The 57,671-nt window shown below is 34.4% G+C and carries 53 protein-coding genes and 1 tRNA gene (2 of these 54 running past the window's edge); 29 read left to right on the top strand and 25 right to left on the bottom strand.

The window, feature by feature from the left end:
• The 9 genes from FF52_RS13265 to FF52_RS13225 form a co-directional block, all read right to left on the bottom strand.
• Positions 1 to 1,009: the 5' portion of an NAD(P)/FAD-dependent oxidoreductase gene (locus FF52_RS13265; protein ID WP_008466193.1), read on the bottom strand. The gene continues 620 nt to the left of window position 1, outside the view; only the first 1,009 of its 1,629 coding nucleotides appear in the window; it begins with the start codon at positions 1,007 to 1,009; the stop codon falls past the left edge of the window.
• A complete protein-coding gene (locus FF52_RS13260; RefSeq protein ID WP_008466191.1) occupies positions 984 to 2,504 on the bottom strand; it encodes a polyamine aminopropyltransferase in 1,521 nt (506 codons plus the stop codon). The genes FF52_RS13265 and FF52_RS13260 overlap by 26 nt, the downstream gene beginning before the upstream one ends.
• Positions 2,497 to 2,712, bottom strand: coding sequence for a DUF350 domain-containing protein (locus FF52_RS13255; protein WP_008466189.1), 216 nt, complete (start codon positions 2,710 to 2,712; stop codon positions 2,497 to 2,499). Before FF52_RS13255 ends, FF52_RS13260 begins: the two co-directional genes overlap by 8 nt.
• A 12-nt stretch (positions 2,713 to 2,724) precedes the next feature.
• Positions 2,725 to 2,910, bottom strand: a complete 186-nt coding sequence (locus FF52_RS13250; RefSeq protein ID WP_119793609.1) for a hypothetical protein — start codon at positions 2,908 to 2,910, stop codon at positions 2,725 to 2,727.
• A 1-nt stretch (position 2,911) separates the two neighbouring features.
• Positions 2,912 to 4,141, bottom strand: a complete 1,230-nt coding sequence (locus tag FF52_RS13245; RefSeq protein ID WP_008466186.1) for a DUF4178 domain-containing protein — start codon at positions 4,139 to 4,141, stop codon at positions 2,912 to 2,914.
• Between the two features lie 3 nt (positions 4,142 to 4,144).
• The gene (locus FF52_RS13240) at positions 4,145 to 4,507 is read right to left on the bottom strand and encodes an S-adenosylmethionine decarboxylase family protein (protein ID WP_008466185.1); all 363 of its coding nucleotides are present in this window, start codon (positions 4,505 to 4,507) and stop codon (positions 4,145 to 4,147) included.
• A gap of 91 nt (positions 4,508 to 4,598) precedes the next feature.
• Positions 4,599 to 5,600 (bottom strand): virulence RhuM family protein, encoded by a 1,002-nt coding sequence (locus FF52_RS13235; RefSeq protein WP_008466184.1) that lies wholly within the window; start codon positions 5,598 to 5,600, stop codon positions 4,599 to 4,601.
• A gap of 133 nt (positions 5,601 to 5,733) precedes the next feature.
• Positions 5,734 to 5,820 (bottom strand) — tRNA-Ser (locus FF52_RS13230).
• 60 nt (positions 5,821 to 5,880) lie between these two features.
• The gene (locus tag FF52_RS13225) at positions 5,881 to 6,753 is read right to left on the bottom strand and encodes a LysR substrate-binding domain-containing protein (protein ID WP_008466183.1); all 873 of its coding nucleotides are present in this window, start codon (positions 6,751 to 6,753) and stop codon (positions 5,881 to 5,883) included.
• 91 nt (positions 6,754 to 6,844) lie between these two features.
• Here FF52_RS13225 and FF52_RS13220 point away from each other — a divergent pair, with 91 nt between their 5' ends.
• Entirely contained in the window at positions 6,845 to 8,086 is a 1,242-nt protein-coding gene (locus tag FF52_RS13220) for an MFS transporter (RefSeq protein ID WP_008466182.1), read from the top strand.
• A 134-nt stretch (positions 8,087 to 8,220) separates the two neighbouring features.
• On the opposite strand, the gene FF52_RS13215 is transcribed toward FF52_RS13220, so the two are convergent.
• The 6 genes from FF52_RS13215 to FF52_RS13190 form a co-directional block, all read right to left on the bottom strand.
• The gene (locus FF52_RS13215) at positions 8,221 to 9,249 is read right to left on the bottom strand and encodes an asparaginase (protein ID WP_008466181.1); all 1,029 of its coding nucleotides are present in this window, start codon (positions 9,247 to 9,249) and stop codon (positions 8,221 to 8,223) included.
• Positions 9,239 to 10,375, bottom strand: coding sequence for a 1-acyl-sn-glycerol-3-phosphate acyltransferase (locus FF52_RS13210; protein WP_008466179.1), 1,137 nt, complete (start codon positions 10,373 to 10,375; stop codon positions 9,239 to 9,241). The genes FF52_RS13215 and FF52_RS13210 overlap by 11 nt, the downstream gene beginning before the upstream one ends.
• Positions 10,376 to 10,439: 64 nt before the next feature.
• A complete protein-coding gene (locus tag FF52_RS13205; RefSeq protein WP_008466177.1) occupies positions 10,440 to 11,219 on the bottom strand; it encodes a TatD family hydrolase in 780 nt (259 codons plus the stop codon).
• Between the two features lie 379 nt (positions 11,220 to 11,598).
• A complete protein-coding gene (locus FF52_RS13200) occupies positions 11,599 to 13,245 on the bottom strand; it encodes a S41 family peptidase (RefSeq protein ID WP_008466175.1) in 1,647 nt (548 codons plus the stop codon).
• A 133-nt stretch (positions 13,246 to 13,378) separates the two neighbouring features.
• Positions 13,379 to 14,104, bottom strand: a complete 726-nt coding sequence (locus FF52_RS13195; protein ID WP_008466172.1) for a tetratricopeptide repeat protein — start codon at positions 14,102 to 14,104, stop codon at positions 13,379 to 13,381.
• Between the two features lie 2 nt (positions 14,105 to 14,106).
• On the bottom strand, positions 14,107 to 14,691 hold the full coding sequence (locus FF52_RS13190) for an RNA polymerase sigma factor (RefSeq protein WP_008466170.1): 585 nt from the start codon (positions 14,689 to 14,691) through the stop codon (positions 14,107 to 14,109).
• 130 nt (positions 14,692 to 14,821) lie between these two features.
• Between FF52_RS13190 and FF52_RS13185 the strand changes: the two genes are divergently transcribed.
• The 5 genes from FF52_RS13185 (at position 14,822) to FF52_RS13165 (ending at position 21,499) form a co-directional block, all read left to right on the top strand.
• Positions 14,822 to 15,121 (top strand): hypothetical protein, encoded by a 300-nt coding sequence (locus tag FF52_RS13185; protein ID WP_008466168.1) that lies wholly within the window; start codon positions 14,822 to 14,824, stop codon positions 15,119 to 15,121.
• Between the two features lie 178 nt (positions 15,122 to 15,299).
• Positions 15,300 to 16,283 carry a hypothetical protein gene (locus FF52_RS13180; protein WP_008466166.1) on the top strand — a complete coding sequence of 328 codons (984 nt, stop codon included), beginning with the start codon at positions 15,300 to 15,302 and terminating at the stop codon, positions 16,281 to 16,283.
• A 112-nt stretch (positions 16,284 to 16,395) separates the two neighbouring features.
• Positions 16,396 to 18,348, top strand: a complete 1,953-nt coding sequence (locus FF52_RS13175; protein WP_008466164.1) for a PKD domain-containing protein — start codon at positions 16,396 to 16,398, stop codon at positions 18,346 to 18,348.
• A gap of 141 nt (positions 18,349 to 18,489) precedes the next feature.
• Positions 18,490 to 21,117 carry a CHAT domain-containing protein gene (locus tag FF52_RS13170; protein WP_008466161.1) on the top strand — a complete coding sequence of 876 codons (2,628 nt, stop codon included), beginning with the start codon at positions 18,490 to 18,492 and terminating at the stop codon, positions 21,115 to 21,117.
• A complete protein-coding gene (locus FF52_RS13165; RefSeq protein WP_008466159.1) occupies positions 21,062 to 21,499 on the top strand; it encodes a retropepsin-like aspartic protease in 438 nt (145 codons plus the stop codon). The genes FF52_RS13170 and FF52_RS13165 overlap by 56 nt, the downstream gene beginning before the upstream one ends.
• 68 nt (positions 21,500 to 21,567) lie before the next feature.
• On the opposite strand, the gene FF52_RS13160 is transcribed toward FF52_RS13165, so the two are convergent.
• The 6 genes from FF52_RS13160 to FF52_RS13135 all read right to left on the bottom strand — a co-directional run bounded on the left by FF52_RS13160 (position 21,568) and on the right by FF52_RS13135 (position 30,148).
• Positions 21,568 to 22,818 (bottom strand): TCR/Tet family MFS transporter, encoded by a 1,251-nt coding sequence (locus FF52_RS13160; RefSeq protein WP_008466157.1) that lies wholly within the window; start codon positions 22,816 to 22,818, stop codon positions 21,568 to 21,570.
• A gap of 333 nt (positions 22,819 to 23,151) precedes the next feature.
• Positions 23,152 to 26,328: an efflux RND transporter permease subunit gene (locus tag FF52_RS13155; protein WP_008466156.1), complete on the bottom strand. Its 3,177-nt coding sequence runs from the start codon at positions 26,326 to 26,328 to the stop codon at positions 23,152 to 23,154.
• 91 nt (positions 26,329 to 26,419) lie between these two features.
• A complete protein-coding gene (locus FF52_RS13150; protein ID WP_008466154.1) occupies positions 26,420 to 27,487 on the bottom strand; it encodes an efflux RND transporter periplasmic adaptor subunit in 1,068 nt (355 codons plus the stop codon).
• Between the two features lie 12 nt (positions 27,488 to 27,499).
• On the bottom strand, positions 27,500 to 28,831 hold the full coding sequence (locus FF52_RS13145; protein ID WP_008466153.1) for a TolC family protein: 1,332 nt from the start codon (positions 28,829 to 28,831) through the stop codon (positions 27,500 to 27,502).
• An 88-nt stretch (positions 28,832 to 28,919) separates the two neighbouring features.
• Positions 28,920 to 29,519 carry a TetR/AcrR family transcriptional regulator gene (locus FF52_RS13140; RefSeq protein WP_008466151.1) on the bottom strand — a complete coding sequence of 200 codons (600 nt, stop codon included), beginning with the start codon at positions 29,517 to 29,519 and terminating at the stop codon, positions 28,920 to 28,922.
• 107 nt (positions 29,520 to 29,626) lie between these two features.
• Positions 29,627 to 30,148, bottom strand: a complete 522-nt coding sequence (locus FF52_RS13135) for a YceI family protein (protein WP_008466148.1) — start codon at positions 30,146 to 30,148, stop codon at positions 29,627 to 29,629.
• Positions 30,149 to 30,414: 266 nt separating this feature from the next.
• Here FF52_RS13135 and FF52_RS13130 point away from each other — a divergent pair, with 266 nt between their 5' ends.
• Together FF52_RS13130 and FF52_RS13125 are read left to right on the top strand one after the other, a co-directional pair.
• Positions 30,415 to 31,389: a polyprenyl synthetase family protein gene (locus tag FF52_RS13130; RefSeq protein WP_008466147.1), complete on the top strand. Its 975-nt coding sequence runs from the start codon at positions 30,415 to 30,417 to the stop codon at positions 31,387 to 31,389.
• A gap of 75 nt (positions 31,390 to 31,464) precedes the next feature.
• Positions 31,465 to 31,818: a hypothetical protein gene (locus tag FF52_RS13125; RefSeq protein WP_008466146.1), complete on the top strand. Its 354-nt coding sequence runs from the start codon at positions 31,465 to 31,467 to the stop codon at positions 31,816 to 31,818.
• A gap of 21 nt (positions 31,819 to 31,839) precedes the next feature.
• Here FF52_RS13125 and FF52_RS13120 read toward each other — a convergent pair whose 3' ends face one another.
• Complete coding sequence (locus FF52_RS13120) at positions 31,840 to 32,235, bottom strand: hypothetical protein (protein WP_008466145.1); 396 nt, start codon at positions 32,233 to 32,235, stop codon at positions 31,840 to 31,842.
• 74 nt (positions 32,236 to 32,309) lie between these two features.
• On the bottom strand, positions 32,310 to 32,876 hold the full coding sequence (locus tag FF52_RS13115) for a hypothetical protein (RefSeq protein ID WP_008466144.1): 567 nt from the start codon (positions 32,874 to 32,876) through the stop codon (positions 32,310 to 32,312).
• A 117-nt stretch (positions 32,877 to 32,993) separates the two neighbouring features.
• On the opposite strand from FF52_RS13115, the gene FF52_RS13110 reads away from it, so the two are divergent.
• From FF52_RS13110 to FF52_RS13080, 7 genes are all read left to right on the top strand, one after another.
• On the top strand, positions 32,994 to 35,771 hold the full coding sequence (locus tag FF52_RS13110) for a 2-oxoglutarate dehydrogenase E1 component (protein WP_008466143.1): 2,778 nt from the start codon (positions 32,994 to 32,996) through the stop codon (positions 35,769 to 35,771).
• A 97-nt stretch (positions 35,772 to 35,868) separates the two neighbouring features.
• Entirely contained in the window at positions 35,869 to 37,119 is a 1,251-nt protein-coding gene (odhB, locus tag FF52_RS13105; protein WP_008466142.1) for a 2-oxoglutarate dehydrogenase complex dihydrolipoyllysine-residue succinyltransferase, read from the top strand.
• A 219-nt stretch (positions 37,120 to 37,338) separates the two neighbouring features.
• The gene (locus tag FF52_RS13100; RefSeq protein ID WP_008466141.1) at positions 37,339 to 39,828 is read left to right on the top strand and encodes a TonB-dependent receptor; all 2,490 of its coding nucleotides are present in this window, start codon (positions 37,339 to 37,341) and stop codon (positions 39,826 to 39,828) included.
• 53 nt (positions 39,829 to 39,881) lie between these two features.
• Positions 39,882 to 40,214: a hypothetical protein gene (locus tag FF52_RS13095; protein ID WP_008466137.1), complete on the top strand. Its 333-nt coding sequence runs from the start codon at positions 39,882 to 39,884 to the stop codon at positions 40,212 to 40,214.
• A 20-nt stretch (positions 40,215 to 40,234) separates the two neighbouring features.
• Positions 40,235 to 40,534, top strand: a complete 300-nt coding sequence (locus FF52_RS13090) for a hypothetical protein (protein WP_008466135.1) — start codon at positions 40,235 to 40,237, stop codon at positions 40,532 to 40,534.
• Between the two features lie 5 nt (positions 40,535 to 40,539).
• On the top strand, positions 40,540 to 42,090 hold the full coding sequence (locus tag FF52_RS13085) for a PepSY-associated TM helix domain-containing protein (RefSeq protein ID WP_008466133.1): 1,551 nt from the start codon (positions 40,540 to 40,542) through the stop codon (positions 42,088 to 42,090).
• 284 nt (positions 42,091 to 42,374) lie between these two features.
• The gene (locus FF52_RS13080) at positions 42,375 to 43,487 is read left to right on the top strand and encodes a PepSY-associated TM helix domain-containing protein (protein WP_008466132.1); all 1,113 of its coding nucleotides are present in this window, start codon (positions 42,375 to 42,377) and stop codon (positions 43,485 to 43,487) included.
• 58 nt (positions 43,488 to 43,545) lie between these two features.
• On the opposite strand, the gene FF52_RS13075 is transcribed toward FF52_RS13080, so the two are convergent.
• Complete coding sequence (locus FF52_RS13075; RefSeq protein WP_008466129.1) at positions 43,546 to 43,893, bottom strand: toxin-antitoxin system YwqK family antitoxin; 348 nt, start codon at positions 43,891 to 43,893, stop codon at positions 43,546 to 43,548.
• 211 nt (positions 43,894 to 44,104) lie between these two features.
• On the bottom strand, positions 44,105 to 45,100 hold the full coding sequence (locus tag FF52_RS13070) for a TlpA family protein disulfide reductase (protein WP_008466128.1): 996 nt from the start codon (positions 45,098 to 45,100) through the stop codon (positions 44,105 to 44,107).
• Between the two features lie 158 nt (positions 45,101 to 45,258).
• On the opposite strand from FF52_RS13070, the gene aspS reads away from it, so the two are divergent.
• From aspS to nuoL, 14 genes are all read left to right on the top strand, one after another.
• Positions 45,259 to 47,010, top strand: coding sequence for an aspartate--tRNA ligase (gene aspS / locus FF52_RS13065; protein ID WP_008466126.1), 1,752 nt, complete (start codon positions 45,259 to 45,261; stop codon positions 47,008 to 47,010).
• Between the two features lie 308 nt (positions 47,011 to 47,318).
• Positions 47,319 to 47,513 (top strand): cold-shock protein, encoded by a 195-nt coding sequence (locus FF52_RS13060; RefSeq protein ID WP_007137066.1) that lies wholly within the window; start codon positions 47,319 to 47,321, stop codon positions 47,511 to 47,513.
• Between the two features lie 244 nt (positions 47,514 to 47,757).
• Positions 47,758 to 48,123, top strand: coding sequence for an NADH-quinone oxidoreductase subunit A (locus tag FF52_RS13055; RefSeq protein WP_008466117.1), 366 nt, complete (start codon positions 47,758 to 47,760; stop codon positions 48,121 to 48,123).
• Positions 48,124 to 48,273: 150 nt separating this feature from the next.
• Positions 48,274 to 48,822: an NADH-quinone oxidoreductase subunit B gene (locus FF52_RS13050; RefSeq protein ID WP_008466114.1), complete on the top strand. Its 549-nt coding sequence runs from the start codon at positions 48,274 to 48,276 to the stop codon at positions 48,820 to 48,822.
• A 1-nt stretch (position 48,823) separates the two neighbouring features.
• A complete protein-coding gene (locus FF52_RS13045; protein ID WP_008466113.1) occupies positions 48,824 to 49,345 on the top strand; it encodes an NADH-quinone oxidoreductase subunit C in 522 nt (173 codons plus the stop codon).
• A 21-nt stretch (positions 49,346 to 49,366) separates the two neighbouring features.
• Complete coding sequence (locus FF52_RS13040) at positions 49,367 to 50,605, top strand: NADH-quinone oxidoreductase subunit D (protein ID WP_008466112.1); 1,239 nt, start codon at positions 49,367 to 49,369, stop codon at positions 50,603 to 50,605.
• A gap of 76 nt (positions 50,606 to 50,681) precedes the next feature.
• Positions 50,682 to 51,212 (top strand): complex I 24 kDa subunit family protein, encoded by a 531-nt coding sequence (locus FF52_RS13035; RefSeq protein ID WP_008466111.1) that lies wholly within the window; start codon positions 50,682 to 50,684, stop codon positions 51,210 to 51,212.
• A 1-nt stretch (position 51,213) separates the two neighbouring features.
• Positions 51,214 to 52,581: an NADH-quinone oxidoreductase subunit NuoF gene (gene nuoF / locus FF52_RS13030; protein ID WP_008466110.1), complete on the top strand. Its 1,368-nt coding sequence runs from the start codon at positions 51,214 to 51,216 to the stop codon at positions 52,579 to 52,581.
• Between the two features lie 81 nt (positions 52,582 to 52,662).
• Complete coding sequence (locus tag FF52_RS13025) at positions 52,663 to 53,694, top strand: 2Fe-2S iron-sulfur cluster-binding protein (protein ID WP_008466109.1); 1,032 nt, start codon at positions 52,663 to 52,665, stop codon at positions 53,692 to 53,694.
• Positions 53,695 to 53,697: 3 nt separating this feature from the next.
• On the top strand, positions 53,698 to 54,750 hold the full coding sequence (gene nuoH, locus FF52_RS13020; RefSeq protein ID WP_008466108.1) for an NADH-quinone oxidoreductase subunit NuoH: 1,053 nt from the start codon (positions 53,698 to 53,700) through the stop codon (positions 54,748 to 54,750).
• Positions 54,751 to 54,837: 87 nt separating this feature from the next.
• Positions 54,838 to 55,383, top strand: coding sequence for a NuoI/complex I 23 kDa subunit family protein (locus FF52_RS13015; RefSeq protein ID WP_035691504.1), 546 nt, complete (start codon positions 54,838 to 54,840; stop codon positions 55,381 to 55,383).
• Complete coding sequence (locus FF52_RS13010; RefSeq protein WP_008466105.1) at positions 55,384 to 55,923, top strand: NADH-quinone oxidoreductase subunit J; 540 nt, start codon at positions 55,384 to 55,386, stop codon at positions 55,921 to 55,923.
• Complete coding sequence (gene nuoK / locus FF52_RS13005) at positions 55,923 to 56,243, top strand: NADH-quinone oxidoreductase subunit NuoK (protein WP_008466103.1); 321 nt, start codon at positions 55,923 to 55,925, stop codon at positions 56,241 to 56,243. The genes FF52_RS13010 and nuoK overlap by 1 nt, the downstream gene beginning before the upstream one ends.
• 6 nt (positions 56,244 to 56,249) lie before the next feature.
• Positions 56,250 to 57,671: the 5' portion of an NADH-quinone oxidoreductase subunit L gene (nuoL, locus tag FF52_RS13000; RefSeq protein ID WP_008466101.1), read on the top strand. It continues 462 nt past the right edge of the window; only the first 1,422 of its 1,884 coding nucleotides appear in the window; the start codon lies at positions 56,250 to 56,252; the stop codon falls past the right edge of the window.

Here is a 57,671-nt window from a genome sequence, read left to right as displayed (position 1 = left end):
CATCATCAAAAGCTTTTGCAATCACTTTATTGTTCTCTACTTTGACTTCATAAACCAAATGATTTTTGAGCGTTTTGTCTTTCGTATATTTTTTCAAATGATTGGCTAAACGCGAATTTCCTTCTGACCACGTTAAAACGCTGTCGTGTTTTTCGGGTGTCGAATCTTGTTTTCTTCCGGCAAAATAATGGATTCCCGCCCAAGCCGAAACATATTCGATTCCTAAACCAAAATCATCTTTACAGCAATAATCGATATAATTGAACAAAGGCTCAGACGTAAAATGATTGTCTTTGCACCACTGTTTCATGGTAATTTTATCCAAAGCTCTTGTTTTGATATCAGATGAAGAAAGATAAAGCGGAATATCAAATAAATATTTCTGGTCTTCTCCTTTGGCGATTCTAAACGCATCCATTTTTTTGAAGAATTTGTCAAACTCTACATCATCAGAAATCAAATTTCCTTCTTTTGGAACGACGCCTTCCTGCCAGTTATTTTTATAGAACAAACGTTCGTCTGGCGCAAAAGTCAATTGCAATTCATCAAAAATTGGAAAACCTTTTTCACTATAACCTAAAATTATTTTTTCTTCTTCTAGAAAACGAAGCAGTTCTTTATCTTGGAAATTAGGCAAAGGCAAATAATGCGCTCCCAAAGGATATTTGGAATATTTATTTTCTCCATTAGAAGAATTTCCGCCCAAATGATTTTCTAATTCTACTATCAAAAAATCTGAAATTCCTTTTTTATGAAATTGGCGCGCTGCACTTAAACCCGAAATTCCTCCGCCGACAATTAGATACGGAATCTGGATTTGTTTCGTTGGTTTAGGAAAATCTTTAATCCACAAACGATGACCAAGCAAGTGTTTAGTTCCAGATAAACGAATCATCATCGCCGCAATTTTATCCGAACAAAACTGCAGAAACGGAACTGCAATTAAAGCCGCGCCAACTACTTTTATAAAGCTCCTTCTGGATTTATTGCAGTTTTCCCCACTCTTCATCAAAATAGCGTACTAAAATCTGGTTGTCTAAACGATTGATTTCAATTTGGTTTGAAATCATATCGTTTGTAAAATAATTGAATCGATCGAATTGATAATTGTAAAATTTCAATCCGTCTGCTTTTCGGTTTACGGTATTAAAAGTAGTTCCGAAACCGTTTATGGCAATCGTGTAACCCCATTCTCCAAACGACGGAACATAAGCGTGATAGGCATCAACTTGCGGAAAAACCTGCATGACCGTTTTATTAATACACCAAAAAGATTTTGGCGCAAAATATGGCGATGTAGTTTGTATCACAACTGTAGCATCAGGTTTTAAAATGGTATTTATGGTTTGATAAAAATTCAGCGAATACAATTTCCCCAAACTATAATTGGATGGATCTGGAAAATCGATTATCGCCACATCGTATTTTTCTTTATTGTTTTTCGCCCAAATATAAGCGTCGGTATTGATTACGGTAACTTTAGGATTATTCAACGAATTCTGATTGAAATTCGTCAATACCGAATTGGTTTTGAACAGTTTTGTCATTCCTTCGTCCAAATCTACCAAAGTCACTTTTTGAACGTCTTTGTATCTCAGAATTTCACGAACCGCGAGACCATCTCCACCACCCAAAACCAAAACGTTTTTGACGCTTTTAGCCATCGACATTGCGGGATGAACTAAAGCCTCGTGATAACGATATTCGTCAGCAGAACTAAATTGTAGGTTATTATTCAAATAAAGCCTGTAATCGCTCTTATTATGTGTTAAAACGATACGCTGATACGGTGTCGAATTCGTATAAATGATATTTTCTCCGTATAATTTCCCTTCTGAATACGCGAGAATATCATTGGAAAAAATAAAAACAACCAATAATAATACAAAAGATAAAACGGCTTTTGCTCTTAATAAAGAAGGTTTCTTCAATTCTCTTTTCAATAAAAAACATAAGGCAATAGCAATGCTCACATTGATCATTCCGAAGAAAAGAGAAGTTCCCATGATGCCCAATTTTGGCACCAGAACCAACGGAAATAAAATAGAAGCCAAAAGCGCTCCGATATAATCAAAAGTAAAAACATTCGAAACCAGATCTTTAAATTCGACTCTATCTTTTAAAATATTCATTAATAGTGGAATCTCCAATCCGACCAAAAATCCGGTTACGAAAACAAATAAATATAAAATGAATTGAAAAGAACCCACATTTTCAAACAGCAGAAACAAAATTACTGAGCTTAGACCACCGATAAGTCCGACCAAAATTTCGATTTCTACAAAAGTATTAAGCAGATTCTTATTGAAAAACTTTGAAAAAAAAGAGCCTATACCCATAGAAAATAGATATACGCCGATAATAAATGAAAACTGTTTTACCGAATCGCCTAATAAATAACTGGCCAAAGTTCCTGCAACCAACTCATAAATAAGTCCGCAAGTGGCAATTATAAATACGGCAAAGAGTAAAAGAAATTCAAATCTAAGAAACTTTTTACCCATGAATTGCGGCACTAATAATCATGGAAATCCCGATGATAAATGCTGCCAAAACAATGGCAACAGCAACATTATTTTTTTCTACAACTTCTTTCCAAGTATTCTCTGGAGTCAATTTTTCGATAATATAATAACCGATTAGCAAAATAACTATTCCTAAAAAAGAATAAAGAATCGAGTTTACTATTGGCTGTGCGTGAAATAATTCCATATTTGATAGTTTTTATTTGTGGTAAAAATGGTTAAAAGATGAACGGCTTCCGCTCGTTGTTGATCGGTAGCTTTCTGTAGTTTCACAATCGCAGATTCTGTTTCCTGCTAGAGCAAAATACATGTAAACCCCAAAGCAAAAGAATCCAATTGCTAATGGCGCCCAATTATTGGCAAAGAAATCTGAAATTTTTTTCATATTATTCATAAGTTGAGTAGGAACTGTCTGCCCATCTCTCTTTTTCAAATTGATTTTTAAAATATCGTATGATGAAATAAATTATAACCATACCTAGAATAACTAAACCTAAATTTCGACTTGAAGGCTGATTCCAGACCACATTAACATTCATTTCGCTATTAGAAGAATCTTCTGGGGCTTTCATTGGTGTAATCAAAAGATGATATTTTCCTCCTTTTACACCACAGATATTAAACTTTTCATACTGGCTTCCTTCTGTCCAAGATTCTCCGTCAGAGTAACCATGATAGTATTCGATGTCTTTATTAGCATAAATTTCATCGCCATTATCTTCATTAATTAAAGCGACATTTATATTGGCCCATGAATTATTAACCTCAGTCGAAACGCTAATAGTCATAGGAGCCGAAGCGCCTTTGAGCACAAAAGATGGAGTGGTAATTTCTTTATTATCAAATTCGCTGAACTTAATTTTACTATTAAAAACGTTTTGTTCAACCTGATCTTTATAAATATACCAGTTTGCAGTTATAATCAATAAAGCAAAAAGACAGAAAATAATGGCAGTATTGCGAAGGTCAAAACGAGACGGTTGAATCATGTTTACGCCAAACTGATACGGCATTGTTCTTTTCGGAAAGGCTTTCTGAATGACGCTTTTTTTCATATACTCGCCATGAAATGCTGATTGCACATTGTTCATCCTTTCTATAGAGATGATGTTTGGCGGATTTATAAATTCTGCCAAATGAATTAATTTGTTTTGAGGAAGTGCAAAATCAAAAAAACCTTGCGCGTCTATGATTTCAGCATCCGAATGTTCAAACAAATCGTAATCTATACCATCATGGTCTAAAACTGTAACTCCTCCTCTTAATTCTGCAATATTTTCCATTTCGGTAAGCATCATCCAATGCCCGTTTGAAACAGAAAGATATAGAAACTCTTTAGCTTCGTTCTGCAAAATAAATTCTGTCCAAGTATAATCAGGATGTACTTTTTTTCTTAGCAAACCTGTGACTTTGTATTCGCTACCCTTCAAAAACCCAACATCGCCAATTTCCAATGGATAATCTCTGAGTACGTTTTTATACTGAGATCTCCTTCTAAATTGCCCCTCTTTATCACGAGCATATAAACTCTGACATTTCGGACAAACAAAATTGACAACTTCAAAACCAACCTCTAACTCGGTTTCTGTATTACAATCGTAACAAGGAATCTTCATATCTTATCGGTTAATTTCAAAATCTTTAATAATTTCTGCTTCAAAATAGGCAACATAATCGGCTATAACGGCACGCACTTTATGCGAGTTATCCTGAAGATAATTGCACAAATAAACGTCCAAAGTCAACTGATTGTATTCTGGCCAAGTGTGTATACAAATATGAGATTCTTTCAGGCAGTATGAAATTGTAAAACTTTCGTTTTCGAAGTCATGCACTACAACGCCAACCTTCTCAAGTTCGTACTTTTCTAAAATGGAATCGGTAACTGCAACAAAGCCTTTGCTGTTGGTAAGCTTAGAAATTTCGTCTACATGTAGAGTAACCAGTTTATGCAATCCTGGCGAATAAGGAGGTAAATCCATTAAGTTATTTATATTACACAGGAGCCAAATATATAATATTTCTAGAATAAAAAAATGCGGGAAACCGTATTTTGAAAATAACTTTTTAGGACTATGTGTTTTGCGATTTTTTCTTTACGATTATGTTTTTATTTGTTTCTTCTATATTTTTTATAAAATGTCTTTCAGCTTCAGAAAGATCATTTTTAGTTTGCTCTTTATATTTTATATATTCATCATTTGCTTTGTCTAAAGCCTTTTGATGACTCACTGAACCATTATGCTCTAAAATCTCATTACCTGTAATTTTAATAAATTCGTCAAGCTTTTCAATCCACGTTTTCATATACATTGGCTTTCTATTTAATGCTTGTATTTCTGCCAGATCTAAATATGCTGTCACCATTCGATTCAAAACATTTAACTCATCTTCATTCAAATAATTTTTAGCTATTTCTATTTCTTGTTTCGTCGGTTTTTCACCTCTAAAATTAGTCAAACCTAAATTTGGCAACTGAGCATTTATACGCTCATAAATGACTTCGGCTGCTGTATGTCCGTGAGCCGCCCAATGCATCTTGTTTTGTATCGTTTGAAAAAATAATTTACTACTTTCTGCCCTTGGATCATAATCTACACTTGTCGCATAAATATCTAAAACCTTTCTCCAAAATACTTTTTCAGATGAACGAATATCACGAATACGTGCCAATAATTCTTCAAAATAGCTTTCGTTGTCTGTTTGTTTTAGCATTTCGTCATTCATCGTAAAGCCTTTTACGATATATTCACGAAGTCTTGCCGTCGCCCATTGACGAAATCGTGTTCCTTGAAAGCTCTTAACTCTATATCCAACCGAGATTATAACATCAAGATTATAAAACTTAACTGGTTTATCTGAATTTGCAATGTGCAAAATTTGCACATTGCTTTTTTCCTCTAATTCACCTTCTTTGAAAACATTTGCAATATGCTTGGTAATCACACTTCTATCTTTACCAAAAAGCTCTGACATTTGCGCTTGTGTAAGCCAAACAGTATCATTTTCTAATCGTGTTTGAATTTTAATCAAACCATCAGCTGTACTATATATTATGATTTCACTTTTTGTCATTTTCTTTTTCCATTTATTGAATCTTAAAATAAGATAATGAAACTGAATACAAATCTTGCATAACTGTAGAAAGTTAATAAAAAAACCTCGAAATACAGATTCCGAGGTTTGGTATTATTTTAATTAAAATTTGCAGAGAAGAAGGGATTCGAACCCTCGATACAGTTACCCATATACTAGCTTTCCAGGCTAGCTCCTTAAACCACTCGGACACCTCTCTATTTTGGTCTGCAAATAACACAAAAAAATCTGACTTTACAAAAGTAAAATCAAAGTTACTTCAGATGCTCTTTCTAAATTCTTCCATAAACAGTTTTACGGCCTTTTTCTGGTAACCTCCCATTGTTAACATATATGAATCTCTTTTGGTCGAAACTCCTGTAATTTGTATTGCTTTAAGGCTATGTTCCCAACCTTTCAAAGCTTTTTCAGCTACAATAGTTGCCCAATCGCTATTTTCTACCATTTGCAGTAAAGCATGAATCGAATTTAATTCGATCGAAATTTTTGGTTTCATGTTATGTTTTACAAACAGCAACTCTACATATTCGCGCGAATTGGAACCTTTTCCCGGAAGAATCAAAGGTACTTCAGCTATTTTTTTAAATGGTATTTTGTCTATTTCAGCCAAAGCATGATTTTTTGAAACTGCCATAACCATATTTGAAGTAAACAAAGGCACTTTTTGAATTGGAGGACCAATTTCGTGAGACGAAATTACCAAAACCAAATCCAATTCATTATTAATCAGTTTTTGCTCTAAAGCTTCTGTTGTACCATATTCTACAATTATTCTCAAATCCTGGTATCTTTTGGCAAATGCATTTACAACAGGCAGAATCAATAATCCAAAAATATAAGTTACGCCAATTCGGAGTTCTCCGCCAATCATTTCGTTTAAATCCTCAATCGCCTGTTTGCCGTTTTCTAGATTTTCGACCACTTTTTTAGCATGAATCAGAAAAACGGCTCCTGCTTCTGTCAACTGCACTTTTTTTCCGATTCGTTTAAACAATGGCATTCCGAGCTCTTCTTCTAGCTTTTTAATTTGCTGCGAAAGTCCTGATTGCGTTACAAAACACAACTCTGCCGCTTTTGTAAAATGCAAAACTTCAGCGGTTTTAATAAAATACTGCAATTGATAGATTTCCATATTGATAAGTTTTACTACTTATTATAAGTAAAATTATTAATTTTTCTAATGAAATCATAATTCCGAACTTTGTAATCAAATAATAAAGATCATGTTTAAAGCCTTAAAATCTAAAAATTTCAAGTTATTCTTTTACGGACAATCTGTTTCAGTTATCGGAACCTGGATGCAGAAAACAGCCGTAAGCTGGATGGTTTATAGTATAACAGGATCGGTATTTTTATTGGGATTAGCGACTTTTTTAAGTATGATACCGTCTCTGTTTCTGGCACCTCTTGCCGGAAGTATTATTGGGCGTTATGACAGACACCGCGCTATGATGGTATTGCAGTCTTTGGCAATGCTTCAGGCAGGAACTTTGGCTCTACTTATTTATCTCAAAATTTATAATATCAATTTTATTCTGGCACTCAGCCTTGTTCAAGGAATTATCAATGCTTTTGATATGACTTGCCGCCAGACTATGATGATTGACATTGTTGACAATAAAGAAGACCTTCCAAACGCAGTTGCACTTAACTCGACTATGAACAATTTTGCCCGAATCGCGGGGCCTGCGCTTGCGGGAATTATTCTGCATCAATATGGAGAAGACATCTGTTTTATTGGAAACTTTATGAGTTATGTGCCTGTTTTAATTTCGCTAATGCTAATGAAAATTACACCGCATATTAAAGCAGAAAACAAGCTTAAAATGCTGGACGATCTTATAGAAGGGCTTGATTACGTAAAAAAAGAAAGCGAAATGGCAAGAATGCTCTTAATGCTAACTTGCAGCAGTTTGTTTGTAATTTCTTTTAATACTTTGATGCCTGTTTTTGCGAAAGACATTTTTAGCGGAAACGCCGAAACTTTCAGCTGGTTTGAAAGCGCAGCCGGAGTCGGCTCAATTTTATCTGCTATTTATCTTGCCAATTTAAAATCGGCTGAAAATATGGGAAAATTAATGATTGCCGCCAGTCTCTTACTTGGGTTTAGCATTATTATCCTAGCCGTTTCTAATAGCATTACAATTGCGCTAATCTGTATGACTCTAAGCGGAATCGGAATGATGGGACAAACTTCATCTATCAACATTTATATTCAGACACATAGTATTGTCAGTATGCGCTCTAGAAGCATCAGTTATTATATGATGGCGTATCAGGGAATGATTCCTGTGGGAAGTTTAATTATTGGTTATGTTTCGCACTCGCTTGGCGTAAGAGCCACAGTTGCTATTCAGGGAATAATCTGTATTCTTTCTGTTTTGATTTATATCTATTACAAAAAACACAAAGCCTCTGATGAATTGGAAACTTGCCCGGTAACTTATAAAAATTCCAAATTTTAAAAGGAAATCTCAAATTCCAATTTTCCACAAACTTTGGTTAAGCAAAAATTTCAATAAAAAAATCCCAAATTCCAACTTTAGATTTTGGAATTTGGGATTTGGGATTTGGGATTTTTAAAATATTGCAATTTAAACTATGATATTTCCCCGCGAAGTGCAGTTTCAAAAATATCTTTAAACTCGTTTTGCGGAATATTATGTCCAAGCAAATACATTAATTTTGTAATTGCTGCCTCGGTTGTAATGTCTTTTCCAGAAATAACTCCTAACGATTTCAAAGCTGTACTAGTTTCGTATTGTCCCATGTTTACACTTCCGCCTGAACATTGCGTTACGTTTACGATATGTATTCCAGATTTGATGGCTTTTTCGATTAAGTTTAAAAACCAATCTTCAGTTGGTGCATTTCCAGAACCGTAAGTTTCTAGAATAATTCCTCTCAACCCTTTAGTTGCAAGGATGGAAGCCAGAACAATTTCACTCATTCCTGGGAATATTTTGATGATGGCAACGTGATTGTCTAAATTCTTATGAACAATCAGTTTTGCATTTTTATTTACAGGAAGAAATAAATGTCTGTTTAATGTTAAATGAACACCAGATTCTACCAATTCAGGATAATTTGGTGCTGTAAAGGCCCTGAAATGTTCAGCATTTACTTTAGAAGTTCGGTTTCCGCGGTATAATTTGTATTCAAAATATAAGCAGACTTCTGTAATAACTGGCTTTCCATTTTCCTGAAGAGAAGCAATTTGAATTGCTGTTATCAGATTTTCTTTGGCGTCGGTGCGCAAATCCCCAATTGGCAATTGCGAACCTGTAAACACAACTGGTTTTGACAAATTCTCCAGCATAAAACTCAATGCCGAAGCCGAATACGACATGGTATCAGATCCGTGAAGGACAACAAATCCGTCGTAAGAATTATAATTTTCCTCAATGATTGTGGCGATTTTGGTCCACATTTGAGGATTCATATTTGAAGAATCTATTGGATGTTCGAAGGAAATCGACTCGATTTCGCAATCCAATTGCTTGATTTCTGGTATTTTCTGAATTAATTTACCAAAATTGAAGGCTTTCAGTGCTCCAGTTTCAAAATCTTTGCTCATACCGATGGTTCCTCCGGTATAAACCAATAATATTTTTGCTTTAGATGACATCTTGGTATTTTAATTTGTTGACAACAGGATTGGCATACATAGCTAAAAATCCTTGTCTTGTCACAGGATTATCACTTCCGATACGCATTTCTAAACGGCGCTCAAAAAGCTGTTTTTCGCTCTCTTTATATTTATGAGCAAATTTGTCTGTTTCGTTTAAAATATCGTAAGCAATAAAATTTGTTGGCCATAATTGATAATTTTTCAAGATTACATCATCAATAGTCTGCGCCAACGCTTGAACCTGTTTGTTTACATTATCATTTTCTGCCACAATGTGATCGATTTCACTATCTAAAACATCTCCGACAGAAATGTGTATTCTCTTTTTAGTTCCCATGATACCGCTAATGATATTCATGAAATCTTCGTTTTTATCTTTTACGTACACTTCGTTGTTTGCTTCTGCCATTAATTGCGGCATCTTTAAAACATCTGTCGGATCATATTCGTATGAAATAGAGACAGGAACGATTTTTAATTTCTTAAAATAATTCATCAAATCTTCTTCATCAGAAGCCATTCCAATCATTTTTAAAACTCCTGGATTGGTTTCGTCATTTCCATCTTTCGTTCTTCCTTCTCTTTGAGCAATCCAAACCGAACGGTTTTCGCGAAGCAGCAATTGTCCCATATATTCAGACAACAATTTTGAACTTTGAAGCATTTCTCTTGGAGACAAACCTCTTAGAACCAAGAAGTTTCTATTTAATTTTGCCAAAGTTGCCAAAAAAGCTTTCTTCACTAAATTGTCTCCAATTGCCGAAGCTGTCATTACTAAACCATGTTCAAACAAACAGACATTTAGCAAGGTTGTATCCAGAAGAATATCTCTGTGATTTGAGATAAATAGATAAGAAGTATTGGGTTCCAGTTTTTCAAAACCTGATGTGGTAAGACCTTCAGAGCTTTTTTCTAAAACTTTTTGGATCGTGTTATAAATAAAGTTGCATTGAAAATCTCGTATAGAATGGGTTTTCTTCAATTGTTCCTTCCAAACCTCATCTTCTACATCCGGAAAAGTAAAGTTCATCATGGTTTTCATCATAGGATGATTGACCACCGCATGAAGTGCTTCATTTATTTCGGAATCATAAAACGGTCGAATGGCATCAAATTTCTGCATTATTTATAATTGTTTAAAGTGGGCAAAAGAACAAAAAAAAATTTAAAGTTTTGTAAGGCTCAGGTTAAATCCCAAAAACGTCTTTTGAGTTTTGGGTTGTGATTGCTGCAATTTCTTCTGTAGAAACGCCATACACATCACTTAATTTAACTATAACGTTGACCAAATAACTGCTTTCATTTCTTTTTCCTCTATATGGAATGGGCGCTAAGTACGGTGAATCGGTCTCTAAAACGATATGTTTTAAATCGATTTGATTTAAAAACTGATCAATTTTCCCGTTCTTAAAAGTAACAACTCCACCAATTCCCAATTTCATATTATAAGAAATGGCGCGCTCTGCTTGTTCTAAAGTTCCGGAAAAACAATGAAAAATCCCAAACAAATCTTCAGATTTTTCTTCTTCTAATACTTCAAAAATCTCATCAAACGCTTCTCTGCAATGAATTACAATGGGTAATTTATACTGTTTTGCCAGCTGAATTTGTCTTTTAAAAGCAATTTGCTGCTCTTTTAGATGTGTTTTATCCCAATACAAATCGATTCCGATTTCGCCAACTGCGTAGAATTTTCTTTTAGACAATTCTGTTTCCACATGAGCTAATTCTTCCAAATAATTATCTTTCACGTAAGTGGGATGCAAACCCATCATTAGAAATATATTTTCAGGATAATTTTTTTCTAAATCGTACATCGATTGTGTTGCTGCAGCATCGATTGCAGGAATAAAAAAACGTGTAATTCCCGCATCAATAGCGCGCTGAATCATTTCGTCACGATCCTGATCAAATTCTTCAGAATATAAATGCGTGTGGGTATCGGTAATAATGGGTGTTGAATTCAAGGCTGTAATTTTAAAGTGCCAAAATTACGACAATATTAAAAGAATAGCAATTCTGTTGCGATTGAGGTACGCGGATGAAACGAATTCACTTTGTGAAAACACGAAATGTCACGGATTTTATTTTTGTCACGCTGAGCGGAGTCGAAGCCCTAATCGCTAATCTTTATGGATTCTCAATGCGATCCTTCGACTTCACTCAGGGTGAAAAAAAAACCTTTGTCAAAAGTTGTACACTTTGACAAAGGCCAGAACAATAACAACCTATTTTTTATCATTCTAAGGAACGAAGGACCTCACAAGAAGCTTCGAGGAGAAAACCCCCATTTTTTCTCTCGATCAGCTAGTGCGATCCCTCGTTACTCAGTACGACAAACTGGGTTTATTTTCCTGTTTCTATATATAGCAAAGCGCGTTCCAAAACTTCATCTCTGCCTTCTTTTATCCCTTTTATTGTTGGTTTTACCTCAATATCGGGTACAATTCCTACACGTTGGGTTTCTCTTCCATCGGGATAATAAACTCCAATTCCTGAAAAGCCTGTATGAAACCCGCTAAAATCAAATTCAAAAACGTTTCCGTCTGCCCCTGCGGTCTGACTTCCTATTATTGTGGTATTTCCCGCTGTTTGAAAACACATTGCCGTCCATTCTGACTGGCTTATAGAATCTTCATTAAGCAATACAATGACTTTACCTTTATAATTTTCTTTATTTTCGGTTCCACATTTTCTTCCCTCTGTCCATTCATAACGTCCAGGATAGTTTAAATAAGGCATTGTGTACTGGCAAAATTCTTTTTCCTTCGAATTCAAAAATGCAGCAATCTCTTCAAAAGTTCCGTTTGGATAATTTCTCATATCAAAAACAATTGCTTTTGTCAATTTGAGAGCATCAATCATATCAGGAACATTTTTAGGTTTAATAACGCCCATGTTTACATAACCGATATTATGATCCAAAAGTTTGAATTTATCTTTCTTTTTCTGAGCTCCTTTTTTAAATTCATTTCGGTGTGAATCATGATAATTAAACCAAGTCATTTCTTTTGTCTCGCATTTTCCATCGTTCATAAATTCTACATTTACCTTTTCAGATTCGCTTACTAAAATTGAGCGTAGAACTTTGTCCAGAAAAGCGGCTTCGTTTGAAGCAGAAATCATATCTCTTTTCTCTTCGATAATTTCTCTGATGCTCCTGTTGTTTATTTTAGTAATTACAGTTCCTATTTTGATGTTGTCAGCTTCTGCCAGACTATCTCCCAAAATCTCTGTAATTACCAATTTTTTATCTATTACTTTACCAGTCGCAGGAAAATAATAAAAGCTCTTTTTGGCTGTTGCTGAAGGATATATATGAAACTCTACATGACTGTCATCGAGTTTTGCCGCTGTTTTTCGTAATACTTTATAAAAATCTTCTGGAGTATTCGACTGAACAACAGAAGGTAAAATTTCATTTAACGTTTTATCCCATTTCTGATCCATTACATATTTATACGGGAAATAATATTCTACCACATTCCAATAAGCATAAAGCATCAAAAGCTTTGTGTTTTTATCAGTATAATCTAGATTAAAATAATTTTTTAAATTTTTAAAACAGTCAAAACTTGGCCCAAATTCCTCATTGCTTTGAAATCTATTTTCTTCAATAAATTTTAATTTTTTTGAAAGTTTTTTAGAAAACAATTTGTCATTAAACCAGCTTAAATCCAAATTTTTGTCAAAGAATTTAACATCTTTTGACAGAACAATTGGAGCTACTTCTTTTACAGTTCCCAAATCATCAATCCAATTTTCTAAAATTAAAGAAAACTCTTCTTTAGTTTGTGCTTTTTCAATTAAAGGCAATTTTTCTAAAAGCTGATTGTCCCAATTCAATTCTCCGCTGGCAATTTTTGGATGATAATATTTTAAAAATCCCCAAACTTTGCAAGTTGCAGCCAATTTTTCGGTCTGGGTAATGCTACCCAAACCAAAAATGGTCTGAGAAAAAACAAGAAGAAAAATTATTACAACTTTTTTCATTTAGCTTTTCTGGTTAACTTAAATTGTTTTTGGAACAAGTTCTTGTAAAAAGAAAATCGAATTTAGAACTAAAATTCCAAATTCGATTGAGGTTTCCCGTAAAGAGGTAAATTTTTTCTTAAATAATTAGAATTTAATCCAATTCTTCTAAAAGCTGTTCAACTTCATCATAATCTTCATAGTCTTGTGAAATTGTCTGTAAAATGGCTTTACAGTCATCATATTTTCCTTGTTTTAATTTAGATAAAGCTAGATTCCATTTTGCTTTTTCTTTATAAACAGAATTTCCGGCTTCCAATTCTTTAAATATATTTTCTGCTTTTACGTATTTGCCAACTTGCAATAATGAAACGGCGTAGAAATATTTAATCTCGTCTGAATTGTTTTCTTTTAAAATCATTTCAAAAATCGGAATCGCTGTTTCATATCTTTTTCCGTTGAAATTATTCTCTGCTTGTTTTAAAATGGCCTCAGAAACGCCTCTTTCTGTAAAATAAGCACTTTCTGGGTGATTATAATCTTCAAAATTTGGATAATGCTTATAATCAAAGAAAAACAATCCAAACATAATAATTATAGATGCCGCTGCTGCAAAATACCAGGGTTTAAGCGAAGCTACTTTATTTTCCTTTTTATTAAAATATTTATCTGAAATTCTGGTCAAGTTTCCTTTAAAGATTTCTCTTTCCTGTTCTTGTCCGAATTTATTCTCCAACTGAAAATGCATTTCTTTGAAACTTTCAAACTCCGAAGCCAATGCAGCATCCTCAGATAATTGTTTCTCAAAATTGTTTTTTTCATCAACGGTCAGTTCGCCTTGAAGATATTGATCAAATAATATATAGCGTTCTTCGTTCATGATTAATTGTTTTTTAAAGAGTTAAAATTTTTCGCTTCTTGAATCCACTGCGTCAGCTGGCCTACACACAACGATTTCTTTTTTCGGACATAACCGTAAGTCACATTGAGTTTTTGGGCTACTTCTTCCATTGATTTTAGAGAAAAACTGAGTTTCAAAACTTCTTGGCATTTCTCTCCCAATTTTTGAAACATGGTTTCGAAAAGCTTCTGTTTTTCATCAAATTCTTCTGCCTGTGCAATCAATTCGTGAGCAGATTCATTGATAGATACCACATTCTCATAAATTGTTACCCCTTTATTGGCAGAATTTTTCAATTCGTTTAGCCAACATCTTTTGCAGAGCAAGAAAAAATAGGCGTCAAACGGACAAGTGAGCTGAAGTTTCTTGGCTTTCGCCTGATTAAAAAGCAAAATCATAATTTCCTGAATCACATCCTGCGCCTGATCTTTATCTCCAGAATTATTGGTGATAAACTGAACTACTTTGGGCGCAAATTTTTTATATATCATTTCGATAACTAGTGAATCGTTTGCAGCAAGTCCGTCGATATATTTTTGATCAGGATGAATTTTATTTTGATCCATAAAAAAGCATTTTACAGCTAATTTAAAAAAAGAATCTTAAAAATTTTCAAAAATAAGAGGTAACAATATTACAATCAATTGTATATATCGAAACAAAAGTCTTTTAAAAACCTTTAAAAAATTAAAAGAAATGGAAAGTTACCAATATATCAATGAAAAAAATCTAGATCGGTTTTACGAAATAATCGCTGCTAAAACACGTAACGGTTTTGTAATTACAGAACAAAATGAAAAACTGCCTTATGTGGTTTTGTCTAAAGAAAAGAAAAACATAAATCATACTTTTCATTTGTTTCTAAGCGTATTCACTTTTGGCATCTGGCTAATTGTCTGGATTTATCTTATTCTAAAATTCTCCTGCAAAAAAGACATTTTGGTCGCTGTTGACGAAGATGGAAATCTTTTTGAAGACAAATGCATTTCTATTTAAATAAAACTGAGGTAACAAATTTTGACGTCAATTGATATAAGCACATAAAAGCCCTTTAAAATATTTTTTGAAAAGAGGGTAACAAAATCTAACCCGAGTTGATATAACATTAAAATTAATTAACCAAATCTGAAAACTACTTGAAACAATCAAGCCAGATTTATAAAAACTAGAAATTATGAAAACAAATTTTAAAAAAATCGGACTTTTAATAATAGCGATGACAACGTTCGCAAGCTGCGATAATAGCGACGGAGAAGATTTCAAAATTTCGCCTCCTACTTCTGAAGCGTTTAAAAGCATTAGCGAAAAAGGAGTAAAAAGAAACACGCAAAATTTTACTATGACCGCAGGAAACGGCGTTGTTACATTAACTTCAGCAAAGGGTGTAAAGCTTTACATTAACGGAGATTGTTTAACCAAAAACGGAAATCCTGTAACTGGGCAAGTCGATATTGAATACATCGAACTTTTTGATAAAGGAAATATGCTGGTTACCAACAAACCAACTATGGGAATTACCGCAGACGGGAAGAAAAATCTTTTAATTTCTGGAGGAGAATTCTTCATCAAAGCAACTCAGGGAGGAGTCGAATTGCAAACTTCTTGCAGTATGAATATGATCGTTCCGACTGCATTGACAAATGGTTTTGATAACCTAATGACTTTGTGGACTGGAGTTATCGAGGAAGATGGCAATTTGGCTTGGAGGGAAGCAAAAGCAAATGCTGATGGAACTGATGGAAAAGGCGGTGTACAAGGTGAATTAAACAATTATTATGTGACTTTCGGTAAATTCGGTTGGACCAACGTAGATCGTTTTTACCACGATCCAAGACCAAAAACAACTCTTTTAGTTGATGTTCCAGACGGATACAACAATACAAACAGTGCCGTTTTTCTTTCTTACGATGGAGAAGGCAAAAATGCACTTGCTCAATTGGACACTTATACAGCTGAAGGATTGTTTAGCGAACATTACGGTCAAATTCCGATTGGATTAGCTTGCCATATCATTTTTGCAACAGAAGATAACGGAAACTGGCGCTATGCGATAAAAGGCGTGACAATTTCTGCAAATGCGGTTTACGAATTTAATTTAGCCGAAACAACAGTCGGCACCGAAGCTCAACTAGTTGCTGCAATTAATGCCATACAGTAACTTCTAAATGCTTTTTTTGAGAAAAAGTGGTGATTTGCTCATCACTTTTTTTTACATTTAATCTTGTTTGAGATTTCATTCAGAAATTTTTAAACCTCAAAACTATCTAGTTATGAAACCACAACTGTCTATTTTCTTTATTCTATTTTCTATTTTTTCAATAGGACAAACCAAAGTGAAAGACACCATAACACGAAGAGCCAATATAGGTTTTATTCAAAACGGAAATCAGGTTAGTTTTAAGCCAGAAACTCCGCCTTTGATTCCGATTGCGGGTGCGCCAAAACCAAGTTATTCTTATTTATGGGAATTAGGAGACGGCCATTACAGCAAAGAAGCCGAACCTAAACATGTTTATAAAAACAAAGGAACTTACACGGCAAGACTTGCTGTAACGAATAATTATGACAACGGAAAACCTCCGGCAACTCGCCCAAAGAAAGTGGCCATAAACGATATTACAGACACCAATTATAAAGACATTGCTTCTATTGCCGATCAGAATGGTTTTGCAATTATTAAAAACTGTGATCCAATTCCAGAACAAGAAATGGTAGTTGTGGTAAGTTATCAGAATCTTGAAAATTATGTTTCTAGCGGAAAGCTTTATTTATTTTATAATGAAAAGCAATTCAAACACCATAATTTCGAATTAAGTGATTTCAGAACGTATGCGGGCGAACGTGAAGTGAAAGAAAATCTTGTTGCTTCGACTGATGATTTAAATGACTCGAATACTTTTTTGGCTTCCGCCGAAGGGACTTCCAAAATCAAAAAATATAGAAATACCACAACTGAAGAAGATTTGGAAGCTTCACTTTCAGATGCCAATAAAACCTATCACAATGTTTCTATTTTAGAATTTGATGATGCGAATCCGGGAGAAACTCGAAATGTTTTTTACACTTTCAAAACAACTCCCGAAATGATAAAAGATACCAGTGCAACAGTAACCATGCGAGGAATTTTTGTCCCGAATAGAAGTTATAAAAACCATAAAGTGAAAAATCTGGAAATGGAAATTGTAACTTCTCACGATCCAAACAAAATGGGTTCTAACGGAAGTTTCATGAATTACAGATTAGTGCGTTTCAAACGAGTAAATTTTAAAACCCGTTTTCAGAATAATGGTGAAGGTCCTGCAAGAAAGATCCGTTTGGAAACCGATGTTCCCGACATGTTTGACAAAAAAACTTTTCAGATTGAAAGCATGTATCCCGAATGTCCGATTTGTCCAAAAGGTGAAGAGCCAACCGTAAGCTGTCTCGATACGATTATCAAACAGAAACAAATCATTTTTACTTTTAAAAACATTTATCTTCCTGGAAGCGAACAGAAAAATGTACATGAAAAAGATTCTACAAAAGGTTTTGTTAAATATTCCATGAAGTTTGGTGAAGATTTTCATAAGGTAAAAACCAAAAGCCGAACCGCAATTATTTTTGATAAAAACGAACCCATAATTACCAACTATGCCACTACCAGATTCCTTCCTGGAATTTCGATTGGCGCCAAAGCAGGTTATAATTTTTATCCCGATTTAGATAAATCGACGAGCTATTTTGTGGGCGCGACGCTTTCGCCTTTTAAATCGTATCGTTTTTATTGGCAGGTAGAATGGGAAAATGCTTTAAACCAATATGACAGCAAAGTAAACGTTTCGGAAGAATTTAATACAAATGCCAACGGAACCAGACAATTGGTACGCACCACAACTGCCACTGAAAATAAAAATATCAATTGGGAAATTCCTGTTTTAATTCGATATAATATCAATAACTACATTGGAGTTGGAGCGGGAATTCAGGCGAATGTAAATGTATATTCAGAACAGAATCAAACGATCACGGTCGATACTTTTGAAGGCGATAAAGAAAACTTTTTGATCAGTTCGACAACAAGTTCTAATACGATAAAAAACAATTTCTCAGGCTTTAAAACAGGGCTTTTATTTGACTTAACAGCTGGTTTTGCTAGAATCGGACCTAGTTTGGGCGCGCGCTATGTGATTAATTTTGAACAGAATTTTAATTATTTTCAAGTGTATGGAATTTGGAAGTTTTAGAGGTTATACCGCAGAGATGCACAAAGGTTACGCAGAGATACGCAAAGAATATTTTGCCACGAATTTCACTAATTTCCACTAATTTAAGTAATACTGTTTTGAGTTTCGATTTGTTGAAATTCGTGGCAAAAACAATATAATATGAACTTACATCACTTATATGGTTTCATCTTTCTTTTCCTGTGTCTGAATGTTTTTGGGCAAAGTCAGGAGGATAAAATCTATAATGCTGTTGATAGTTTTACCGCAAATCCTTCCGCGAAAGCGTTGCAGAATTTAAAAAACATTGAAAGTGATTTCTGGAAAAGTGTCAAGATCAAAACCAAAGATGAATTGTTGGCAATTGTCATTTTAAATTGCAATAAAGCTTATTATGAAAATCAGTTTGGACAGAATTTAGATGCGGTAAAAAGCTACGAAAAAGCTTGGATGATTTATCAGAAAAACAAACTTAAAAATTATGATATAATTGAATTCTGCCTGAAACCTTTGGGCAATTTATATACCGTTTTGGGCGATTATGAAAATGCCGAAAATACGATAAAACAATATTATTTTATTGCCAGCCAGGAGAAAAACAAGAGCCAAAAAACGGCCGCCATTCTTAATCTTTCAAATGTTTATCAAAATACTGGTAACGTTTATAAAGCAATAGAATTGATTGAAAAAACAATCCAGACCGAAAAACTTTCTGCTGTTGAAAAAGGTCTATTATTGAATAATTTGGGAACAAACTATGTTTTATCTTCTAAAAAGGCTGAAGCTGAAACTTCATTTTTGAAAGCGGTTTCTCTTTTAAAAAATGACAAATCGCAAACCGAAACTTTAGCAAATGCATATCGAAATCTGGCTCAGTTAAAAGTAGATCAAAACGATTTTAAAAAAGCTTCTGAATTTTTCGAAAAGGCGAAAACTGAATTCAATAAAAATCCGAAACGGGAACCTCGAAAAATAGGGCAATTTTATTATGAAGCCGCTTTTATTTCTTTTTCTGAAGGCAATATTGTTGATGCTCAGCAAAATCTAGAAATCGTTTTTAAAACACTTCTTCCTAATTATTCGGCTTCAAAAATTAGACTTCCGAATGGGAATTCGCTTTACGCGGAAACGGTCTTATTAGATGCTTTAGATTTGCAGGCCTTAATTTATTTAGCCGAAAATCAGCCGAAAAATGCCTTGAAAAGTTATGAGCTTTCTTTTAAAATCGAAGAAATGATTCAGTCGCTTTTGGTTTATGAAAATTCTAAAATTATAACACAAGTACGAAACAGAAACAGAACAGAAAAATGCATTGAAATTTATCTTTCATTATTCGAAAGGGAACGAAAAATGAATTATATCGAAAGTGCTTTTCTATTGTCTGAACAAACAAAATCGGTTGTTTTAAAAAAGCATCTTAAAAATATTGAAACGATTTCGAGAGAAGAAAAACTGATTTTGCAACAGCTTCAAAATTGGAATACCGCCATTTTGAAAGAACAGCAAAAATTAGAAGCGGCTAATATTTCTAAAATCAATGAAGCCGTCAAAAAACAGAATGAATTGATGCTGCTTTTGAAAACAAAGCAAAACAAAACCGATCAGAAAAAGAGTGCTGAATTGGACTTGGCTAAATTATACGTCAAACTGAAAAAAGACAATGCGGTATTACTGGAATATTTTTTTGGAAGTCATTGCATCTATAATTTCATTCTCGAAAACAAAAAAATCACACTGCACAAAATTGAAACAGCTGATAAGGAATTGCTTTCATTCATTGACTTTTTTAAAGATCCATCTGCAATTGCCAACAATCCTAAAAAGTATAATGCACTTGGAAATAAAATCTATCAGAAACTTCAAATTCCAAAAGTTGAAAAACATAAAAATTTGATTCTTGTTCCAGATGGAATTCTGTCTTTTCTGCCTTTTGAAGCTTTAATAAGCGAAACCTCAAACACAACCAATTTTACAAAAATGCATTATCTGCTGGATAAGTTTGATGTTTCTTATAACAATTCTGCAGAATTATATTTGAACACAAATCCGCTTTCAAATGGCAAAAAGAATATTTTAGGTCTTTTTCCAATTTTCGAAAAAACCAATTACGAACTTCCTTTTTCGAAAAATGAATTGCAATCTATAAAACATAATTTTGACGGACAGTTTTTTGAGAATAAAAATGCTGATTTCTCAAACTTTAAAAACAGCGCAATAGGAAAATCGATTATACATCTCAGCACACATGCCTCTTCGGGCGATCTGGAAACTCCGGCAAGCATCAAATTCTACGATCAAGAAGTTTTATTTTCTGAATTGTATAATTTACAGCTCAATCCTGATTTGGTGGTTCTGAGCGCTTGTGAAACCGGAATTGGAAAACTGTATAAAGGCGAAGGTGCTCTTAGCGTAGCAAGAGGTTTTCAGTTTGCGGGAGCACAAAATCTATTATTTTCTTTGTGGAATGTAAACGATTATACAACTTCTGTTTTCATGGATTATTTTTATAAAGAGGTAAAACATAATTCGTCTTTTGCACAGGCAACGGCAAATGCAAAAAGGGAGTTTTTAAAAGATGAAAACGTTCCAAATGCAAAAAAGTCACCTTATTATTGGAGTGCTTTTGTGTATTATGGCACTCTTGAAAAGCCTGAAAAGCAACCCAATTATATGTTGTATATCATTAGTTTTTTGGCGATAATTGGCTTATTTTTGGTTTTCAATCATTACAGGAATGGAAAATCTTCACCAAATTCTCAAAATAGAGAAGTACAAAAAAATAAAGTTTAAAATCACCAAAACCCAGCATTTGCAGATAAAAGCCAAAATAAACGGCATTTCTGGAAATTTCATTTTAGACACTGGCGCATCCAATACCTGCGTAGGCTTTGAGTGTATTGAACGCTTCGAACTTTCTGCTAAGAACTCTAAAACAAAAGCTTCTGGAGCAGGCGGAACTGGAATGACAACACAGATTTCGTCTCAAAATAAATTGCAGTTAGGAAGCTGGAAAAGCAAAGATTTCAGCATCGTAATTTTTGATCTTTCGCACGTAAATGAGGCTTTAGAATCTTTTAAAGCAAAAGCTGTTCATGGCATTATTGGCGCTGACGTACTATTGGAAGGAAAAGCGATTATTGACTATTTTAATCATTATTTGTATTTGAAATAGAAATTCCAATCAAAAAAAATCCAAATTCCAAATAAAAAAGTCTTCATTAAAATGAAGACTTTTTAGCTTTATACTATTTCTTGATTATTAATTTCTATTTTCGGAACCGCATGTTTTTTCAACGAAAAATAAGCTACAACTGTACTCAACAACATTAAAACTCCTCCTAAAATAAAAGGCGCTCCAGCAAATTTAAACGGCGCATCGTCGTGCGTGAAAAAATAAAATGTATTGGCCATCATTGGCGGACCAATAATTGAAGAAGCACTCATTAAACTGGTTAAAGTTCCTTGAATTTCTCCTTGTTCGCTTGGTGCTACTTTACTTGCTACAACAGATTGCAATGCTGGACCAGCAATTCCGCCAAGGCAATACGGAATTAAAAACACAAATATCATCCAGCTTTCTGTTGCAAAAGCAAATAATAGCATTCCGATTGTATATAAAGCTAAACCAATGTAAATGCTTTTCTCATTTCCGATTTTTGGATTGATGTAACGAACCAATCCTCCTTGAACCACTCCGACTAATAAACCGATTATTCCCAATGAAATTCCGATCATTCTTTCGTCCCAATTAAATTGATAGATGGTGAAGAAACTCCAATTGCTTTGCACCGCATGAGAACCCACATATAGTAAAAAAATGGCAACAATTAATCCGATTAATGTTGGGTGTTTTCTTAATCCTAAAATAGCTCCGATTGGATTGGCACGTTTCCAATCGAATGGTCTGCGGTTTTCTTTTTTAAGTGATTCAGGTAAAATGAAAAATCCATAAAGGAAATTCAGCATACACAAAACTGCGGCTGCGTAAAAAGGAACTCTAGAGCCATATTGACCTAAAAGTCCGCCAATAACTGGTCCGATTATAAATCCTAATCCGAAAGCGGCGCCTACTAATCCGAAGTTTTTAGCTCTGTTTTCAGCCGTACTAACATCGGCAATATAAGCGGAAGCAGTTGTAATACTCGCGCCTGTTATACCCGCGATAATTCTTCCAACAAAAAGCCAGATAATAGTTGGCGAAAATGCCAATAAAAGATAGTCTAAAGAAAATCCGAAAAGGGAAATTAAGATAATTGGTCTTCTTCCAAATTTATCACTTAAATTTCCAATAACGGGAGCAAATACAAACTGTGTTATCGCATATGCGAAAGTCAACCAACCGCCAATTTTTGCAGCTTCGCTGATGTCTCCGTGAATCAATTCTTCGATTAATTTTGGTATTACAGGAATAATAATTCCCCATCCTGTAATGTCTATTAACATGGTTATAAAAATAAAACCAATTGCTGCTGACTTATCTTTTTGTAGCATAATAATTTTTGTAAGGTGATGCAAATAAACGAAAAAGCTGACATTTTTTTATATCATCTTTTTAATTCACAATGAAAAAAATCTAAAATTCCGATTTGAAGGACTTAGTATTGAATTATTAAAATTGGTACATTTTTTCACGCAGATTTAAAAAAATTTAAGCAGATACACGCTGATCTTTTCCAATTAATCTGATAAAATCTATTGAATCTGCGTGAAATATTTAAAAGAATCAATCAAAAAAATCCCAAATTCCAATTGAAGGAATCTGGGATTTTTCATTGTGAAATTCCGAATTCGGGCTCGGAATTTCACTATCAAAAATTAAAACTATTAATGAGTATGTTTAGGATTAAAACCGTCTTCGCTTAATTCAGTATGCACATAATCGGCATGCATTTCAGCTTCATAGTCGATTTTTTCTCCTTTAGAGAACTTACGAATAATTTTCTCCATAATATCATAGATAACTGGTACAACGATCAAAGTAAGGAATAATGATGAAATCAAACCTCCGATGATTACCCATGCTAATCCGTTTTTCCATTCAGCTCCTGCTCCAGATGCCAATGCAATCGGGAACATACCAAACACCATCGCAATTGTCGTCATCAAGATCGGACGTAAACGAGCGTGGTTTGCCTGAATCAAGGCATTTCTGATAGATTCTCCAGCCGCTCTACGCTGATTGGTATAATCCACAAGCATGATCGCATTCTTACACACCAGACCGATCAACATAATTACCCCCAAGATGGTAAAGATATTTAAAGTATTATTAGTTAATGCCAGTGCAAATAAAACCCCAATGAACGAAAGCGGGATAGCAAATAATACGACAAACGGGTGAACGAAACTATCATATAATCCAACCATTACAAGGTAAACCAAAATAATAGCGGCTAATAATGCGATTCCTAAAGTACCAAATCCTTCCGATTGGTTTTCTTGGTCACCACCCCAGATATAGTTAACTCCGGTTGGTTTTTGCAATTTATCTAATTTTGCCTGCCATTGCTGAACAATTGTTCCCGCTGGCACCCCAACGTTCTGACCTTGGACAGTTACAGAAGCAGTTTTATCTCTACGCTCTAATTTACTTGGTCCAGAACCTTCTGTAATTGTCGCGAATTGGTTTAATTTAATCTGCTGACCAGCATTGTTGATGAAAATCAAATTACTAACGTCTGTGATGTTTTTTCTATCAAATTCGTTGTATTTAATATTGATGTCATACTCGTATTCACCAGCTCTAAATTTACCGTCTGTGTTACCACTGTAAGCAGTCTGCATAGTTAAACCAACTGTTTGAAGTGTTAATCCTAACGCAGCCATTTTATCTCTGTCAACTTGAACGTTGATCTCAGGGTTTCCGTCCTCAACTGTTAATTTAATCTCAGTTGTTCCAGGAATTGTACGCAATTCAGCTTCGGCAAGTTTAGCAAATTTCATGGCACTTTCTACGTTTGGACCAGTTACGATCAAACCTAAAGTAGCATCTTCAGCAGTACCTAAGATACCTACAGGAACTGTTTTTACTTTTGCTCCAACTAAAACTTTTTCCAATTTACGTTTCACTTTTGCAGCGTATACGTTGGCGTCATCTGTACGATCTTTTTGATCGATCATTTTAACGTCAATCTCTGCTTTGTAAGCTGTTGCTTGAGCTGCTCCTAAACCTTCACTGGTTTGACCAACTGTTGTAATCTGGCTGAAAACATATTTCTCTCCTTTTAAGAAAGCTTCTGCTTTTTGCGTCATAAAGTTTGTCTGCTCTAATGAAGCATCTTTTGGCATCTCAATTTGAACCAAGAACTCTCCACTATCAGATGATGCAAAGAACTCTCCTCCAATGTATCCGCCTCCCATTAACCAGAAGATCGTTCCAAAGAACATTACCACAATGGCAACCATTGTTTTAATATAGTGATCTAAACACCAGTTTAATAAGTTCGATACCCAGTCAGTAAAACGAGTTAAGTAGCTTTCAAATCCAAGGATAATTCTTCCGAAAAGATTTTTACCTTCAATATGCTCCAATTTTCCGAAACGTGATGATAACCATGGAATAATTGTAAATGAAGCCAATAATGAGAACATTGTAGAAATAATTACCGTAACACAGAATTGTGTAATAATGTTTGACACTAATCCTGTACTCATTGCAATCGGTAAGAACACCACAACAATTACTAAAGTAATCGAAGTTACGGTTGCACCGATTTCGGCTGTTCCATCATAAGCGGCACGAATTCGGCTTTTACCCATCTCCATGTGTCGGTAAATGTTTTCCAATACCACAATCGCGTCATCCACAAGGATACCAACTACAAGAGATAAACCAAGTAAAGACATTAAGTTAAGCGTGTAACCTAATAAATAGATTCCGATAAATGTAGCAATCAAAGACGCTGGAATAGATACCATTACGATCAATGAGTTTCTAATACTGTGCAAGAAGAACAACATTACGAATGCTACCAGAATAACCGCAATTAACAAGTCATGTACAACAGAATCTGCAGCTTCAAGAGTAAATACAGTACTATCTTTTGCTACTTCTAATTTTAATTGAGCCGATTTATAATCATTCTCTAAAGTTTTAATTGTTTTAATCAACTGCTCACTTACCGCAACGGCATTCGCATCTGATTGTTTTACAATTTGAAGTACAATCGCGCTTCTTTGATCTACACGCGCAATTTTCTCTGCAATTTTTTGAGTATCCTGAACATCTGCAATTTCTCCTAAACGAATTTGGATTCCGTTTTGAGAAGAAACTACTAAGTTTCTCAATTCTTCAACACTTTTATATTTACCCGCTAAACGGATTAAGATTTTTTGGTTACGAGTCTGGATGTTACCTGTAGGGAAATCCAAATTTGAACTCAAAATGGTCTGCTGCACTTGCGGAACAGAAAGTCCGTAACCTTGCATTTTTACTGCGTCAAGGTTTACCTGAATCTCACGCTCTTGACCACCAATAATGTTTACCTGAGCAACCCCTTGCACACGAGATAAAACTGGAGCAATCTTTTTATCAATCAAATCGTAGAAAGCTGCTTCATCCATTTTACCATTCGCACCAAGCGTCATAATTGGTAAATCACTCAAAGAGAATTTAGTCAATGATGGTGGATCTGCATCATCTGGAAGATCACTTAAAATGGCATTAATTTTACGCTGAGCATCGTTCATCGAAATATCAACATTCGCATTTGAAGTCAATGTGATCGATACAATCGAAAGACTCTCGTAAGATTTCGAGTCAATTTTCTTGATATTTTCCAAAGACGCAATCGCATCTTCAATTTTCTTTGTTACTGTATTTTCAACCTCACTTGGAGAAGCTCCAGGATAAACAGTTGAAACCGTAATTACGTTGGTTTCGAATTTTGGGATCAGCTCGTAGCCTAATTGGCTGTAACTGAACAATCCACCTAGTGTCAGAATCGTAAACAATACAATTACTAACGACGGACGTTTTATGGATATTTCGGCTAATTTCATATATTTTTTCTTTATGCTTTAAGCTGTAGGCAGTAGGCTTTAAGCTTTTAAATTTCTTATAGCCTATCGCTTAATGCTTATAACCAAATAATTATTTAATAATTTCTACTGTATTTCCGTCTTGTAGGTTGATTTGACCTGTAACAATTACAGTTTCTCCGTCATTTAAACCGCTGATGATTTCAACTTTATCTCCTAAAATTCTTCCAGCAACTACTTTTCTTAATTTAGCAACACCGTTTTCTACAACAAAGATTTCGTTACTGCTCACACTACCAACAAATGCATTTCTAGGAACTACTTTTAAGTTTTGTTTTTGGTTTGTAGAACCGAAAGTTGCAGTTCCGTACATACCTGCTTTTAAGTCATTGCTTGCATTGTTTGTAATTTCAATTTCAACAGGGAAATTTAAAGATGCATCTGCTTTTGCAGCGATGAAAGTAATTTTTCCTGAGAAAGTTTTGTCAGGATAAACGCTAGCAGTAATATTTACTGTGCTTCCTAATTTTAAGCTTGCTACTTGAGTTTCGTTTACAGTAACATTCAATTTTAATTTAGAAACATTTACGATGTCAAATAAGGCTGTTGCTGGCATTCCAGCTAAAATAGAACCTGGTTCAATATATTTTTTGTTGATATATCCGTTAATTGGCGCTTTTACTCTTGTATCTCCAACATTGATTTTTGCTTGAGTATAATTAGATTGAGCGTTAGTCAAAGCCAATTTTGCCTGATCTAATTGCTGTTTTGTAACACCGCCAGTTTTAAAAGCGTTTTCATATCTAGCATAATCAGATTTTGCATTTTGGTAAGCTGCTTCAGCTGCCTGAGCATTTACGTTGATAACGTCTCCTCTCACTGTTAAAAGAGTTTGTCCTACTTTTACATAGTCACCTTCTTTTACTAAAACACTAATTACTTTTCCAGATTTTTCAGCAGAGAAAGTCAATTCCTGAATTGGCACAAAGTTTCCATTAGCAGTAAAAGCCAAATTAACATCTTCTGTTTTTACTGTTGCTACTTTTACAGAAACTGCTGCGTTTTTTTCTGCTACAATTGCAGTTTTCGCTTCGTTTTCTGCTTTGTTCTTATTTAAAATGTAGCTCACTCCAAAAAAAGCTACAATTATGATTACGACTGTTATAATTATTTTCTTCATTGTAATAATTTGTTATTTAGTAAGAGATTTAAGTTCGCCTTTCGATTTGATTAGAGATATTTCGGCAATTTTATAATTTAAAACCGCTCTTGTAAAGTTATTTTGAGCTTCAAGTGATGCGTTTTCTGCGTCTAGCAAATCGGTTAAAGATGCTAAACCTTGAAGGTAATTATTTTTAGTATTGCTTAGAATTTCTAACGCTAAACGCATATTCTCTCTCTGATTTTCAATTGTTACAAGATTATTATTAATCTGTGTCATTGCATTTCTATAATCTAAATCAAGAGAAAGTTTAGTGTCTTTAATATCTTCCTGAAGTTCTCTGATTTGAACATCGGCTTGTCTAACTTTTGCACGTGTTCCAAAACCTGTAAAGATTGGCACGTGTAAGTTTAAAGCAATAGCTGAGAAATCTGACCAATACACACCTTTTTCTGGTTTTGCAAACCAAGGCATTTCAGGTCCTTGTCCGATATAATTGTAACCTGCAGATAATGAAAGTGTAGGATAATAACCTGCTTCAACAGCTTTTTTATTGAATACTAAAAGTTCTTCTTGTTTTTTCAAAAGCAAATATTCTGTTCTGTTTTCAATATTTGGCTCTTGTGTTAAAGCAGCTGGCACAACTTCAAATTCTTCTTTTGGCATCACGATTTGAGTTTCTATAGGCATACCCATGTAAAACTTCAATGCATTTTCCTGTAACTCGATTTGATTTTTAACCTGCTGACGATCTGTATCAATGTTAGACAGTTTTACGATAATACGGTCTAAATCAATTTTTTTAGCCAAACCGTTATTAAACTGCCCTTGAACAATATCACGAACTTTTTGTGTATTTACATAGTTGCTATCTAAAAGGATAAGTCTTTCTCTTTGCACATAAACTGAATAATAGTTATTTGCAACTCTCTCAATAACTTGTTCTTCAGTTAACTGATCATTTATTTGGTAAAACTCACGAGTCGTTTTTGCTGCTCTTAAACCTGTAAAAACAGACTGATCAAATAATGCCTGAGTCAAAGAAATCCCTGCAGTTGATGTCCATTTTTGGCCAAATGCTGCCTGAATCGTAGTTCCTGGCGCGCCAAATGCAGCTCCATCAATAACTGTTGTCTGAATTACCGGATTATATGTTAAATTCCCGTTTGCACTAATTTGCGGTAAGGCTCTCGAACGTATTTCCTGAATCTGATACTCACTATTTTCTACCTGAAGTTTTGCTTTTTTAGCATCGGCCTTATTTTGAAGCGCATAATTGACCGCGTCTTTCAGGGTTAAAGTGGTTTGTGCGTTGACAGAGAAGCCAATGGTGCACAAAAATATAAGAAGGATTCTTTTCATAAGTAGTTAAATATTTATTTTTAAATTTTGAGATAGTATCGTCATTTTCCGTCCTCGTTCAGAATAATGACGATTGAATATATTTGGATTAATTATTTATTCTTTTTAGCTGTTTTTCTAATTCTTCGACTCCTTTTTCAGTAGCCATTGCACGAGTATGATATTCTAATGCCTCAAGCTCGATTCTTTGTGCTTCGCTTTCAGAAACCGTATTTTCGTTTATATGAAAAACTAGTGTATAGTAAAACTTAACATAAACCTCCACATTCAAATCACTTCTGTAAAGCCCTTCGCGAATTCCTTTTTCGATGTTATCTCTAAAACACTGTGTACACTGATCGATTTCAAAAGAAAGGATATTTTGGTAAATCTCAGGGTAATGTTTTTTTAACTGATAAATTGGAGACGTGTCTGTATTATTTTTAAACATGTCGCGGAACATTTCTCTGATCTCAAAATTCTCATGAATAGCATTATAATTCTTCGCTATAATGGTATCCATAATTTCGTGAACTTGTCTATGAACCATTGAGGTACTTTCTTCAATCAAAACTTCCTTATTGCAGAAATATTTGTAAATCGTTTTTTTTGAAATACACATTTCACCTGCAATATCATCCATCGTAACACTCTTAAAACCAAGCTTCAAAAATAATTCACTTGCTTTTGCTATAATCTTCTCTTTCATTTTAAATTCTCGATTGCATCACAAATATACTTTGGAAACTAAAATTAAAAAAATAGTTTCCTTATTATTTGTAATAATTTTACATCAAATTATTGATTTGGTAAGATTTATATGCTAAATTCTAAATTTGCTATAAGTTTAATATCTTTACCTAAAGCACCTCCCGAAGCATGGTTGAAAGAACTGTAATCTAAACCAAAGTCCTCACGTTTGATATTTCCTTTGATTTCAAAAGCTACTTTCTTTTCTCCATTATAAATATTTTCTCCTAGAAATTCAGCGTCTAATTCAACTACTCTAGTGATATCTTTTATAGTTAAATCTCCTTTGAAAAAATTGATGTTCTGATTTACTTTTTGAAACGATGTCGATTTGAAACTGATGATCGGATGCTCATCTTCTTCAAAAAAATCCTGAAGCTGTAAATAAGCATCTATAGATTGGAAACTTTCATTTTTGTTATTGATGTCTAATGAGAATTCGACAGAAGCATCTTCAATTTCATTATCTTCAATATTCACATACCCATCAAATTTATTTGCATCTCCTCCCAAATAAGCAGTTCTTGATCGTCTCATTTTCAATAAAACATCTGACTGGCTAGAATCTAAGGTCCATTTTGTTTTCATAAATAATTGATTTAATTGATTTTACGAATCATTAAAACTTTTCATGGAAACTTTTATAGTGTTTTCGGTTTCCATTTTATCGCTACAAATATAGACAGGAAACTTTGAATACCAAAAAAGTTTCCGAGTTTTTTGATTTTTTTTTTTAACATATTAGAAATGAGAAAGGTTAAAAGCCCTTTTTAATCATCTATACGCTTTTAACATTTCATCTCCAGAAATTAATATTTGAATTGTATCTTTGGGGCTCGAAATCAGAATTCATTATGCAGGATATAAGTCAGTACCAGGATTTTTTCATTAATTATCTACAAAGCCAAAACATACATAAAGAGCCTAAAAATCTTTACGAACCTATAGAATACATTTTAGGACTTGGCGGAAAACGTATCCGTCCAGTTTTAACATTAATGGCCGCAGAAGTTTTTGATACTGAGTACCAGACGGCACTTCCCGCAGCAATGGCAGTTGAAGTTTTTCATAACTTTTCGTTGGTTCATGATGATATTATGGATGATGCCCCTTTGAGAAGAGGGCAAATTACCGTGCACGAAAAATGGGATTTAAATACGGGAATTCTTTCTGGAGATGCCATGCTTATTTTGGCATATCAATATTTCGAACAATACGAACCAAGTGTTTTTAGAAACTTGGCCAAATTATTTAGCAAAACAGCTCTTGAAGTTTGCGAAGGACAGCAATGGGATGTAGATTTTGAAACTCGCAAAGATGTTACGATTCCTCAATACCTTAAAATGATTGAATACAAAACAGCTGTTTTGGTGGCGGCTGCCATGAAAATGGGTGCCATTGTTGCTAAAACTTCTGAAAAAGAAGCTGATTTAATTTATGATTTTGGATTAAATTTAGGTTTGGCTTTCCAACTTCAAGACGATTATCTAGATGCTTTTGGCGACCCTGAAACATTCGGAAAACAGGTTGGAGGAGATATTATAGAAAACAAAAAAACGTATTTATATCTGAAGGCTTTAGAATTCTCTTCTGATGAAAAAGCTTCTGAATTAGAAAAATTATTCACGCTTCAACTGGAAGATAATACAGAAAAAATAGCAACCGCTAAAGCCATTTTCAACGAATCCGGAGCATCAAAAGCCACTCAGGAAGCAATCGAAATGTACACTTTTAAAGCTTTTGAAACGTTAGAAAAAATGGAAATAAGCAATGAGAAGAAAAACGTTTTGAGAACTTTCGGAGAAAATTTAATGGGACGTAAAGTTTAAAAACTAGCAATTCAAAAATCAATTTCAATAACAAATTCTACAATCATAAATCAGTAATCTAAAATCTAAAATCATATGTTTGTAGCACCAACAAATACCGAATCATTATTAGCGCAGGCGCAAGCAGAGACTTTATATCTGAGTCTTATTGAACAGCTTAATAAAGATTTTAATTTAGCGAATGAAGGAATTGATTTTCCAATGAGCATTTCTCCAGATGAATTAAAAATTCAGCTTCACGAAAAAGTCTATAGAATGATTCAGTATAAATTTGCTGAATATTTAAATCTCCTTTATATCATTGACGTTCCCGAAAATGAAATCAAACAATTAGATGGTTCTGATTTAGTCATTCTTGCTGAACAAGTTGCTTTCTTAATTTTAAAAAGAGAATGGCAAAAGGTTTGGTTTCGAAATTATTATAAATAAGGTTCTAAGTTTTTTCAATACTTATATCTCATCCCATACATATAACTTTTCATCTTCTTTTACATCTATCTCATCATTTTTATCTAATGGAATATATTTACCATCTTCCAAAATAAAAACCTGTTCGTTATTTAAAATTTTATTTAGTTCTTTAGTCAATAGCTCTAGCTCTTCATTTAGGCTATTTCCTCCTGAAGCTCCAATGTGAAAATGCCAATCACATTCTTTATTATGATTTTCAAAACCAATGGTTATTTCCAAATCATAAGTCGCTACCCACAAAAATCTGTTTCCTTGGATACTTTTAATAAAACAATCAAAAGATTGATCTTTTTTAAAATCAATATTTCCTACAAAATCAGGATAATTCTCTTTTAAATATTTCAAGGTTATTTTAGAAAATAAAGCTTGGTCCACTTAAATATTTTTTTTTACAAATTGAAGACTTAGAATCTTAGCATCTCAGTCCCGATAGCAATCGGGATAGCAACTTAGAAATACACTCTCACAAAAGGCATAAATCCTGAGCCGTAAAGACTTTTATTGGGATCATACAAAACATCGTAACGCGCTCCAATAGTCACATTTCCTGTTCTATAACCTGCTCCTAGATATAGTGCAGTATTCCAATAACTATCTGAATAGGAAGGATAATAACGACCATAAATATCATATCCTGCTTCATATTGGCTATCGACTCTTACTTGCTCTAATTCAGCTGACAATTGGATTTCGGGGATTGGATTTACTAAACCTATAAGACTTCCTCCCCAAACGAAAGATTCGTAATAATTTTTTTGATATAAATAGCCAAATTGAAGACCTGCTCCAACTGCTACAATTTCGTTAACATTGTAAATGGCACTTGGCATTACCGAGATATTGGTATATCCTGAACCAAATCCAAGACCTAAACCACCTCCAAATTGAACTTTATCCCAAAAATGGTTACTATTGTCAATGACATATTTTTGTTGTGCAATACTATAACTTGAAAATAAGACAGTCAAAATCACAAAAAAATATCTGCAATCGATTGAAAATTGAATTTTATTCATAGTTAACGTTTATTTTAACAAATTTTTACGTAAAAGTACGTAAAAAAAAGATTTAAATAAATGCGATTGTTGTACTTTTGCCTTTCTATATAACAAAAAAGTATATTCACTCATATTATGGATAGGTTTTCATTTTTAAACGCAGCGCATACTGAGTTTTTTGCACAATTATACGATCAATATTTAGTTAACCCAGACAGCGTTGAGCCTAGCTGGAGAAGTTTCTTTCAAGGTTTTGACTTTGGGCAAACGACTTATAATGACGAAAATCCAGTGCAAACGATCGTTGAGTACGTGACTAGCGATAACACAGATTACAGTCAGATTTCTGAAAAACTAAAGAAAGAATTTAACGTTCTTAAATTAATTGACGGATACCGTACGCGCGGGCATTTATTCACGAAAACAAATCCTGTTCGTGATCGTAGAACTTCATCTCCAACTTTGGATATTGAAAACTTCGGATTATCTACAGCAGATCTTTCAACTGTTTTTGACGCTGCTCAAACAATCGGAATGGCGCCTTCTTCATTGCAAGATATCGTAAATCGTCTAAAAACTATTTACTGCCAGCATATCGGTATTGAGTATATGTACATTAGAAATCCTAATGTTGTAAAATGGATTCAGGACAAATTAGCTGTAAATACAAATCAGCCTAATTTCTCTACAGAGGAAAAGAAAATAATCTTAAATAAATTAAACGAAGCCGTTTCTTTTGAGAACTTCCTTCACACTAAATATGTTGGACAAAAACGTTTCTCATTAGAAGGTGGAGAATCTATCATCCCAGCTCTTGACGCTTTAATTGAGCAAGCTGCAGAAAAAGGTGTTGAACAATTCGTAATGGGAATGGCTCACCGTGGTCGTTTGAACGTTTTGGCAAATATCTTCGGAAAATCTACTCAAGATATTTTTGGTGAGTTTGATGGGAAAGACTACGATCAAGAGTATTTTGACGGTGACGTAAAATATCACTTAGGTCTTACGGCAGACAGAAAAACAAGATCTGGAAAAAGCATCAATATCAATTTAGCGCCAAACCCTTCTCACTTAGAAACTGTTGGAGCGGTAATTGAAGGTATCACAAGAGCAAAACAAGAAAGACATTTCCCAGAAAATATTTCAAAAGTATTGCCAATCGCTGTTCACGGTGATGCGGCTATCGCTGGTCAAGGTATTTTGTATGAAATCATTCAGATGTCTTTATTGGACGGATACAAAACTGGCGGAACTATTCATATCGTAATCAACAACCAAGTTGGTTTTACAACAAACTATTTAGATGCTCGTTCATCTACTTACTGTACAGACGTTGCCAAAGTAACGCTTTCTCCAGTATTACACGTAAATGCTGACGATGCAGAAGCTGTTGTTCACGCGGTATCTTTTGCATTAGATTACAGAATGCAGTTTGGACGTGACGTATTTATCGATTTATTAGGATATAGAAAATACGGACACAACGAAGGTGATGAGCCACGTTTTACTCAGCCTGTTTTATACAAAATCATTGCTAAACATAAAAATCCAAGAGACATCTACGCAGAAAAATTACTTTCTGACGGTGTAATCGATGCTTCTTATGTAAATGCTTTAGAAAAACAATACAAATCTCAATTGGAGGAGAATTTAGAAGCTTCTCGTAAAAAAGATTTGACTATCATTACTCCATTCATGAAAAATGAATGGGAAGGTTTTGTTCAGGTTACAGACACGCAAATGCTTCAAAAAGTTGATACTTCTTATCCAAAAGAAAAATTAACTCAAATTGCAAATGCACTTTCTAATTTGCCTGAAGACAAAAAATTCATCAGTAAAATTCAAAAATTAATCAACGACAGAAAAACAATGTTCTTCGAAACTAATCTTTTAGATTGGGGTATGGCTGAGCATTTAGCATACGGATCTTTATTACAAGAAGGTTTTGATGTTCGTATTTCTGGGCAAGACGTAGAAAGAGGTACTTTCTCTCACCGTCACGCTGTAGTTAAAGTTGAAGATTCTGAAGAAGAAGTAATCTTAATCAATAGCTTAGAGGACAAAAAAGGAAACTTTAATGTTTACAACTCTCACTTATCTGAGTACGGAGTTTTAGGTTTTGATTACGGATATGCATTGGCAAGTCCAAAAGCTTTGACAATCTGGGAAGCACAATTTGGAGATTTCTCTAACGGAGCTCAAATTATGATTGACCAATACATTTCTTGTGGTGAAGATAAATGGAACAACCAAAATGGTATTGTTCTTTTATTACCTCACGGATACGAAGGACAAGGTGCTGAGCACTCTTCTGCTAGAATGGAGCGTTACTTACAGCTTTGTGCAAGACATAATATGTATGTTGCAGATTGTACAACGCCTGCTAACTTCTTCCACTTATTAAGAAGACAATTGAAAACAAATTTCCGTAAACCTCTTGTAGTATTTACTCCAAAAAGTTTACTACGTGATCCAAGATGCGTATCTCCAGTAGAAGATTTAGCAAATGGAAGTTTCCAAGAAACTATTGACGATACTACAGTTAACAAAAAAGATGTTAAAACATTAGTTTTCGTTACTGGTAAGTTCTACTATGATATTACTGCAGAAAGAGAAAACAACGGAAGAAAAGACGTTGCTGTTGTTCGTATCGAGCAATTATTTCCTTTCCCTGTTGAGCAGCTCAAGGAAATCATCGCACAATATCCAAATGCAGATGACTATGTTTGGGCTCAGGAAGAACCTAAAAACATGGGAGCTTACAGCTATATGTTAATGAACTTTGATCTAGTAAAATGGAGATTGGCTTCATTAAAAGCATATTCTGCTCCAGCATCAGGAAGTTATACACGTGCTAAACGCCGTCATGCTGATGCAATTAGAATGGTATTCGATAAAAATTTATTTAGATAATTAAAAAATAATTGTTTCAAGTTTCATGTTCCAAGTTTCAAGTCTAACACCCTGAAACATGAAACATGAAACGATAAAAACCTTAAACAAAAACAAGATGATTTTAGAAATGAAAGTCCCATCACCAGGGGAATCAATAAAAGAAGTTGAAATTGCAACTTGGTTAGTAAAAGACGGAGATTATGTAGAGAAAGATCAGGCTATTGCTGAAGTTGATTCAGATAAAGCTACTCTTGAATTGCCTGCTGAAATGAGCGGTGTAATTACACTAAAAGCTGAAGAAGGTGATACAGTTGCAGTAGGTGCTGTAGTTTGTTTAATTGATACAGATGCTGCTAAACCAGCAGGAAGCGGATCTGCAGCTCCAGCAGCAGAAGCTCCAAAAGCTGAGGCTCCTAAGGCTGAAGTAAAAGCAGAAGCTCCAAAAGCTGAGCCAGTTCAAGCTCCAGCTGCTACAAGCTATGCAGCAGGAACTCCATCTCCAGCAGCAAGAAAAATATTAGACGAGAAAAATATTGCTCCAGCTTCTGTAACAGGAACTGGTAAAGGTGGCAGAATTACTAAAGACGATGCAGTAAATGCAACAGCTGTAGCTTCAATGGGAACTCCAACTGGAGGAAACCGTGGAACTGAGCGTACAAAATTATCTATGTTACGTCGTAAAGTAGCAGAAAGACTAGTTTCAGCTAAAAATGAAACAGCTATGCTTACTACTTTCAACGAAGTAAACATGACTCCAATCAACAATATTCGTAATGAATACAAAGATGCTTTCAAAGCTAAACACGGTGGTTTAGGTTTAGGTTTCATGTCATTCTTTACAAAAGCAGTTACAAGAGCACTTCAATTATATCCAGATGTAAACTCTATGATCGATGGAGATTACAAAGTAGGATACGATTTCTGTGATATCTCTATCGCTGTTTCTGGACCAAAAGGATTAATGGTTCCTGTTGTTCGTAACGCTGAGAATTTAACTTTCCGTGGAATTGAAGCTGAAATCAAAAGATTAGCTTTAAGAGCTCGTGATGGTCAAATTACAGTTGACGATATGACTGGAGGAACTTTCACAATCACTAACGGTGGTGTTTTTGGAAGTATGTTGTCTACTCCAATCATCAACCCTCCTCAATCAGGAATCTTAGGAATGCACAACATCATCGAGCGTCCGATTGCTGTAAACGGAAAAGTTGAAATTCACCCAATGATGTATGTAGCTCTTTCTTACGACCACAGAATCATCGACGGACGTGAGTCGGTTGGTTTCTTAGTGGCTGTAAAAGAAGCTTTAGAAAACCCATTAGAATTATTAATGAATGGCGACGCTAAACGTGCTTTAGAATTGTAATTTTTAAATAATTTTCGACAATACAAAAGCCTGTTCTTTCATTAGAACAGGCTTTTTTTTTGCTTAAAATTAGCTTAAGATTGGCTTAAGATGTTAATTTTTTGAATTATTGAAAATTTTATCCTTTAAAAAATATTTTATTTAGAATAAATAAAAACAACTTGTTTGATTGCTCTCCAGCAATTAAATTTGCGCTATCAAAATTAATTCTAAATAAAAATGAAATTAAAATTTACGATTTCGCTCTTAACTGTATGCTTGGCTCTACTTACAGGAACATCTGTTTTGGCACAAGAAAAAGCGACAATAAAAGGTCAGATTAGTTCGGATAGTGGAACAGCAGATAACATATCTGTTGCTTTAAAAGGAACAAAAATCGGAACAAACACAGACACCAAAGGTAACTATGAAATAAAGAACCTAAAACCTGGAACTTACATTATTAGAGTCTCAGCAGTTGGATTTACATCTAAAGAAAAAAGCATTACGCTTAATAGCGGAGACGAATTAATTGAAAATTTCAGTATTACCTCAAACTCTGAGCAGTTAAGTGAAATTGTAATTAACGGAAACGGCAGAAAAAACCCTCTTGCTCGTAAAGAAACACAGCAAGTATCAAGATTACCTCTTAAAAATCTTGAAAATCCACAAGTATATACTACGATTACAAGCGAACTTTTAAAAGAGCAAGTAGTTACAAACCTTGATGATGCTCTTAAAAATGCTCCAGGATTAAATCCGTTATGGGCTTCTACAGGTCGTGGAGGTGATGGAGCAGGATATTTCTCTTTAAGAGGATTTGCTGTACAGCCAACAATGATTAATGGATTACCAGGCTTAACAAACGGAAGTTTAGATCCTGCAAACATCGATAAAATTGAAGTAATTAAAGGACCTTCTGGAACTTTATTCGGAAGCAGCCTTATTTCTTATGGTGGCTTAATCAATATGACTACTAAAAAACCTTACGACCGTTTTGGCGGAGAAGTAACTTATACAGCTGGAAGCTACGGATTAAACCGCGTGACTGCTGATGTAAATACTCCATTAGACGAAGAACACAAAATTAACTTCCGTCTTAACACAGCTTATCACAGCGAAAACAGCTTTCAAGATGCCGGATATAGAAAATCTTTCTTCTTTGCTCCTTCATTATCTTATGAAGTAAATGACAGACTTTCATTTTTCATCAATACTGAATTCATGAAAAACGAAGCAACAAACCCAACTATGCTTTTCTTGGATAGAGGCGCTGCATTAAGAGTTCACAATATTGACGAATTGGGTTACGACAACAAACGTTCTTACACAAGTAACGAACTTGCAATTCAAACGCCATCTTACAGTCTTCAAGGACAAATGAACTATAAAATCTCTGACCAATGGACTTCTCAAACAGTAGTTTCTAGAGGTTCATCAAAATCTGAAGGATATTATACTTATTTATATGAAGGAACAAGATTTATTCCTGAAATTACTGAAGGAATTGTTTTAGGACGTTCTATGAATTACCAAAACTCTACAACTTTAACAACAGATATTCAACAGAATTTCATTGGAGATTTCAAAATTGGAAGTTTAAGAAATCGCATCGTTGCTGGTTTAGACTACTTCAATAGAGGACAAATCGATAACGGATCAGGCTATGTGGCAAACGGAAGAGTTTATATTGGAAATATGGATTTAGCAACTGTAAACCAATACGTATTCGGCATTACAGATCCAGACAAGTATATTACAACTGGTGACAATGGTAATTTGACAAAAGCTGGTTCAGATAAACTTTTAGCAGAAGCTGCAGCAAATAACAATAAAACAAAACAAGAAGTTTTTAGTGCTTATGTTTCTGATGTTATCAACATTACTCCTTCTCTTTCTGCAATGGGAAGTTTACGTGTAGACCGTTTTATGACAGCTGGAGATGTTACAACAAAAGCAGATGATTACAACCAAACTGCTTTTTCTCCAAAATTTGGTTTAGTGTACCAACCAATTATTGATAAGGTTTCGATTTTTGCAAACTATATGGACGGCTTTGCAAACTCTGCTCCAACAAGTGATATTTTACCCGACGGAAGTTCTAGCCCGAGAACTTTTAAACCAGAACACGCTAATCAATTTGAAATCGGAACAAAATTAAATGTTCTTAAAGACAAAGTATATGCAACCTTCAGCTACTATGATATTCAAGTAAAAGATCAAGTGTACACAGTATATGGAGCTAACGGTTCTATCAACACTCAAACTTCTTATCAAGACGGAGCTCAAAGAAACAAAGGTTTTGAAGCAGAAATCGTAGCAAGTCCAGTTGCTGGTTTAAACATTGTGGCAGGTTATAGCTACGTAGATGCAGTCTTAAATGCTGGAGATCCTTCTTTCGTAGGACGCAGACCAGAAAGCTCTGGACCAAGAAACTCTGCAAACTTCTGGGCAAGCTATAAATTCTTAGAAGGAGATTTACAAGGATTTGGTTTAGGTTTTGGAGGAAATTATGCTGACAAAAACTTAATAATGAACCGAAACGGCGTTGGTCAGTTTACAATACCATCTTACACTGTTTTAAATTCCTCTATTTTCTACGGAACAGAAAAATTCACATTGACTCTTAAACTAGACAACATAGCAAATGTTGATACTTATGATGGATGGTCAACTATTCATCCAAGAAACATGAGAAGTGTTGCGGCAAGTTTCGCTTATAGATTCTAATAAACAACAAAACACCTTCCTTTATCGGAAGGTGTTTTTAAATTTTAATGATTATGATTACAATTGCCAGTCTTATCGTTTTCTTAGCTTTTTACACACTGTATTATACTTCTAAAAGAGCAGTGTTGTCGTATGATTTAGGTTTTGAAAAATGGATGCAGAAAAATCCAAAGCAAACCAAAATTATTGGATTAATGCTTTTGCTTTCTGCTTATGCAATGTGGCTTTTTACACAATCATTGGGTTGTGGCACTTTGATGTTTTTTATTCAGCTGATGACTGTTGGAAGCCTAATCATTATTCTTACTCCTTTAAAAAAAATAAACAGCAAGTTACTTTTGGCCTTACTCATTTTTGTTGCTGTAACTGAACTTTATTACAACTAAAATCCACTTTAAAATATAATATGCCAGCAAATCCAAAATATCTAAATCCTTCTTTTTGGCCTCGTTTTTCCAAAATTACTGCTGCAATTTTAGGAGGATACTTTGTTTCTGTTACTTTTCATTTGGCTTTAGCGGCTTGGTTTAGCCGAAAAGATGTGTTAATCACAATGGCTTTCAGCGGTTTTATTCTTTGGGTGGCATTAATGATTATTGCTTTCTTAGCGAAAAACGGCTGGAAAATCTGGGGAGTTTACATTTTGCTATCTCTACTTTTTTGTCTTTTCATTTATCTCGGTCAAACCTATAATACGGCACAATAATATTTATGAATAACCGTCATTACAATATCTATTTTCACACGCATACTGTCAGCGGAATCGTTATCAGCGTAGTTCTTTTTGTAATTTTCTTCGCTGGATCTTTTTCTTTTTTTAGAGATGAAATCATCAATTGGGAAAGAAATGAATCTACAGCAATCACAAGAGAAATTCAATTAGATTACAATGATGCACTTCAGCATCTTGACAAAAAATATGTTTTGTACGGAAGAAATCTTACCATTTCTAAACCGTCTGTAGAAAATAGAGTTGCTGTATATATGGAAGGAACCAAAGATACCTTGGCTCCAAAAAAACAGCAAGCTGGAGAGTTTTTTTATCTAGACAATAAAAATCACAAAACCTACACTTACGAAGAGTCTTATTCATTAGGCGAACTTTTATACCGTCTTCATTTCTTGGCGCAAATTCCATATCCTGCGGGATATTATTTATCTGGATTTACCGCTTTATTTTTCCTATTCGCAATCATAACAGGAGTTTTATTGCATTGGAATAAAATTGTTTCTAACTTTTACATGTTCCGTCCGAAAGAAAAATTAAAAACGCTTTGGACAGATGCGCACACGGCTTTAGGAATGATTGGCCTGCCATTTCAATTTGTATATGCGGTTACCGGAGCATTTTTTATGATTAAACTTTTGATTGTAGCTCCAGCTGTAATGGCTCTTTACAAGGGAGATCAAGATAAATTATATAAAGAACTCGAATATACTGATCCAGATTATACCTTTGAAAATAAAAAACTGGCAAATCCATTTAATATTAATGAACTGGTTGCCAAAACTAAAAAGAACTGGGATGATTTTGAAATTACTCGTGTTTTCATCCAAAATTATGGAGATGCCAATATGCACGTTTTGGTTGAGGGCGAACTTTTAAGCCATAAAAAATTTACAGGAATTGGAAAAGTAGTATACAGAGTTTCTGACGGAAAAGAAATTGCCAAAAAAGATCCAATTGCTCATACTAGTTATTTAGATGTTGTCAAAAATGTTTTATACAGAATACATTTTGGAGATTATGGCGGATATGCTTTAAAAATCGTTAGTTTCCTCCTAGGAATTATAACTTGTTTTGTCATTATCTCTGGAGTTATGATTTGGCTTGTTGCCCGACAGAAAAACAATATGCCAGAAAAGAAAAGACGTTTCAACGCTGCTGTTGTTCGTATTTACTTGGCGATTTGTTTAAGCATGTATCCAATTACAGCTTTGGCATTTATAGGAAGCAAAATTTTCTATCCTTTAAGCCAGTCTAATTTATATGCGCTTTATTTTGGAGGTTGGCTCTTCCTGACGATCTTCTTTATCATTAAAAAGAATGACGCTTTCACCAACAAATTCTCTCTGATTTCAGGAAGTATTTTAGGATTCTTAATTCCAATTACAAATGGAATTGTTTCTGGAAATTGGTTTTGGAATTCTTTTATGGATAATAAATTTCAGATTTTCTTCATAGATGTTTTTTGGATTTTCCTTGCTGGAATTTCTTTATACACAGCGTATCATTTAAAACCTAAAAAAGCAGTTTCTTAATTTTTTGCCACTAAGACACGAAGGCGCTAAGTTTTTATTTAAAGCTACAGATTAGAAAAATGGAATGATTTTCTCTCGCAGATTTTGCAGATTAAGCAGAAAAAAATATTAAAAAAATCTGCTCAATCTGCAAAAATCTGCGGGAAACAAAATCTTTGCGACTTTGCGACTTTGCGACTTTCCGAGATTTTTCTTTGACCAACACTTACCTTTACAAACAAAATGCTTTAGAAATATTTGCCCTATATAGATTTTGAGCATACTTTTACGCTTTTAATCAAAAAATGGGATTCAAAACCAAAATACGTTTTATACATAAATGGCTCGGATTAATTTCTGGGGTTATTGTTTTTATAGTCTGTATTACAGGTTGCATTTTCTGTTTTCATGATGAAATAAAAGACATTACCAGAAAAGAATGGCGTTTGGTTGAACCTCAAAACAAACCTTTTCTATCACCATCTCAGCTGCAGGAAAAAGCAAAAGAAACCGTTCCTGAAAACAAGGCCACCATGGTCGCTTATTATGGAAAAGATAGATCGGCGATTGTTTATACTTATTCAGATGCTGGAAATCTCTACTTATATTTTAATCCGTATACCGGAAAATATTTAAAATCGGAAAATCCAGAAACCGACTTTTTCATTATTGTAGAATACATTCATCTATATCTGCTCCTTCCCGATTATATCGGAAAGCATATTATTGGCGGAGCAACCATCATTTTTATTTTATTGCTTATTTCGGGAATCATACAATGGTGGCCAAAACGAAAAAGCGATATCAAAAGAAGCTTTACCATAAAATGGTCAGCAAAATGGCGACGCGTTAATTACGACTGGCATAATACTACTGGTTTTTATATTTCTATAATAGCCTTAATTCTAGGCATAACCGGACTTACTTTTACCTACGAATGGGTTGGTGACGGAATTTATAAATCTTTAAATTTTGGCGGAGACAAAGCAGTTGAAACAAAAACACCTATAATTGATACAACCTCGTTCAAAGCAAATTCGGTTACAGCAATTGACAAAGCATTTACTCAAACTCAGAAACTGCAGCCAAAAGCAGAAATGTTTTTTATAATGATTCCGCAGAAAAAAGGCGATATTGTCAGCACAGGTGCTTATCCACATACGTTACGCTATGATCAGCAGAGTAATTATTATTTTCATCCGTCAAGCGGAAAATTAATCCAAAGCCAAACTTTTGATGAAAAAAGCCTCGGACTGCAAGTTGTCGAAATGAATTACGGAATACACACGGGACAAGTTTTAGATCTTCCAGGAAAAATAATAGCTTTTACTGTGAGTTTAATTGCTGCCGCACTTCCTGTCAGCGGATTCATAATTTGGTTTGGAAGAAGTAGAAAATCTAAAAAAAGTAAAGCATAAAAAAACCGTCTCATTAAAAACGAAACGGTCTTTTTATAATTGATTTTTGAAATTATGACTAATTTCTGTTTGCCAAAGCATTTTTCTGTAAACTTTTAACTGAGCTTACTTTGTTGTCTACATAAGCAACTTCGCTTAAACTGTTTTCATTAAAGTAAATCCATTTTCCTGTTTTAACTCCGTCTGTGTATTCTCCAACGGTTTTTTTATTTCCTTTTTCGTCATAAGATACCCAGACACCGTCTAATTTACCGTCTTTAAAAAAGCCTTCTTGCTGCACTTTACCATTGTCATAGTAATACGTTGCTTTTACCTTATTCCCAGCAGCTTCTAATTCAGGCTTTCCTTCTTGTGCAACTACAATTCCAGAGAACAATATTGCAGCTAAAATTACACTCTTTTTCATATCTTTAGGTATTTAATGTTAAGAAATCTTTATCAAATATAGTTAATTGTTTACATTAAAAAAACTTTTGCTTAACAATTTGGTAACATAGATTAAAAACTTAACATTGGAAAAATGCATAAAATAAGAAAACCAGCGCTAAGGCACTGGTTTTACTGGTATTCTAGAAATATTTGAGTTTTACGATAACGTTGTAAATTTCGTAAATAAATTAGTTCAATAATGCGCTAAGTTGTTTATCTAGTTCAGGATCAGATGGTCTTGATGCATCAGATTTCACAATATTCCCTTGTGGGTCTATTAAGATAAATCGCGGAATTCCTGTCACACCATAATTCACAACAAACTCAGATTCCCAATCTTTATCTGCAAACAATTGAACGCCTCCCAATTTTTTATCGGTTACAAACTTTTTCCATTTTTCATTGTCTTTTGCTTTGTCAATAGAGATGCTTACAAATTCAATATTTTTTCCATGGTATTTCTCTTCAATTTTTTGCAAATACGGGATCTCAGCTCTGCAAGGCGCACACCAAGTAGCCCAAAGATCGATATAAACATATTTTCCTTTTAAATCAGAAAGCTTTGTTTTTCCTCCTTTAAAATTTTCGTAGTCAAATCCAGGAGACGGTTTTCCTACCATCTTATTTGCTTTAGAAACTCTTTCATACTCTTCGGCTGCATATTGGTGGAAACTTTCAAAACTGCGTTTTAGAGCTGTTTTAAATTCTGGAGCAAAATTTCCTTTTTCTAAACTCTCTGTATCTGCTTTTAATTTACTATCAAGCAAAGCAGTAAATTCGCCTGATTCTTTAGCAAAAGCATCTTTCTGAAAGCTTTCGTCTTTTAAAGCCTGTTGTGCCAAAAAATTACTTTCATCCACACCTTTACCTTTATATACAATCGTTTCATCAAATTCTTTGGCATTCATGGTTAAATTAAGTTCAGAATTTGGCTTTAAATATAAATTAGACGATTCTGTTCCATCGGAAAAAACATAGAATCCTTGAGGAGCATCAAAAGTAGCAGCAAAAATTTCTTTTTTATCAATTGGAATTACTTGCCTGAAATTATCTCTTCCTTTAATCACTAAAGTATCACTATTTCTATTGGCAATTTTAGCTGTGAACTTAATTGAATTTTTGCTTTGGGCAACAATATAAAGTGCATTGAAAATTATCAAACCTGCAACAAAAAGTTTTTTCATAGGTATTAATATTAGTTTTTAGATGAATCAAAACTAAAGAAATTAAAGCTTCGGATTTTTAGAATTAACAAAATATTTAAAATTATTCTGAATCAACTTATCACTTTACTATATTAATTTGAATTTTGTGTTTACTTTTGCAGTCTAAAATTTTGATTATGTATAGAAGTCATAATTGTGGCGAATTAAACGCTTCAAATATTAATACCGAAGTTACACTTGCGGGCTGGGTTCAAAAATCACGTGATAAAGGATTTATGAATTGGGTCGATTTACGCGACCGTTATGGAATCACACAGCTTATTTTCGACGAAAGTCGTACCGATAAAACTGTTTTTGAATTGGCCAAAACTTTGGGTCGTGAATTTGTAATTCAGGTAAAAGGAACTGTTATTGAGCGTGAAGCCAAAAACAAAAATATTCCAACTGGTGAAATCGAAATTTTAGTTTCTGAATTAACAATTTTGAATACTGCTCTTACTCCTCCATTTACAATCGAAGATGAAACTGACGGTGGAGAAGACATCAGAATGAAATATCGTTATTTGGATATTAGAAGAAATCCTGTAAAAAACAGTTTGTTATTCCGTCATAAAGTGGCAATGGAAGTTCGCAAATATCTTTCTGATCTGGATTTCTGCGAAGTTGAAACGCCTTACTTAATTAAATCTACTCCAGAAGGAGCAAGAGATTTCGTTGTGCCAAGCCGTATGAACGAAGGTCAGTTTTATGCATTGCCTCAATCTCCTCAGACTTTCAAACAATTATTGATGGTGGGCGGAATGGATAAATATTTTCAAATCGTAAAATGTTTCCGTGACGAAGATTTACGTGCAGACCGTCAGCCAGAGTTTACTCAGATTGACTGCGAAATGGCATTTGTAGAGCAAGAAGATATCTTGAATATTTTTGAAGGCTTGACAAGACATTTATTAAAAGAAATTAAAGGCATTGAAGTAGATAAATTCCCAAGAATCACGTACGACTATGCCATGAAAACATACGGAAATGACAAACCGGACATTCGTTTCGGAATGAAATTTGGAGAATTGAACGAATTTGCACAGCATAAAGAATTCCCTGTTTTTAATGCAGCCGAATTAGTTGTCGGAATCGCTGTTCCTGGAGCCGGAAATTACACTCGTAAAGAAATAGATGGATTAATTGACTGGGTTAAACGTCCTCAAGTTGGAGCGTCTGGAATGGTTTACGTAAAATGTAACGAAGACGGAACTTACAAATCATCTGTAGATAAATTCTACGATCAGGATGATTTAACAAATTGGGCAAAAGCAACGGAAGCAAATCCTGGTGATATGATTTTTGTTCTTTCTGGTCCAGCTAATAAAACTCGTGCACAACTATCTGCTCTACGTATGGAATTGGCAACTCGCTTAGGATTGCGTAATCCTGAAGAATTTGCTCCATTATGGGTTGTAGATTTTCCATTGTTAGAGTTAGACGAAGAAAGTGGGCGTTACCATGCTATGCACCACCCTTTTACTTCGCCAAAACCAGAAGACATGGCTTTATTGGAAACAGAACCAGGAAAAGTTCGTGCAAATGCATATGATATGGTTTTGAATGGTAATGAAATTGGAGGTGGATCTATTCGTATTCACGATAAAGCGACACAACAATTAATGTTCAAATATTTAGGATTTACTGAAGAAGAAGCAAAAACGCAATTCGGATTCTTAATGGATGCTTTTCAATTTGGAGCACCGCCACACGGGGGATTAGCCTTTGGTTTAGACAGACTTGTTGCTATCTTAGGAGGACAAGAAACCATTAGAGATTTCATTGCATTCCCTAAAAATAATTCTGGGCGTGACGTCATGATCGATGCCCCTGCAGCAATTGACGATGCACAATTGAAAGAACTTCGTATAAAAGTTGATATTGCCTAAAAGCAGTAAAATAATCATAAAAAATATTTAAGCCGTTGAAAATTCAGCGGCTTTTTTATTTTAACAAAATGTTAAGAAAAATCTTAAATGATAATTTTTTTAAATTATCATATTCTTACAATTTTAATATTTTTATATTCTTACAATTAATGATTCGCAAATTATGCTATTTTATAAACAAATTGATGCAATAAACCGCGTAAAAACACTGTAAATCAATAATTTTTACAAAAAATTAACACGTATTTGTCTTTTGTATGATTTTATATGTTACATTTGTTTTATTATAAATTATTATTACAATTACAATGCGTACAGGTACAGTAAAATTTTTCAATGAATCTAAAGGTTATGGGTTCATTACAGACGAAGAAACAGGAAAGGACATCTTCGTTCACGCTTCAGGAATTAACGCGGAAGAATTACGCGAAGGTGACCGTGTAAGCTACGAAGAAGAAGAAGGAAGAAAAGGGAAAGTTGCTGCTAAAGTAGCAGTGATCTAAGAAAAATATAGCAATTATTTTTTTTTGCCTCTGAATGGTCTCAGAAGACGTCCCGAAAATATCGGGACGTTTTTTTTTACCCCAAATCTTAAAAAAATATTAAAATACCACCTTGTTATTTATAATGAATAAAAATTAGACATAAACGCCGTTTGGCACCCTACTTAAATCCTTTTTTAACTTGTGTTTTACAGACTTCCAAGTTATCTTTGTGGCTCATTTTTTAAGTATAAAATCAAAGTTTATGCAATCTGATCAATACAGTTACATTCCTATTTTAATGCAGTTTATTCTAGCTGTTGGTTTTGTGGTAGGAACAATCATCATTTCTGGGAAATTAGGACCAAAAAGATCCTCTGAAGTTAAAGATCAAAACTTCGAATGCGGTATCGAATCTGTTGGTAATGCCCGTATTCCTTTTTCTGTAAAATACTTCTTAGTTGCCATTTTGTTTGTGTTGTTCGATGTAGAGGTTATTTTCCTTTATCCATGGGCAGTAAACTTCAAAGACTTAGGAATTGAAGGAATGTTAAAAATGTTAGTTTTCATGTCTTTGCTTTTGGTTGGGTTCTTTTACATCATCAAAAAGAAAGCATTAGAGTGGGAATAACGATTTTAGATTTTAGATCTGAGATTTAAGATTTATCTAATTCTGAGATTTAAAATTTGAACTCAAAATTTAAAGTACTGATTTAAAAAATTGATTTTACTTTTTTAGAATTACAAAATCTAAAATCTAAAATCAGAAATCTAAAATAAAATGAGCGATTCAAAAGTAAATATGGTTGCACCGCCAGAAGGAGTTGTTGGCGAAGGTTTCTTCGCGACAAAACTTAATGATGTTGTTGGTTTAGCAAGAGCCAACTCATTATGGCCGCTTCCTTTCGCGACTTCATGCTGTGGTATCGAGTTCATGGCAACAATGGCATCTCACTATGACTTAGCTCGATTTGGTTCTGAGCGTGTGAGCTTCTCGCCAAGACAGGCAGATATGCTTTTAGTAATGGGAACTATTTCTAAAAAAATGGCGCCAATTTTAAGACAAGTATACGAGCAAATGTCTGAACCTCGCTGGGTAATTGCTGTTGGAGCCTGCGCTTCTTCAGGAGGTGTTTTCGACACGTATTCTGTTCTTCAAGGAATTGATAAAGTTATTCCTGTTGACGTTTATGTGCCAGGATGCCCGCCAAGACCAGAACAAATTGTTGATGGAGTTATGAGACTTCAGGAATTGGTAAAAAGCGAATCGGTGAGACGAAGAAGCTCTCCAGAATACCAAGAATTATTAGCTTCATATAATATCTCATAAGATGGCCTTAGAAAATACCCTGATTCAAGACAAACTTGTAGAAACATTCAGTAACGATGTTTTTAACTTTCAACAAGAAAGAGATATTTTTTCTTTAGAAGCTTCGGCTGATAAAATTACAGCCTTGATTCTATTCCTTAAAAACGATCCAGAATTACGTTTTCATTTCTTAACAGATTTATGCGGAATTCACTATCCAGATAACGAAACAGAACGTCAGTTTGCGGTTGTTTACCATTTACACAACTGGTATGAAAACAAAAGATTAAAAATCAAAGTTTTCTTAAATGGTGAAAAACCAGAAATCAAATCGATTACCAATATTTTCTTGAGTTCAAACTGGATGGAAAGAGAAACTTACGATTTCTTTGGAGTTAACTTTATAGGACACCCTCAATTGAAACGTATTTTAAATATGGACGAAATGCAGTCTCACCCAATGAGAAAAGAATTCCCACTGGAAGACAGCGGAAGAACTGACAAGGACGACAGATTCTTTGGAAGAACAACATCAAATTGCTAAAAAATAATTCAACATTATAAAATGTCAGAACTATTATTACCACCAGAGCATCGTTATGCTAAAATAATTAAGGAGAGATTAAACGACGACGGAAGCGAACTTTCTGTACTGAATTTAGGTCCTACACACCCTGCCACACACGGTATTTTCCAAAATATCCTGCTGATGGATGGTGAAAAAATTCTTGAGGCTGAGCCAACGATTGGCTACATCCACAGAGCATTCGAAAAAATTGCCGAAAATCGTCCTTTTTATCAAATTACACCACTTACAGACCGTATGAACTATTGTTCATCTCCTATTAATAATATGGGATGGTGGATGACAGTAGAAAAACTATTAGGTATTGAAGTTCCTAAAAGAGCTCAGTATTTAAGAGTTATCGTTATGGAGCTGGCTCGTATTACAGACCACATTATCTGTAACGGGATTTTGGGTGTAGATACTGGTGCGTATACTGGTTTCTTATACGTTTTTCAATTTAGAGAAAAAATCTACGAAATCTATGAAGAAATTTGTGGAGCTCGTTTGACTACAAATATGGGAAGAATTGGTGGTTTTGAAAGAGACTGGTCTCCAGAAGTTTTCAAAAAACTAGACAAATTCCTAGAAGAATTCCCACCTGTTTGGCAAGAATTCCAAAATTTATTCGAGAGAAATAGAATTTTCCTTGATAGAACTGTAAACGTTGGTGCAATCACTGCTGAAAAAGCAATGGCTTACGGATTTACAGGTCCAAATTTACGTGCTGCTGGAGTCGATTACGACGTACGTGTTGCACAACCTTACTCATCTTACGAAGATTTCGATTTTATTGTTCCTGTTGGAAAATCAGGAGACACTTATGATCGTTTCTGTGTTCGTAACGCTGAAGTTTGGGAAAGTTTAAGCATTATTCGTCAGGCATTAGAAAAAATGCCTCCAGGAAACGAATATCACGCTGAAGTTCCAGATTACTACCTTCCTCCAAAAGAAGATGTTTACACTTCTATGGAATCTTTAATTTATCACTTTAAGATTGTAATGGGAGAAGTTCCTGTACCAGTTGCAGAAATTTACCATCCAGTAGAAGGAGGAAATGGAGAAATCGGTTTCTATTTAATAACAGACGGAAGTAGAACTCCATATAGATTACATTTCAGAAGACCTTGCTTTATTTATTATCAAGCATTCCCAGAAATGATTAAAGGTGCCATGCTTTCTGATGCAATTATCATCCTTTCAAGTTTGAACGTAATTGCAGGAGAATTAGACGCCTAAAAATTTAGATTTTAGAAGATAAAATTTAGATTAAAAAATTTGTGCCTTTGCGCCTTTGTGGCAAAACAAGAATAAAATGGAAAGAAAACATTACAAACAAGAAATAAACATGACCGAGGCATTGATGAATCGCATCAATGAATTAATCAGTCATTATCCCGAGGGCAAACAAAAATCGGCTTTATTGCCTGTTTTGCACGAAGTTCAGGATGCACACAACAACTGGCTTAGTATTGAATTGCAAGATAAAGTTGCCGAGATTCTTCAGATAAAACCAATCGAGGTTTATGAAGTGGTTACTTTCTATACGATGTTCAACCAGAAGCCAATTGGTAAGTACATGTTTGAATTCTGCCAGACTTCTTGTTGCTGCTTACGTGGTGCCGAAGATTTAATGGATTATACTTCTGAAAAATTGGGCATTAAAATGGGTGAAACAACTCCAGACGGAATGTTCACTATTGCCGGTGTAGAATGTTTAGGTGCTTGCGGATACGCTCCAATGATGCAATTGGGAGATTTCTACAAAGAAAAACTGACAGAAGAGAAAATCGATCAGATCATTGCTGATTGTAGAGAGGATAAAATAATATTACACGATAAATAAGATGTCACAAAAAATATTATTAGATAAAATCAATATTCCTGGAATTAAAACCTACGAAGTGTATCGCCAAAATGGCGGTTATGCTTCTGTAGAAAAAGCTTTAAAAACACTTACTCCAGATGAAGTTACTGAAGAAGTAAAAAAATCAGGATTACGTGGTCGTGGTGGTGCAGGTTTCCCTGCTGGAATGAAATGGAGCTTTATTGACAAAAAATCAGGAAGACCTAGACACTTAGTGTGTAATGCCGACGAATCTGAGCCTGGAACATTCAAAGATCGTTATTTGATGGAATTTATTCCTCACCTATTGATCGAAGGAATGATTACTTCAAGCTACGCTTTGGGCGCTAACCTATCATATATCTACATACGTGGAGAATATATGTGGGTTTTCAAAATCTTAGAAAGAGCAATCGCCGAAGCAAAAGCTGCCGGATGGTTAGGAAAAAATATATTAGGAACAGGTTATGATCTTGAACTTCACGTTCACTGTGGAGCTGGAGCTTATATCTGTGGAGAAGAAACAGCATTGATCGAATCATTGGAAGGTAAAAGAGGAAATCCTCGTATTAAACCACCTTTCCCAGCCGTTTCTGGTCTTTGGGCAAATCCAACTGTTGTAAACAACGTTGAAACTATTGCGACTGTGCCTTGGATTGTAAACAATTCTGGAGATGATTATGCTAAAATTGGAATTGGACGTTCTACAGGAACTAAATTAATTTCGGCTTCTGGACACATTAAAAATCCTGGTGTTTACGAAATAGAATTAGGTTTAAGCGTAGATGAGTTCATGAATTCTGACGAATATTTAGGAGGAATGTCTTCTGATCGTCCTTTAAAAGCATTTGTACCTGGAGGTTCATCTGTGCCAATCTTACCTGCTGATTTGATTTTCAAAACAGCAAACGGAGAAGATCGTTTAATGACTTACGAATCTCTTAGTGATGGTGGTTTTGCTACTGGATCTATGTTAGGTTCTGGAGGATTTATCGTGTATAATGACACAGCTTGTATCGTTAGAAACACTTGGAACTTTGCCCGTTTCTACCACCACGAATCTTGCGGGCAATGTACGCCTTGCCGCGAGGGAACAGGATGGTTAGAAAAAATCTTATGGAGAATCGAAAACGGTCAAGGCCGTGAAGAAGATATCGAATTATTGTGGAGCATTCAAAGTAAAATTGAAGGAAACACAATCTGTCCACTTGGAGACGCAGCTTCTTGGCCAGTAGCAGCTGCAATTCGTCACTTTAGAGATGAGTTCGAATATCACGTTCGTTTCCCTGAAAAAATCAAAAATAGAGATCACTTTGTTGCCGAGCCTTTCTCACAAGTTAAGCATTTAGTAGGCAAACAAACAGTATAAAATAGTTTAAAGTTTCAAGTTTTTTTAGTTTCATGTGAAAACCTGAAACCTGAAACCTGAAACTAAAAAAACAAATAAGAGATGAAAGTAACCATAGACGGTCAAAGTATAGACGTAGAACCAGGAACAACGATCCTGCAGGCTGCACGTATGATTGGTGGAGATTTGGTGCCGCCAGCCATGTGCTATTACTCAAAATTAAAAGGCAGCGGAGGAAAATGTCGTTGTTGTTTAGTTGAAGTTTCTAAAGGTAGTGAAGCTGACCCAAGACCAATGCCAAAATTAATGGCATCTTGTGTAACAGGATGTATGGACGGAATGGAAGTAAACAGTAAATCTTCTGCCAGAGTTACCGAAGCGCGTAAATCTGTAACAGAGTTTTTATTGATTAACCACCCATTAGACTGCCCTATTTGTGATCAGGCGGGAGAATGTGATTTACAGAATTTAAGTTTTGAGCACGGAAATCCGAAATCACGTTACATTGAAGAAAAGAGAACATTTGAACCAGAAGATATTGGTCCAAATATCCAACTTCACATGAACCGTTGCATTTTATGCCAAAGATGTGTACAAGTTGCAGATCAATTGACAGACAACAGAGTTCACGGAGTATTAGATCGTGGTGATCACGCTAATATCTCAACAGGTATTTCTAAAGCTATCGATAATGAGTTCTCTGGAAACATGATTGATGTTTGTCCGGTTGGAGCTTTAACAGATAAAACTTTCCGTTTTAAATCAAGAGTTTGGTTTAACAAACCTTACAACGCACATAGAGAATGTACAACTCCAGGATGCTGCGGTAAAACTACTGTTTGGATGTTTGGAGGAGAAATTCAGCGTGTAACGGGTCGTAAAGACGAGTACCATGAAGTTGAAGAATTTATTTGCAACAGCTGTCGTTTTGATCACAAAGATGTGAATGACTGGGTAATTGAAGGACCAAGAGAGTTTGAAAAAGACTCTGTAATAAACCAAAACAATTACACTCAAAAATTAGAGAAAGTTCAAATCGATACAGAAAAGAACATTCTTTTAGGTAGAGATATCGACCGTAAAAAGATTAGTATGGCAGCAATTCCATTAACTGATAAAGACCAAAAACAATAAGAAATGGAAAGTGCATTTATTATAGAAAAGAGTGTTGTTATTGTTGTCGTTTTTGCGGTAACAATGATTATGGCAATGTATTCTACTTGGGCAGAACGTAAAGTTGCTGCTTTTTTGCAAGACCGTGTTGGACCAAACCGAGCTGGATGGGGAGGTTTATTACAGCCACTTGCTGATGGTATGAAATTATTCTCAAAAGAAGAGTTTTTCCCAAATACGCCAAATAAATTTTTATTCGTTGTAGGTCCGGCAATTGCAATGAGTACAGCCTTGATGACAAGTGCTGTAATTCCGTGGGGAGATCGCTTACATCTTTTTGGAAGAGACATTATTCTTCAAGCTACCGACGTAAATATTGCTTTATTATACATTTTTGGAGTTCTTTCTGTTGGGGTTTACGGCATCATGATTGGTGGATGGGCTTCTAACAATAAGTTCTCTTTGATGGGAGCTATCCGCGCAGCTTCTCAAATGGTTTCTTACGAGATTGCAATGGGATTATCAATAATTGCTTTATTGATGATGACAGGAACAATGAGCTTAAAAGAAATCTCATTACAGCAACAAGGAATGAACTGGAATGTTTTTTATCAGCCATTATCATTCTTAATTTTCCTAATCTGTTCATTTGCAGAAACCAACAGAACTCCTTTCGATTTAGCAGAATGTGAAAACGAATTAATTGGAGGTTACCATACAGAATATTCATCAATGAAAATGGGATTCTATTTATTTGCTGAATACGCAAGTATGTTTATCTCTTCTACTATTATTTCTGTTTTATTCTTTGGCGGATACAACTACCCAGGAATGCAATGGATGGTAGAAAATGTAGGAGTAAATGCAGCTAACTTATTAGGGATCGCGGCATTGTTCGTTAAAATATGTTTCTTCATATTCTTTTATATGTGGGTGCGTTGGACAATTCCAAGATTTAGATATGACCAATTAATGAACTTAGGCTGGAGAATTTTAATTCCGCTTTCGATTATTAATATCATGATTACAGGTGTTGTTATTTTAAGACACGATATTGCAGCAGCTTTAGGATTCTAAGAACCGTAATAAGCTTCAAATAAAAACAAAATAGATTTTGAATTTGATTGAATATCAAATTGTAAATCATAAACTATAATAGTAAAAATGTCAATAGAAACTATATCATTATCGGGTAGAAAAAAGGTGGTCTCAAATAAGGAGATGTCTTTTGTTGAGCGATTGTATCTTGTGGCGATTGTAAAAGGTTTAATCATTACTGTCAAACACCTTTTCAGAAAAAAAGTTACCATTCATTACCCAGAACAGGTTCGTGAAATGAGTCCGGTTTACCGCGGTCAGCACATGTTGAAACGCGATGAGCAAGGCCGTGAAAACTGTACTGCTTGCGGATTATGTGCATTATCATGCCCTGCTGAAGCAATCACTATGAAAGCTGCAGAACGTAAACCTGATGAAAAACACTTATATAGAGAAGAGAAATACGCTGAGATCTACGAAATAAATATGCTTCGTTGTATTTTCTGTGGTTTATGTGAAGAAGCTTGTCCAAAAGACGCTATTTACTTAACTGAGTCTAAAGTGTTAGTTCCTGCTAGTTACAACAGAGAAGATTTCATTTTCGGGAAAGATAAATTAGTAATGCCTTTAGAAATGGCTTTGAAAAATGCTCAACTTAAAAACGCGAACTAAATGATACATATTCCTGATTTTGCACACGCAACAACTATTCAAGTTATCTTTTGCTTTTTAGCGTTTATTACCGTTATTACTGCTTTCTTGACTATTTTCAGTAGAAACCCGATTCACTCGGCTATTTACTTAGTGATTTGTTTCTTTTCTATTGCTGGTCATTATTTACTATTAAATTCTCAGTTCTTAGCTGTTGTTCATATAATAGTCTACTCCGGAGCTATTATGATTCTGTTCCTGTTTACCATCATGTTGATGAACCTGAACGAACAGCGAGAAGTTCACCGTCCTAGAATCACACGTTTAGGTGCTATTGTGTCCTTCTGTTTAATTTTGATTGTTTTGATTACAATCTTTATCAACTCGAAACCGATTGTTGGTGAATACGATTCTACTGGAGAAGATTTCCAATCAATTAAAGTTTTAGGTAAAATATTATTGAACGAATATATGGTTCCGTTCGAATTTGCTTCGATCTTACTTTTGGTTGCTATGATTGGAACAGTTCTATTGTCTAAAAAAGAAAAATTAAATAAATAATGGGTAATATATTAAATCAAATAGGTATTGAAAACTACATCTTTTTGAGTGTTGTACTTTTCTGTATTGGTATTTTTGGTGTATTGTACAGACGAAATGCTATTATCGTTTTCATGTCTATCGAAATTATGTTGAATGCGGTAAACCTTTTATTTGTTGCTTTTTCAACTTATCATCAAGATGCGCAAGGACAAGTTTTTGTGTTCTTCTCGATGGCGGTTGCTGCAGCCGAAGTTGCGGTAGGATTGGCCATTTTAGTTTCTATCTTTAGAAATATCGGATCAATCAGTATCGATAATTTAAAAAATTTAAAAGGATAATCAGAAATGGATACCAATTTAGCTTTAATTTTAGTTTTAACTCCTTTACTAGGTTTTCTAGTAAATGTCTTTTTTGGAAAAAGCTTAGGAAAAACAGTTTCTGGTGCAATCGGAACTATTGCCGTAGCAATTTCTTTTGTAGTTTCTCTTTTACTTTTTAATCAAATAACTTCAACTGGAAAAGGAATTGAAGTTACTTTATTTGATTGGATACAAATTAGCAACTTAAAAATCAATCTAGGATTTTTATTAGATCAATTATCTATTCTTTGGTTACTTTTTGTAACTGGAATTGGATCTTTGATTCATTTATACTCTATCAGTTACATGCACGATGATGAAAATATGCACAAATTCTTTGCCTATTTAAATCTATTCGTATTCTTCATGATTACGCTTGTAATTGGAAGCAACTTATTAGTTCTTTTCATCGGATGGGAAGGTGTTGGACTTTGCTCTTACCTATTAATTGGATTTTGGCATAAAAACCAAGATTACAATGATGCTGCAAAAAAAGCTTTCATCATGAACAGAATTGGAGATTTAGGTTTATTAATCGGAATGTTCATCATCGGATCGATGTTCTCTACATTAGATTATGCAACTTTAAAAACGGCAATTGCCGGAACTACTAACTTAAATTTACCATTGCTTTCTTTAGCTGCTTTATGTTTATTTATTGGAGCTTGTGGTAAATCTGCTCAAATTCCGTTATACACTTGGTTACCTGATGCGATGGCTGGTCCAACTCCAGTTTCTGCATTAATCCACGCGGCAACAATGGTTACCGCTGGTATTTTTATGGTAACAAGATTAAACTTTGTTTTTGACCTTGCAACAGATGTTCAATCTGTTATTGCAATTATCGGAGCAATCACTTCATTGGTTGCTGCTACAATTGGATTAGTTCAAAACGATATCAAAAAAGTATTGGCTTACTCTACAGTTTCTCAATTAGGATTGATGTTTTTAGCATTAGGATTTGGAGCTTATGAAGTAGCTGTTTTCCACGTAATCACTCACGCTTTCTTCAAAGCTTGTTTATTCTTAGGATCTGGATCTGTAATTCACGGATTACACGGAGAGCAAGATATGCGTAATATGGGAGGTTTGCGTAAAGCAATGCCAATCACATTCTGGACTATGTTAATTTCTTCATTAGCAATTTCTGGAGTTCCATTCTTTTCTGGATTCTTCTCTAAAGACGAAATTTTATTGACAGCATTCCACCACAGTATTCCATTATACGTTGTTGGATCAGTTGCTTCAATCATGACAGCTTTCTATATGTTCCGTTTAATGTTCTTGACTTTCTTTAAAGAATTTAGAGGAACTGAAGAACAAAAACATCATTTACACGAAAGTGGTTCATTAATTACTATTCCACTTATCATCTTAGCTATTTTGGCGACTTTTGGAGGATTGATC

It is taken from the genome of Flavobacterium sp. F52, from assembly GCF_000278705.1.
Taxonomy (GTDB): Bacteria; Bacteroidota; Bacteroidia; order Flavobacteriales; family Flavobacteriaceae; genus Flavobacterium; species Flavobacterium anhuiense.
This window is presented reverse-complemented; position numbering and strand designations above follow the sequence as displayed.

Bases quoted from the DNA above. Each gene is read 5' to 3' on its own strand.
- FF52_RS13225 (WP_008466183.1), bottom strand. From the start codon at position 6,753: ATGGAAATCTATCAATTGCAGTATTTTATTAAAACCGCTGAAGTTTTG.
- FF52_RS13090 (WP_008466135.1), top strand. From the start codon at position 40,235: ATGCCAGCAAATCCAAAATATCTAAATCCTTCTTTTTGGCCTCGTTTT.
- FF52_RS13085 (WP_008466133.1), top strand. From the start codon at position 40,540: ATGAATAACCGTCATTACAATATCTATTTTCACACGCATACTGTCAGC.
- FF52_RS13170 (WP_008466161.1), top strand. From the start codon at position 18,490: ATGAACTTACATCACTTATATGGTTTCATCTTTCTTTTCCTGTGTCTG.
- FF52_RS13185 (WP_008466168.1), top strand. From the start codon at position 14,822: ATGGAAAGTTACCAATATATCAATGAAAAAAATCTAGATCGGTTTTAC.
- odhB (WP_008466142.1), top strand. From the start codon at position 35,869: ATGATTTTAGAAATGAAAGTCCCATCACCAGGGGAATCAATAAAAGAA.
- FF52_RS13070 (WP_008466128.1), bottom strand. From the start codon at position 45,100: ATGAAAAAACTTTTTGTTGCAGGTTTGATAATTTTCAATGCACTTTAT.
- FF52_RS13100 (WP_008466141.1), top strand. From the start codon at position 37,339: ATGAAATTAAAATTTACGATTTCGCTCTTAACTGTATGCTTGGCTCTA.
- FF52_RS13195 (WP_008466172.1), bottom strand. From the start codon at position 14,104: ATGAACGAAGAACGCTATATATTATTTGATCAATATCTTCAAGGCGAA.
- FF52_RS13160 (WP_008466157.1), bottom strand. From the start codon at position 22,818: ATGCTACAAAAAGATAAGTCAGCAGCAATTGGTTTTATTTTTATAACC.
- FF52_RS13130 (WP_008466147.1), top strand. From the start codon at position 30,415: ATGCAGGATATAAGTCAGTACCAGGATTTTTTCATTAATTATCTACAA.
- FF52_RS13175 (WP_008466164.1), top strand. From the start codon at position 16,396: ATGAAACCACAACTGTCTATTTTCTTTATTCTATTTTCTATTTTTTCA.
- FF52_RS13165 (WP_008466159.1), top strand. From the start codon at position 21,062: ATGGAAAATCTTCACCAAATTCTCAAAATAGAGAAGTACAAAAAAATA.
- FF52_RS13075 (WP_008466129.1), bottom strand. From the start codon at position 43,893: ATGAAAAAGAGTGTAATTTTAGCTGCAATATTGTTCTCTGGAATTGTA.
- FF52_RS13155 (WP_008466156.1), bottom strand. From the start codon at position 26,328: ATGAAATTAGCCGAAATATCCATAAAACGTCCGTCGTTAGTAATTGTA.
- FF52_RS13255 (WP_008466189.1), bottom strand. From the start codon at position 2,712: ATGGAATTATTTCACGCACAGCCAATAGTAAACTCGATTCTTTATTCT.
- FF52_RS13150 (WP_008466154.1), bottom strand. From the start codon at position 27,487: ATGAAGAAAATAATTATAACAGTCGTAATCATAATTGTAGCTTTTTTT.
- FF52_RS13135 (WP_008466148.1), bottom strand. From the start codon at position 30,148: ATGAAAACAAAATGGACCTTAGATTCTAGCCAGTCAGATGTTTTATTG.
- FF52_RS13010 (WP_008466105.1), top strand. From the start codon at position 55,384: ATGATACATATTCCTGATTTTGCACACGCAACAACTATTCAAGTTATC.
- FF52_RS13110 (WP_008466143.1), top strand. From the start codon at position 32,994: ATGGATAGGTTTTCATTTTTAAACGCAGCGCATACTGAGTTTTTTGCA.
- FF52_RS13015 (WP_035691504.1), top strand. From the start codon at position 54,838: ATGTCAATAGAAACTATATCATTATCGGGTAGAAAAAAGGTGGTCTCA.
- FF52_RS13080 (WP_008466132.1), top strand. From the start codon at position 42,375: ATGGGATTCAAAACCAAAATACGTTTTATACATAAATGGCTCGGATTA.
- aspS (WP_008466126.1), top strand. From the start codon at position 45,259: ATGTATAGAAGTCATAATTGTGGCGAATTAAACGCTTCAAATATTAAT.
- FF52_RS13115 (WP_008466144.1), bottom strand. From the start codon at position 32,876: ATGAATAAAATTCAATTTTCAATCGATTGCAGATATTTTTTTGTGATT.
- FF52_RS13040 (WP_008466112.1), top strand. From the start codon at position 49,367: ATGTCAGAACTATTATTACCACCAGAGCATCGTTATGCTAAAATAATT.
- FF52_RS13140 (WP_008466151.1), bottom strand. From the start codon at position 29,519: ATGAAAGAGAAGATTATAGCAAAAGCAAGTGAATTATTTTTGAAGCTT.
- FF52_RS13035 (WP_008466111.1), top strand. From the start codon at position 50,682: ATGGAAAGAAAACATTACAAACAAGAAATAAACATGACCGAGGCATTG.
- FF52_RS13245 (WP_008466186.1), bottom strand. From the start codon at position 4,141: ATGAAGATTCCTTGTTACGATTGTAATACAGAAACCGAGTTAGAGGTT.
- FF52_RS13250 (WP_119793609.1), bottom strand. From the start codon at position 2,910: ATGAAAAAAATTTCAGATTTCTTTGCCAATAATTGGGCGCCATTAGCA.
- FF52_RS13190 (WP_008466170.1), bottom strand. From the start codon at position 14,691: ATGGATCAAAATAAAATTCATCCTGATCAAAAATATATCGACGGACTT.
- FF52_RS13145 (WP_008466153.1), bottom strand. From the start codon at position 28,831: ATGAAAAGAATCCTTCTTATATTTTTGTGCACCATTGGCTTCTCTGTC.
- nuoH (WP_008466108.1), top strand. From the start codon at position 53,698: ATGGAAAGTGCATTTATTATAGAAAAGAGTGTTGTTATTGTTGTCGTT.
- FF52_RS13215 (WP_008466181.1), bottom strand. From the start codon at position 9,249: ATGTCATCTAAAGCAAAAATATTATTGGTTTATACCGGAGGAACCATC.
- FF52_RS13235 (WP_008466184.1), bottom strand. From the start codon at position 5,600: ATGACAAAAAGTGAAATCATAATATATAGTACAGCTGATGGTTTGATT.
- nuoK (WP_008466103.1), top strand. From the start codon at position 55,923: ATGGGTAATATATTAAATCAAATAGGTATTGAAAACTACATCTTTTTG.
- FF52_RS13055 (WP_008466117.1), top strand. From the start codon at position 47,758: ATGCAATCTGATCAATACAGTTACATTCCTATTTTAATGCAGTTTATT.
- FF52_RS13125 (WP_008466146.1), top strand. From the start codon at position 31,465: ATGTTTGTAGCACCAACAAATACCGAATCATTATTAGCGCAGGCGCAA.
- nuoF (WP_008466110.1), top strand. From the start codon at position 51,214: ATGTCACAAAAAATATTATTAGATAAAATCAATATTCCTGGAATTAAA.
- FF52_RS13025 (WP_008466109.1), top strand. From the start codon at position 52,663: ATGAAAGTAACCATAGACGGTCAAAGTATAGACGTAGAACCAGGAACA.
- FF52_RS13095 (WP_008466137.1), top strand. From the start codon at position 39,882: ATGATTACAATTGCCAGTCTTATCGTTTTCTTAGCTTTTTACACACTG.
- FF52_RS13200 (WP_008466175.1), bottom strand. From the start codon at position 13,245: ATGAAAAAAGTTGTAATAATTTTTCTTCTTGTTTTTTCTCAGACCATT.
- FF52_RS13060 (WP_007137066.1), top strand. From the start codon at position 47,319: ATGCGTACAGGTACAGTAAAATTTTTCAATGAATCTAAAGGTTATGGG.
- FF52_RS13180 (WP_008466166.1), top strand. From the start codon at position 15,300: ATGAAAACAAATTTTAAAAAAATCGGACTTTTAATAATAGCGATGACA.
- FF52_RS13050 (WP_008466114.1), top strand. From the start codon at position 48,274: ATGAGCGATTCAAAAGTAAATATGGTTGCACCGCCAGAAGGAGTTGTT.
- FF52_RS13260 (WP_008466191.1), bottom strand. From the start codon at position 2,504: ATGGGTAAAAAGTTTCTTAGATTTGAATTTCTTTTACTCTTTGCCGTA.
- FF52_RS13045 (WP_008466113.1), top strand. From the start codon at position 48,824: ATGGCCTTAGAAAATACCCTGATTCAAGACAAACTTGTAGAAACATTC.
- FF52_RS13220 (WP_008466182.1), top strand. From the start codon at position 6,845: ATGTTTAAAGCCTTAAAATCTAAAAATTTCAAGTTATTCTTTTACGGA.
- FF52_RS13210 (WP_008466179.1), bottom strand. From the start codon at position 10,375: ATGCAGAAATTTGATGCCATTCGACCGTTTTATGATTCCGAAATAAAT.
- FF52_RS13240 (WP_008466185.1), bottom strand. From the start codon at position 4,507: ATGGATTTACCTCCTTATTCGCCAGGATTGCATAAACTGGTTACTCTA.